Genomic DNA, 57,671 nt, shown 5'->3' with positions numbered 1-57,671 from the left:
CCGTTGGTCCTCGGCAATGCCGGGCAGCATTTGCAGCAATTTATGCAGCGCGAGCCCGCGCAGCACGGCAAATCCTGGCTCGGCATCGGCATCGAGCACCGGCGAAGCTTTGTCGACCACCGTTTCCTTGCCTTCTTCGATCAGCGCCGAGGCGCCGGATGGCGAGAGCGGCCGCGGCAGATCCTCGAAGGGCGGCAAGGGCCGGAACAGGTTCGCCGGCAAAGGGCCGAAAGCATCGGTCTGGCGCCTCTGTTCGGCAGCGCTTGACGCCACTGGCGGCAGCTCGGTGACATGGAAACGATACACCGGCTCGCCGCCGGCAGGATGCGCACGCTGTTCGCTCTCCGGCGCCCCCATCAGCGCACGGCTGACGATCGAATGCCAGGTGCCGGTGTTCGGCGCCCGCTTGCCGTGATAGCCGCAGACGATCAGCCGGTCCTCGGCACGGGTCATGCCGACATAGAGCAGCCGGCGGTATTCGTCGTCGGCGAGTTCGCGGGCCCGCGCCGCTGCTGCCTTCGAGAACCCGTTCGCGACATCGCTGGCCGAACGCCAGAGATAGCCCTTGCCGCCCCAGCCCGAGCCGTCGAACGGCATCAGGCGCGGCAAATGCTGGTCGCTGAACGGGGCGGAGCCGCCGTCGACCAGGAACACGACAGGCGCTTCCAGGCCCTTGGCGGCATGCACGGTCATGACCCGGACCTCGTCGCGGGTCTGGTCCATCTCACGTTTGATCTCGGGCCCGGTGTTTTCCAGCGTCGACAGGAAGGCTTCCAGCCCGGGCAGGCCGGTCCGTTCCTCGGCAAGGCAGAAACTCAGGAACTCATCGAGAATGTCGCCGGCTTCCGGCCCAAGCCGGGCGACCATCTTGCGGCGCACGCCATCGCGCGCCAGGAGACCGGCATAGAATTCGAACACCGGCCTGAAGGCGGCCTCATCGCTCCAGATGTCGAGTTGGGCGACGACTATCGTCAGCGCTTCGCTTTCGCCGGCATGCTGGCGCAGTGACGCAGCCAGCGACAGGCCGGGCGCTCGTTGCACTGCCAGCGCAAAAAGCGTCTCCTCCGGCAGGTCGAAGATCGGGCTGCGCAGCACGGCGGCGAGCGACAGATCGTCCTGCGGCTGGATGAGGAGGCGGCCGAGCGCGATCAGGTCCTTGACCGCGATGTGGCCGGGCAGGCTCAGCCGGTCGGCGCCGGCGACCGGAATGTCACGGCGCTTGAGTGCCCGGGTCAGCGCATGGACGAAGCTGTCGCGCTTGCGCACCAGCACCAGCACGTCGCCCGGCCGCAGCCGCTTGCCGCGGCCCTCGATGATCTCTCCGCTGCCGATCCAGCCGGCAATCGTGGCCGCGACATTCTCGGCAACGCGCACGGCCGGCGCGTGGGCGTGGTCGATCGCCTGCGTCCAATCATCGGGCTCGTCGACGATATCGGCACCGATCGACGGCCACACCTCGACATAGCCCGGCGCGTCGGTGCGGATCGCCTTGTGGCTCAGCGGGTCGGGATCGTGGCTGATGCCGCGCCGCACCACAGGATCGGCAAAGACGCGGTCGACGGCGGAAAGCACATCGTCGGTCGAGCGGAACGACCAGGTCAGCTTGAGGTCGGCGAAGGAAGCCTCGGCATCGCGCACCCGCCCGGCGAACAGCAGCCGGCTGTCGGCGAAGGAATCTGGCGCGGCCCCTTGGAAGGAATAAATCGACTGCTTCTCGTCGCCGACCGCGAACACCGTGCGGTGGACACGGTCGCGGGCGCCGAAGCCGGCGAAAAATTCTTCCGCCAGCCGCTTCACCACTTCCCATTGATCCGGGCTGGTGTCCTGCGCCTCGTCGAGCAGGATGTGGTCGATGCCTTGGTCGAGCTTGTATTGCACCCACGGGCCGGCATCGGGCCGCGCCAGGAGGTTGACCGTGCGGGTGATCAAATCGTTGAAGTCGAGAAAGCCGCGGCCGCGCTTCAGCACCTCGTAGCGGGCGATCAGCCAGTCGGCGATGGTCAGCGCGGCAGCCGTGCCTTCCAGCATCCGGAACAGCGCCAGCCGGTCGACGGTCTCGATGATGGCGCTGGATGCCGACAGGTAACGCTCGGCCAGATCCGGCAGCCGGTCGGTCAGCGCTTTCTTGAAGGCCTTTGCCGGATCGTAGGGATGGCCATCGGTCTTGAGGAAGGCCCTTGCAAGCTGCTGCAGGCGGCGAACCGGATCGGTCTCGGCAAAGGCCTGGCGCGCATAGGGCAGGATGTTGTTCAGCACCGATCTGGCGTCGGTGGATTCGGCGGCCTGGGCGAAGCCGGCGAAATAGTCCGGCAGGAAGCCGGGCAGCGGCCAGGCCGAGGCCGCTAGGCCCTCGGCGGTTTGGCCAGGGCGGAAATGGAATTCATCGAACAAGGGTTGGAAGCCGTCACGCCCGACCGCTTCGAGGAAGTGGCGCAAGCCGTCGCGCTTGCGCACGATCTCGCCCAGCAAGGCGTCAAGCCCGGCTTCGCCGCCGCGCTCCAGCACGGTTGCGAAGGCCCCGGTCAAATCCGCGTCACCGGCGGCCGAAATCATCTCCCGGCGCGCGGCGGCAAAGAGCGACGCTTCCATCTGGCTGTCCAGCATCTCGAAATGGGCCGGGATGTTGGCTTCCAGCGGGAACTGGTGGAGCACGGATTCGCAGAAGGCGTGGATGGTCTGGATCTTCAGCCCGCCCGGCGTCTCCAGCGCCTCGGCGAACAGGCGCCGCGCGCGGCGCATGGTGTCGCGGTCGGGCCGGCGGCCTTCCAGCGCTTCGATCCTGGCGGCGAGATCCGGGTCGCCGAGGGATGTCCATTCCGACAGCGTCGAGAACACCCGGTTCGACATGTTGGCGGCCGCGGCGCGCGTATAGGTCAGGCACAGGATCTTCGACGGATCGGTGCCGTTGAGCAGCAGCCGGATGACGCGCTGGGCCAGCACATGGGTCTTGCCGGAGCCGGCGTTGGCCGACACCCAGGCGGAGTTCTGGGGATCGGCTGCACGGGCCTGGCTGGTCGCGGTGTCGCTCGGGATGGGATAGGCCTTCATCATGCCTCCCCTCCATCGTCACCGGCATCGCCGCCGGCCGACCATTCGAGCACGCGGGCGAGGTGATCGTAGTCGCCATCGGTCTCGCCTTCGCGAAACGGCAGCGCCCGCGACAGATAGCCGGTCTTCGGGTCGGCATAATGGATCAGCAGCTTTTCCAGCCGTGCCCAGGCTTCTTCCGCCAGATCGGAAGCGGTTCGCGGCTGGCGATTGTGTTCGAGGATGGACTCTTCGAACACCTCGCCGTTCGGCTTCAGCCGGATGAAGGCCAATTGGGAGGGCTCGCATGCGCCCAGATCCTTGAAGGCACCGCGCCTGAGCAGTGCGCCTTCGAGCGCCAGCTGCGGCGCCAGCAGCGTGTGTGCCTGTGCCTTGGAGGGCGAGGAGCCGGTCTTGTAGTCCAGTATGTCGGCCATGCCGCCGGCCAGCAGGTCGACGCGGTCGGCATAACCGGACAACGTCACGCCGGACTGGCCGACGACGGTTTTTCCGGCGCGCTCCTCGGCATGCCGCCGTATCACCGCGTCGGCGCGGGTGCGTTCCCATTCGATGATGTTGGCGGCGAGTTTTTCGAAGCGCGGCCACCACACCGCCTCGACATCGGGCGGCAGGGCGGCCTCGGCAAAACAGGCGCGCCCGGCAGCGATAAGGTCGGCAAGCGCGTCTGGCGCGCGCGGGTCGGCCACGCTGGAGGAGAACAGGTGGAGAATGGCGTGGAACAGCGTGCCGCGCTCGGCCGCACCGGGATCGCGGATGAGCGGCTCGAGCGGCATCAGGCCGAGGATCCGCCTGGCATAGACGGCGTAGGGGTCGCGGCGCAGGGTCTCGATCTCGGTGACGGAGAAGTGCGTCGGGCGCACCGACAGCGGCGGCTTGGGCTGCGGCCGTGGTGCGAAATCTTGCTTAGGCCCGGTATCCAGCGCACGCGCCCAGGCGAGCAGCTCGTCGCCTCGCCGGCGCAGTGTTGCCGCCTGGTCGCTGCCGATGAAGGTCAGCAGCCGCTGCAGCCAGCGTGACGGGACCGCCGGTGCGTCGCCGGAACGCGCCGAGCGCGCCAACAGCACCTTCCCCGCGCCCATCGCCATCTGGAAATCATGAGCGGCAAGGCCGATGCGCCGTTCGGGCGGCTCGAGATCGATGCCGGTCTTCATCAGCCGCGACATGAAGCGGTCGCTCTCGGGCTTGCGCGGCCACACGCCTTCGTTGAGCCCCCCGATGACCAGCGTGTCGACATCCTGCAGGCGTGCTTCCAGCGCGCCCCAGATGGCGATGTTCCGGTCGGTGCCTTGTGCCGGCTTGACCGTTTCGGGTGCGATCAGCGCGTCCATCACGTCGGGCCACTCGTTCGCCGCGAACGACAGCGTTGCCGGAGCCGCGACCAGCCCGCGCAGCAATTCGGCGAGTTTTTGGCCGGCATCGCCGGCGTAGAGTTCGCCAAGCCCGCCATCGGCGGTACGGCCGAGATCCTCCAGCGCCACCACGCTGGCTTCGACCAGCGCGGCAAGGTCGGCGGTCGCCTGGCCGCGAAACGCTGCAAGCGGCGCCAGCGCTCGGTTGAGACGTTCGAGCAAATCCCGCGCGCTTTCAATGGCGCGCACGGTCAGCCGCGCAACCCAGAAGGGCGGCCGGCTGCCTTCGGCGACGTTGGTGAGGCGGGCCTCGAACAAGTCCGGCAGCGAAGCGATGTTGGGGCGGCCGGTGCCGCCGCGCAGCGCCACCAGTTCGACCAGTTCCGCCGCATGGCGCACGTCGGCTCTCGGCAGACCCAGGCAGAGCAGGGGATGCTTGAGCAGGGACAAGAGACCGACCGGATCGCCTGGCCGGAACACCGCTTCGAGCGCCAGCCTGAGCAGGCTTGCCGCCGGGCTGTTGGCGAGCGGCGTGCCGCCGGAATCATCGGCGACGACGCCGAAGCGCTTGAGTTCGACCGAGACGCGTCGCGCCAGCGCACGGTCGCCGGTGACGAGAGCCGCTCTTTGGCCCGGTTCTTCGACCGCCTGCTTGAGCGCGACGGCGATGGCTACGGCCTCGTCGCGTTCGCTGGCGGCTTCGAGCAGCGTCACGTCGGCGAAGGCGGCGGCAATGTCTGGCGCGGAAAATGCGTTACGCGTCTCGGCCCACAATTCGGTGGTTTCGGCCGGCCGCAGCGCCTCGCCGACAAGGGCCGCGCGAAGCGCAAGCCGGGGTTCGGCCACGCCGATCTCGTCGACATCGCCGCGCAGCACGCCGATCTTGCCGATCAGCCTGGCCAAGCCATATTGCGGATGGCCGAGCACGGCGGGCCGCGCGCCGGGTGCGACAAGCGCCTCGAAGGACGCTTCGTCCAGCGTCCGGTCGAGCCCGGGCAGCACGATGGCGCCGCCGGGCAAGCGGGCAATCACGGCAAGCAGTTCAGCCGTCGCGGGTATCGAGCCGGTCGACCCCGCGGCGATCACCGGCCCGGCGGGCGGGTTGCGCCGCAGCCGCGCGGCTTCCGCCCGGATCAGCGCGCTGCGATGCGCGGCCGGATTGGACCGGTCTTGCTCTTCGAGGAATTTCGGCCAGGCATCGGTGACGATGCCGAGGAACTCAAGCGTCACCTGCCACCATCCGGCAAGATTGCCGGTCACCAGGCCTTCAAGCTTCGCCCAATCCGTGCCTTCCGTCTCGATCTCGTCCATCAGCCCCGCAAGGTCGCGCGCCAGCCAGATCGCGTCGGCGGTCGAGGCCGGGATGACGATCTCCTCGGAGAAAAGTTTGGCCACATGGGCCGGCAGCCGGCGTTTCCAGGCGCGCACCAGCGGCGTCAGCAGCAACAGCCGTTCGGTCGCCCCGATCGGTGGCGCGAGGTCGATCGCCGCCGACGGCTCTGCTTCGAAAGCGGCTTCGTCCTCGTCGAATTCCCCGAGCGGCCGGATGACCGGCAGGATCGCCGAACCTCCGCCGCCGCGCGCCTTCAGGCTGTCGACGAAGACGCCGCGCAAGGCCCGCGCCGCGCGGCGCGTCGGCACATAGATGGTGACGTCGGCCAAAGCGAGTGGATCGCCATCGAAGCGAAACCCTGGAACCAGTCGGCCGGCAAGCAGCGCCTCGGCCAGCGTCGGCAGAAACGGCGCACCGGAGGGAATGGAGAAAACGCGGCTTGGGCCGCTCATTGCGACTCGTATAGCGCGCCGGCGACTGCCGCTTCGGCGAGCGGGATGGCATCGGGCGTGCCGACGGTGATCCAGTGACCGCGCATCGGCATGCCGAACAGGCGCCCGGCTGCAATGGCTTTGTCGAAATAGGCGTTGAGCGAATGCGGTTCGGCGGATGCGTCCGCGAACAGGCGCGGATGGACGATCGCCGCGCCGGCATAGATCAGGCCCGCCGGGTCTCCTTTCGAACGCCGCAAGGCGCCGTCCGGCGCCACCAGGAAATCGGTGGAGCCGCAATGTCCGGTCGCCTGATGGAGATCCGCCAGCATCAGCAGAATATCCATTTTCGCCGCGTCCCATGCAAGGGCGAGGCGGCCGAGATTGAGCGGACCATGATCGATCCAGAACGTGTCGGCGTTGAGGATGTAAAAGGGTTGCGCGCCCAGTTGCGGCAGCGCCTTGACGATGCCGCCGGCGGAATCGAGCAGCCGCTCGCTTTCATCGGAGATGATGACGCGCGGCACATGGCGCTGAGCGACATGGGCGACGATCTGTTCGGGGAGATAGTGGACGTTGACCACCGCCTTGCCGACACCAGCGGCGGCCAGGCTGTCGAGGCCCCAGTCGAGCAAGGTCTTGCCGGCGATCCGGACCAGCGGCTTGGGGATGGCGTCGGTGATCGGCCGCATGCGCTTGCCGAGCCCGGCGGCGAGTACGATCGCGGTTTGGGGTACGATGGCAGTGTCAGGTCTCGCTGTCACAGCGCCCGTTCCTCCAGCAGCCCGTGCGCATCGTAGAACTCCCGCAGGCTGCCGAGCGCGGGGTGGGACAGCGCCCGGCGCAGATAGTCGCGGATGCGCGGCAGGTGCTTCAGATAATAGGGTTTGCCGTCGCGCTTTTCGAGCCGCACGAAAATGCCGAGGATCTTGGAATTGCGCTGCGCGGCCATGATTGCATAGGATTCCAGAAAGCTCGCCTCGTCGAAGGCGTCCACCGCATGGCGCGCCGCGACATAGGCATCGAGCGTCCTTCTCTCGATCCCGGGCGATATGGTGACGCGAGCATCCATGGCAAGCGACGCCAGATCATAGGCTGAAGGCCCGATCAGCGCATCCTGAAAATCGACGATGCCCAGCCGGTCATGGCCGGAGCGGTCGCCGCGCCAGATGATGTTGGGCGAATGGAAGTCGCGCAGCATCAGCGTGTATTCACTGGCCCGCAGCCGGTCGAAAAGCGCGTTCCACTCCCTGGTATAGCCGGCGCGCAAATCGTCGCTTGGCGGATTGCCCGATATCGCCGGCACGTACCAGTCGACCAGCAGGTCGGCCTCGATCATCATCGCGGCGCGGTCGAATGGCGGTACTATATGGAACCTGCCCGGTCCGGCTTCGAGGCGATGCGGCCAGGTCTTGCCATGCATCATGGCCAGCAGTTCGGCGGCCGCCGTGTAGCGCTCCGCCAGCGGCTCGCCATCCCCGCCGAGAAACCCTTCCGAGCCGAGATGTTCGATGAGCAGGAATCCCTGGTCCTGGTCCTCGGCATGGATATTGGGAACGCTGACGCCGCCGGCCTTCAAGGCACGGTCGATGGCGACGAAGGCCGACACCGACTGGGCGGTGTGGGCGATCACCGCATAGGGCTTGCCGTCGCGCACCGGCGGGCCGAGCACCAGCCGCGGCGAGTTCATCAGCACCCGCGGCTCCCGGCCGGCAAGCGACACGATCTCATAGGAACGGGCAGAGGCATCGCCGATGAAATGGCGGCGTTGTGCCTCGCCCCAGCCGGCGCTTTCCAGAAAACCGCGCATGGCCAGCGACCGTGCCGCGCGGTCGAAGGCCGCCCCTTGCCCCGACAATCGTGCCAGCCGGCCTTCGCCATGCTGGACAAGCTCGATCAACAGCGATGCCTTGGGCAGATAACCCTCTGCCCGTTCAGGCCATTCGACCAGGGCAGCCCCTTGCGTCAGCGCTTCGTCGAAACCGAGTTCGTCGAGTTCGGCCGCCGAGGACAGGCGGTAGAGATCGAAATGATGGACCGGAATACGGGTGTCGTAGCTTTGCACCAGGGTGAAGGTCGGGCTCGGCACGTCGAGACCGGCATCGTCCGCCAGCGTCCGGATCAGGGCCCGCGCCAGCGTCGATTTGCCGGCGCCGAGGTCGCCCTTGAGCGCCAGCACGTCGCCCGCGCGCAGCGCCAGCGCCAGGTCCTCGCCCAGCCGCGCCGTCTCTGTCTCGTCCGCGAGCAAACGCTCCAGCACCAGGGCCGTCATCGAAGCGCGCTACTCGGCCGCGGCGCGGATGCCGGGCATGTCGGGGAAAGTGCAAATGACAGTCGTGCCCTTGTCCTTGCCGGTTTCGATGCGGACGCCGCCGCCATGCAGCTCGACGAAGCTCTTGACGATCGACAGGCCGAGCCCGGCGCCACGCCGGCGGCCGCCATTGGCGCGCGGCTCGAAGCGGCGGAACACCGAATCGAGCACATCGGGCGGCATGCCGGGCCCATCGTCATGAACCGAGAATTCCACGCCGTCCGCCAGATGGCGGCAGGCGAGCCGGATGGTGCTGGCTTCCGGCGCGTAGTTGGCGGCGTTGCTGAGCAGATTGTAGAGGATCTGGCGGATGCGGGTCTCGTCGCCGTGGAACGTCTTGGGCGCAGCCTTGGCATCGACCTCGAGCCGGATCGAATGTTCCTGCAACCGGTCGGCAACCAGTTCGGCGGCCGCCGCGATGGTGCGGTCGACATGCACCTCGGAAATGTCGAGCTGCATGATGCCGGCATCCACCGTCGCGAGGTCCAGTATGTCGTTGACGATGGTCAGCAGCACCGAGGACGAAGAACCGACATGCTCGACATATTCGCGCTGCTTCTGCGTCAAGGGCCCGGTCGTCGGCAGCGAGAGCAATTCGGTGAAGCCGATGATGTTGGTCAGCGGCGAACGCAGCTCGTAGGACACGTGCTGGACGAAGTCGTTCTTGAGCTGGTCGGACTTTTCCAGCGCCTCGTTCTTGTCCTTCAGCGCGCGTTCGACACGGACGCCGTCGGTGACGTCGACGAAGGTCATCATCACCTGCCCGTTGGGCAACGGGATCATGGCGTAGCGCAGCACGGTGCCGTTGTTGAGTTCGGTCTGGCCGTGGCGGTCGCGGCGTTCGTCGTCGAAGCCGGTGATGGCGGCGACGAAGCTGGGCCAGGGACTGTCCACCGCTTGCCGGTCGCAAAGGTCGCGTATGGTGGAAACGTGCACATTCGGCTTGGTCGCTTCGGCATCCAGCCTCCACAGCGTGGCGAAGGCCGGGTTCGACAGCCGAAGCTTGCCATCGGGACCGAACACCGCCACGCCCTCGGCGAGATTGTCGAGCGTTTCGCCCTGGACACGCACGGCTGTCCGGTAGCGGCTTTCGAGATCCATTTTCTCGGTCAGGTTCTCGAACACCCAGGTGACGCCGCCCTTGGGTTGCGGGTTGGCGACGACGCGGATGGTCTTGCCATCCGGCAGGTGCCACCAGTGCTCCTGCGATTCGACCGCGCGGTAGGCGCCGAGCAGGCCTTCCTTCCAGCGGCGCCATTCGGGCTGCTCGGCGATCTTGCCTTCGCTGCGCAGCCGGTCGAGCAAAAGGGCGTTGTCGGGCGCGCTGTGCAGGAACCCGCTGTCCAGCCCCCACAATTTCTGGAAGGCCTGGTTGAAGAAGCGCAGTTTCTCGTCGGTGTCGAAGATGGCGACCGCGGTGTTGAGCTGGTCGAGCGTGTCGGCATGGCTTCGCACGGTCCGCTCATACTCGCCGCGAATGGACTCGATGGCGCTGGTGTCGCAGGCAAGGCCGGCCGAGCCGTCGGCGCTGGCGAAGTCGGTCACCGCGAACACCCGGCGGTCGCCTTCGATCACCGTGGAGAGCGACTGCTCGAAAACCGGATGCAGTTTGTGCTGGGCGTCGATCGCCTCGCGCGCCTGGCCGCCGAGGAATTCCTTGGCGTCGCGCACGGCGGCTTCCGCGCTCTCGGCTTCGACCGCGTCGGCATAGGCCCGGTTGACCCATTTCAGGCGCCCATGCTCGTCGCGCAGCCACGCCGGCATTTTCAACGCTTCGAGCAGGCCGATCATCGTGTCGTGGTCGGCGGCCAGCCGGTGGTTCTCGATCTTCAGCCGCGCCTGGCTGCGCTGTGTTTCGGAAAGCGACACAAACCGCACCAGAACATGCGCCGCGCTCTTGCGGCCATGCACTTCGAGCGGGGCGCCGGCCTGCGATTCGATGACGAGGTCGAAGGGTCTGGCCTTTTCGCGCAACGCCGCGATGGCATGTTCGAGCGCCGCCGCCGAGCGCGGCATCAGCCAGCGGCCGAAGGCGAGGAACGCCGCCCGTTCCTCCGGAGCGCCGCTTTCGACCGGCAATACGCCGACAAGCTCGGGTTTCTTGTTTTCCGAGGCCCAGACGATCACGCGCTGGTCGCGCAGATTGAGCAGCGCCTCCGAACGGCGCAGCGCCGCGTTGACGTCGGCGACGCGGCTTCTCAATTCGACATTCTCCGCCGAGGTGCGGGCGCGTTCGCGGATCAGCACGATAGCCGACAGAAATGCCGTGCCTGTCACGCCGACGAACACGGCAAGCTGCATGACCTCGATCGTGCTGATCGAAAGACCGGCCGTCGACACACCGGCAGCCTGGGCACGCGCCGCCGCGCCAAACAGCGGGCCGGCAAGCATGGAGCCGGCAAGCAGCAGTCCGGCGCGGCCACGCCATGAAAGACGCTCGCGCCGGGTTGCGGAGCCAGTGGTCCCCGAATCGTCATGGCCGCCGGAAACGGCCTGTCCCGCTCCGTGCGGGTATTGCCCCGGCATGTCTTGGTCCTCTCCGCCGACTGAATGCAAGACCGCCCTGATACGCGCCTCTCTTGATCCCCTCTCGGGCCGGAAGCGTCGCGAATCACCTGACAATAAACCCTCGCCGAATCGCCGTGAAGGCTGATCGCGCGCAAAAATAAAGCCGGGCGAAAGTCAATCGCCCGGCGTCAATATATGGTAGTAAATTTAGCTTTGGTTAATAGCGGTAGTGTTCCGGCTTGAAAGGACCCTGCGGCGTGACGCCGATATAGGCGGCTTGTTCGCCCGACAGTTCGGTCAGGCGGGCGCCGAGCTTGTCGAGGTGCAGGCGCGCGACCTTCTCGTCGAGGTGCTTGGGCAGGACATAGACCTGGTTCTGGTACTGCTCGCCCTTGGTGAACAGCTCGATCTGAGCCAGCACCTGGTTGGTGAAGGACGCCGACATGACGAAGCTCGGATGGCCGGTCGCGTTGCCGAGATTGAGCAGGCGGCCTTCCGACAAAAGGATCATACGCTTGCCGTCCGGGAAGGTGATCATGTCGACCTGCGGCTTGACGTTGGTCCACTTCAGGTTGCGCAGCGACGCCACCTGAATCTCATTGTCGAAATGGCCGATGTTGCCGACGATCACCATGTCCTTCATCGAGCGCATGTGGTCGAGGGTGACGACATCCTTGTTGCCGGTGGTGGTGATGACGATGTCGGCGGTTGGAGCCGCGTCTTCGAGCGTGACGACTTCAAAGCCGTCCATCGCCGCCTGCAGGGCGCAGATCGGATCGACCTCGGTGACCTTGACGCGGGCGCCGGCGCCCTTGAGCGAGGCCGACGAGCCCTTGCCGACGTCGCCATAGCCGCAGACGACCGCGACCTTGCCGGCCATCATCGTGTCGGTGCCGCGGCGGATACCGTCGACCAGCGATTCCTTGCAGCCATACTTGTTGTCGAACTTCGACTTGGTGACCGAGTCGTTGACGTTGATGGCCGGGAAGGGCAGCAGGCCCTTCTTCTGCAACTGGTAGAGCCGGTTGACGCCGGTGGTCGTCTCTTCGGTGACTCCGCGGATCGCCGCCTTCTGCTTGGTGAAGAAGCCGGGCGAAGCCGTCAGGCGCTTCTTGACCTGCGCATAGAAATATTCCTCTTCCTCGCTCTGCGGGTTGGACAGCACGTCCTCGCCGGCCTCGGCGCGGGCGCCCATCAGGATGTACATGGTGGCATCGCCGCCATCATCGAGGATCATGTTGGAGAGGCCGCCATCGGTCCACTGGAAGATCCGGTCGGTGTAGTCCCAGTACTGCTCCAGGCTCTCGCCCTTGACGGCGAACACCGGAATGCCGGTTTCGGCGATGGCCGCGGCCGCGTGGTCCTGGGTCGAGAAGATGTTGCAGGAAGCCCAGCGGATATCGGCGCCGAGCGCCTTCAGCGTCTCGATCAGTACCGCGGTCTGGATGGTCATGTGCAGCGAGCCGGTGATGCGCGCGCCCGTGAGCGGCTTCTTGGCGCCGAATTCCTCGCGGCAGGCCATCAGGCCCGGCATTTCGGTTTCGGCGATATCCAGTTCCTTGCGGCCCCAGCCGGCAAGCGAGATGTCGGCGACCACATAGTCCTTGCTACCCGTCATGGCAGTGCTCCGTGCGAAGTGTTGTGCGTGCGAATTGGTTGCGGATGCGCCCGCGTTGGTTGGCGCGTGGAAGGGCGCGAATTGCCGGCCTGACTAGCAGATCGGCGCCGAGACGACAATGGGATATAAAGAAATCTTTATCCCTGCATGTCCCTAGAGGCTGCTTAGGCTGGGCCTTCGGGTCAGCTTTCCTCGCCGAAGCGGGAGGCGACGAGCTGCTCCAGCGCGTCCATGACCTCAAGCGCTTCCGGGCCGCTGGCGGTGACGCGGATCGAGTATCCAGGACTGGCCGCAAGCATCATCAGGCCCATGATCGACGTGCCGCCGACCTTGACGCCGTCCTTCTCGACATGGACCGAGGCGTCGAAACGGCTGGCGAGCTGGACGAACTTCGCCGAGGCGCGCGCATGCAGGCCGCGCTGGTTGACGATCGGAAACTCCCGGACAATCTGGTCTTTTTCCGGGGATAGTGCGTTCATTTGCTGCTCAGAAGCTGGCTGGCGACGTTGATGTATTTGCGGCCGGCGGCCTGCGCCTCGTCGAGCGCGGCGGCCATGTTGTCGCCCTTGCGGATCGATGACAGCTTGATCAGCATCGGCAGGTTCATGCCGGCGATCACTTCGGTGCGGCCGGACTCCATCACCGAGATGGCAAGGTTCGACGGCGTGCCGCCGAACATGTCGGTCAGCACGATCACGCCCGCCCCGGTGTCGACGCTGGCCACGGCGTCGATGATGTCGCGGCGACGCTGCTCCATATCGTCGTCGGCACCGATCGCCACGGTTTCGAAATTGTCTTGTGGCCCGACGACATGTTCGACGGCATGTCTGAACTCGGTGGCCAGTTGACCGTGCGTTACAAGCACGAGTCCGATCATTCTTTGGTGGCTCCCGTCATCGCCGCTTCACAGGCGCATTTTATGCTCGCCAGCCATTCCAGGCGGCGGGAGCGCTATCTTGTCGACGCGAGGCCCGTTGACAAGCCCAAAATTGCGCCGGCCCATGCCATTTTGACGCATTGCAGCAAAAAACCCGGGGCAGATCATAGAAAAGGCATGATCGACAGCCGCGCCATCACGGCGGGCAGGGCAGCCTGGACATTGCGCTCGGCAAGATCGATCCGCGGTACCGCGCAGCCGACGATGTCGTCGCTGGCGTCCTCCTGGAAGCGGGCGATTTCACCAGCCGGCAGCAGGCGCACATGCAGGTCGACGACGCAGGCAGGTTCGAACGCCAGCGCCCGCGGCCCAAGTCCCGGCACCTCGGCGAGACCTTCTATGGTGGCGGGGGCGCGGCACACCAGCCGCCCCGCATGCGCCTCGACGAAAAGCTGATCGTCGCCGACGAGCCGTGAGAACAGGCCGCGCTGGCGGCAATGGTCGATCAGCGCCAGCGCCAGCGTCGTCTTGCCCGAACCGGACGCCCCGCTAACGAGAATGCCGCGTTCGCCGATCAGCAAGCCCGTAGCGTGGATGTTTTCAGGCCGCACGACTGGACCAGCATTCACGCTTCGGCCGGCAGCGTCACGACGAAGCGCGCGCCCTTGATCTCGCCGGGCTTGGTGCCGGGGATGTTTTCGGCGGTCAGCGTGCCGCCATGGGCCTCGACGATCTGCCTGGAGATCGACAGGCCAAGGCCCGAATTCTGGCCAAACGCCTCTCCGGCCGGCCGGTCGGTGTAGAAGCGTTCGAAGATGCGGTCGATGTTGTCGGCGCGGATGCCGGGACCGTTGTCGTCGACGGTGAGGATGTTGAACTTGCCGGCACGCGCCAGCGACAGGCTGATGTGGCCATGGTCCTCGGGAACGAAGGAGCGGGCGTTTTCGATCAGATTGGTGATGACCTGGCCGATGCGCAGATCGTGTCCGACGACGAAATAGCCTTTGACGCCCTGCGGTAGCTTGGCGACTTTGAGCTCGATCTCGACGGCCTTCTTGTTGCGGGTGGTCTCGCGCGACACGGCGACGAGGTCGGTGATGAATTTCTTCAGGTCCACCGTTCCGGCGTCTTCGCGCGCGAGCTCGGCGTCGAGACGCGAGGCGTCGGAAATGTCGGTGATGAGCCGGTCCAGCCGCCTGACGTCGTGCTGGATGATTTCCATCAGCCGGCTGCGCGAATTGTCGTTCTTGGCCAGCGGCAAGGTTTCGACCGCGCTGCGCAGCGAGGTCAGCGGGTTCTTCAATTCATGTGAAACATCGGCGGCGAAGCTTTCGATCGCCTCGATGCGCGCATAGAGCGCGTTGGTCATGTCGCGTACGGCGATCGACAGATTGCCGATCTCGTCCTGGCGGTCGGAAAAATCCGGGATCTCCTCGCGGCTCTTGACGCCGCGCCTGACCCGCACCGCCGCGGCGGACAGCCGGCGTAGCGGGTTGGCGATGGTGGAAGCCAAAAGCATCGACAGGATGGCGGTGACCAGAGCCGCGATGCCGAACACGCGCAGGATCGCCTTGCGTTCGGCGGCGACGATCTTGTCGATGTCGCCGCCTTCGGTCGACAGCATCAGCACGCCGAGGACGGCGCGGAAGCGCTGGATCGGCACCGCCACCGAAACGATCTGCTCGCCCTGTTCGGAGACGCGCACGATCGTCGACGGGCTGCCGGTCAGCGCCTTGACCACTTCCGGGAAGGCAGCGCCATTGCCGCCCGGCTGCTCGCGATAGACCGGCAGGTCGGTGTTGCGGAAGAAGTCGAAGATGAACTTCTGGATGCGCTCGACGAGGTCGGGCTCCTCCTCCTCGACCGGCGGCAGGTCGTAGCGCAGGATCTGGCCGCGCGAATAGAGATGGCGCGAATCGAGCAGCAAATTGGCGTCGCGGTCATAGATGCGGGCCCGTGTCCGCGTCGGCGAGATCAGCCGCCGCAGCACCGGCGCGACGCGCTCCGGATTGATCGGGAAGTCGAGATTATCGAGCTGGTCCGAACCGGGCCCGAGGCTTTCGCCGGCCTGCAGCTCCAGCAGCTTTTCCGGATCGATGCTGATCGAATCGGTCTCGACCGTCGCCGACGCCGCGATCGCGCCGGCGATGATCTCGCCCTGCGTCATCAGGCTTTCGACGCGGGCGTCGATCAGCCCGTCGCGAAATGTGTTGAGGTAGAGGATGCCGGTGACCAGGACAGCCAGTCCGGCAAGGTTGAGGAACAGGATGCGCCGCGTCAGGCTGGAAAAGATGTGGTGGCCAAGGAAGCGGCGCATCGGCACCGTGATCTTCGAAACGAAGGACGGCATGATGCGCGACGGCCGCCTGGCGGCGCCCGTCGGCCTGCTTCGCTGTGCTTCCACTGCCATCGAATAGCAGCTCCCGCCTAGTTAGTGAGTAGTGAGTAGGCAGTAGGGAACAGAGAAGTGGCTGAGATCGTGGCCATGTGTGAGTGGCCGCTCGCACCATTCAAAAACGGACTACTGACTATTCCCTACTGCCTACTGCCTATTCACGCCTCGCGGAACCGGTATCCGACTCCGTAAAGGGTTTCGATCATCTCGAAGTCGTCGTCGACAGCCTTGAACTTCTTGCGCAGCCGCTTGATATGGCTGTCGATCGTACGGTCATCGACATAGACCTGTTCATCATAGGCCGAATCCATCAGCGCATCACGGCTTTTTACCACACCGGGGCGCTGCGCCAGCGAATGCAGGATCAGGAATTCGGTGACGGTGAGCGTCACCGGCTCGCCCTTCCAGGTGCAGGTGTGGCGTTCCTGGTCCATGACCAGTTGGCCGCGCTCGAGCGAACGGGCCTGCTGGCTGGGCGCTTTTGCCGCGGCCTCGCGGGCGCTGGCTCGGCGCAGGACGGCCCGTACCCGCTCGACCAGCAGGCGCTGGGAGAACGGTTTGCGGATGAAGTCGTCGGCGCCCATCTTGAGGCCGAACAATTCGTCGATCTCGTCGTCCTTGGAGGTCAGGAAGATCACCGGCAGGTCGGACTTCTGGCGCATCCGGCGCAGCAGCTCCATGCCGTCCATGCGCGGCATCTTGATGTCGAGGATGGCAAGATTCGGCGGGCGCGCCGCCAGGCCTTCCAGCGCGGACGCACCATCCGTATAGGTCTCGACGCGATATCCCTCGGATTCGAGGGCGATCGACACCGACGTCAGAATGTTGCGGTCGTCATCGACAAGCGCGATTGTTGCCATTTCAAGCGGCTCCCTCATGAGCTGTCCCTTCTTTAGTAGAGAAGGGGCTTTTGCAGGACAAATTAGGTACAAAATGTGGCATAGGCCTTGTCCGCTGTCACGCGCGGGGTGCCGCCGGCCACAATCCAACCTCGACATGGATTGGACGAACGAACATCGCCAATCCTTTGGGCAACCGCGAAACTTTTCGCATATATAAACGATTTAAACAACTTTCAAAATATTTAAATCGATTAATGATTTGATATCATTTGGCTTTTCTGGTTCTGACCATATTAGCCTGCGCAGTAGGCATGCCGGAAATGCGCCGGCAAAGATGCGGAAATCTAAGAAGGGACACCCATGTCGGAAGTCGGCACACGCAATCCTGCTTGCGCGATCGATCGTATCGGCCTGAAAACCTCTGGCGTGGTGCGCTACAATTTCGGTGCGGCGGCGCTTTACGAGGAATCGATCCGGCGCAATGAGGCCCGGCTGACCGCGCATGGCGCGCTGGTCGCCGAGACCGGCCAGCACACAGGCCGTTCTCCCAAGGACAAGTTCGTGGTCCGCGACGCTGCCACCGAGCCGCATGTCTGGTGGGATAACAACAAGGCGATCTCGCCGGCGCAGTTCGAAACGCTGCTTGCCGATTTCCGGGCCCACGCCGCGGACAAGGATCTTTATGTACAGGACCTGGTCGGCGGCGCCGATGCCGAGCTGAAGCTGCCCACCAGGGTGATCACCGAATTCGCCTGGCACTCGCTGTTCATCCGCAATCTGCTGATCCGACCGGGCAAAACGGAACTCGAGCAGTTCGTGCCCGAGATGACGATCATCGACCTGCCGTCCTTCCGCGCCGATCCCGCCCGCCACGGCAGCCGCACCGAAACGGTGATCGCCGTCGATCTGACCCGCAAGATCGTGCTGATCGGCGGCACCTCCTATGCCGGCGAGATGAAGAAGTCGGTGTTCACCATGCTCAACTATCTGTTGCCGGAAAAAGGCGTGATGCCGATGCACTGCTCGGCCAATGAAGGTGCCGGCGGCGACGCCGCCATCTTCTTCGGCCTGTCGGGCACCGGCAAGACCACGTTGTCGGCCGATCCGTCGCGCACGCTGATCGGCGACGACGAGCATGGCTGGGGGCCGCACGGCATCTTCAATTTCGAAGGCGGCTGCTACGCCAAGACGATCAAGCTGTCGGCCGAAGCCGAGCCGGAGATCTTCGCCACCACACAGCGCTTCGGCACCGTGCTGGAAAATGTCATCCTCGACGCCGATGGCGCGCCGGATTTCAACGACGGCCGGCTGACCGAGAACACGCGCTGCGCCTACCCGCTCGACTTCATACCCAATGCCTCGAAGACCGGGCGCGCCAGCCATCCCAAGAACATCATCATGCTGACCGCCGACGCTTTCGGCGTGATGCCGCCGATCGCACGGCTGACGCCGGCGCAGGCGATGTATCACTTCCTGTCCGGCTACACCGCCAAGGTGGCCGGAACCGAAAAGGGCGTCACCGAGCCCGAGGCGACGTTCTCGACCTGCTTCGGTGCGCCGTTCATGCCGCGCCATCCCTCGGAATACGGCAATCTGCTGCGCGAGCTCATTGCCCAACATGGCGCCGATTGCTGGCTGGTCAACACCGGCTGGACCGGCGGCGCCTACGGCACCGGCAAGCGCATGCCGATCAAGGCGACGCGCGCGCTGCTTGCCGCCGCTCTCGATGGCTCGTTGAAGGCAACCGAATTCCGCACCGACGCCAATTTCGGCTTCGAGGTGCCGGTGGCCGTGCCTGGCGTTGATAGCGCCATTCTCGATCCGCGCTCGACCTGGGCCGACAAGGCTGGCTATGACCGGCAGGCAGCAAGGCTGGTCGGCATGTTCGCCGTCAACTTCGAGAAATTCGAAAGCCATGTCGATGCCGTCGTACTGGGTGCGGCACCCCGTATGCAGGAAGCGGCGGAGTAATCGCCAACCCGCTCGACATCGTTGCGTTCAGTGTCGTGTAGGCCCGGTTTCGATCGGGCCTTTTCTTTTTCGGCCCGCCGCGCCATGACTGCGGCATGCCGATCGACGACGACATCATCATATCCGGCGAAGCCGTGATCCATCCGGGCGACCTGCACGAGGATTTCATCCGCTCGTCGGGTCCTGGCGGCCAGAACGTCAACAAGGTGGCCACGGCGGTGCAGCTGCGCTTCGATGCGCAAAACGCCGCGGGCCTGTCGGAACGCGTGCGGGCCCGCACCATCAAGCTTGCCGGCCAGCGCGCCACCAAGGACGGCGTCATCGTCATCGAGGCCGGACGCTTCCGCACCCAGGAACAGAACCGCGCCGATGCGCGCGCAAGGCTGACCGCACTGGTCGCCAAGGCCGCCGAGCCGCCACCGCCGCCACGCAAGAAGACGCGGCCCTCGAAAGGCGCGGTGGAACGGCGGCTGAAGAGCAAGGCCGGTCGCGGCACGATCAAGAAGCTGCGCGGCCGGGTAGAGAACGATTAAGCACCGCGAAAGCTGCAGCGAGGCAGCGAAATCGGGCGCCGCGCATCCCAAAGCATGCGCGGCGTGTTCGATTCTACCAGCGGCGCTTCAGCGAAGCCGTGATGCTGCGGCCCTGGCCCATGTAGCAATAGCCGCTGCCGCAGGCTTTCGGGTCGCCGTTTGCGTTCGATAGTGGCATGTTGAGGCGACGAAACATCGCCATGCGAGGCAATCCATGCTCGTCCTGCCCAAGGGCGTCCGCCATATGCCGGCCTATCTGCCGCGCGCCGCCCAGGAGGCGCTGGTCGAGGATGTGAGAAGCATCGTCCAGCAGGCTCCGCTGTTCGTGCCGGCCATGCCGCGCACTGGCAAGGAGATGAGCGTACGGATGACCAATTGCGGCCCGCTCGGCTGGGTCACCGACAAGGAACGAGGCTATCGCTACCAGCCGACGCATCCGGTGACCGGGATGCCGTGGCCACCTATTCCGGACCGTCTGCTCGACCTGTGGCGGCAGGTCTCGGGCTATCGGCATCCGCCGGAAGCCTGCCTGGTCAATTTCTACACGGCCGAAGCGAAGATGGGCCTGCACCAGGACCGCGACGAGGTGGATTTCTCGGCGCCTGTCGTCTCCGTCTCGCTGGGTGACGATTGCCTGTTCAGGGTCGGCCAGACGACGCGTGACGGCGGCACCAAATCCTTCAGGTTGAAAAGCGGCGACGTCGTCGTGCTCGGCGGTGAGGGCCGTCTCGCCTTCCACGGCGTCGACCGCATCTACCCGTCGACCTCGGCATTGCTGAAAAACGGCGGGCGGATCAATTTGACATTGCGGCGGGTGACCAAGCCGGACGAGGGTGCCGCATGAGCCATACTGGAGGGGCTTCTGCCGCCGGACATCCTCGTTACCATGAAGCCATGTGACGGCACGGCGTTCTGTCAGCGCAGCGGCGAAAATGTCGCCGAGATCAGTTGGAACGGCAGCGCGCCATAGGTGGCGACAGTCTCCGCATCGTCCCACCGGCGGAATTGCCGGGAGGGTCGCGCCTCCAGCGTCATGGCCTGCCGTTCGCCGTCAAGCGTCACCTTGCCACGAAAACGCAGAACCCTTTCTCCACCGGATCGGCTGATGGCCATGGCGCGCAGGCGCGCGACATGGTCGTCATCGGCATTGATCTCCATTTCGATGCGGCGCCGGACCGGTGGCACACTGATCCTGACGGTGATGTCCAACATCATGTCCCCCGCCGTTCGCGGACAGGGTATGGCCTGGGAGAACGCCGGTGGCGACGATGCATTCAGCGGTTCGGGGCGGCCCGGCTTGCTCCGCCAGGCTTTGGCGGGCGGTTCCTGCCGCAGGCGGCCGCTCTTGCGGCGAAGCCGCAATTGCTTGGCAAGGCCGCGTGACAGCCAGACCAGCCTGCCGAAATCGGTTCGTGGCTTGGCCTGCAGCACGCCGGACCAGCGCGAGGGGCCGGCGCTGTCGGCCATCTCCAGCACACGGGCCAGCACTCTGTCCGGCGCGGTCACGCCAATTTCAAGCGCGAGGTAGGAGAGCGCCACCGCCGCGGCAACGGCAAGGCCGCGCCTGGCCAAGACATCGAGGAACACGTCCCAGTCGACATCGCCGCCGCGAATGGCCACCGCACAATCGACCAGCCAGTCGCTGTGCGTGTGGGCGTCGAGCCCGCCATGCGCGATGGCAAGCGCGATGCGGTCGGCGGGCGACGGCACCAGCACGTCGACGCCGCTGAAAATGGCGGGGTCCGCCCGTCGCCAGATGGCGATGTCGTCTTCATCGCTTTGCTGCGAACCGTCATAGGCAAGCTGGTGCAGGTCGATGTCGCCAAAATTGCCCTTGAAGAAGTTCATCGAGCGCAGCGAGGCCAGTCTTGTCCTCAGATATTGCGGGCTGACGCCGGTGGCGATCTGCCATTCGCGGTCGCGCAGCACGTCGAAGGCCGTTTGCATGTCCTGCGGCCGCACCAGTATGTCGATGTCGTGCGCCACCCGCCCACGCTGTGCCGCCGCGTCGAGGGCAATTCGACTGGCGCCCTTGATGAGCATCACCATGCATCCGGCATCCGCCATCGCCTTCAGTGCCGGTTCGGCTTCGCGCATCGCCATCCGCGACTTGGTCCACAGCATCTTCTGCAGGCCCAAAAGCCGTGGGAAGGCGGTATGGCCAGCCAATTTCCTGCCGAATCGGTCCGAAATGGCGGCCAGCAGCCGGTGTTCGCGGAAGGAGACGAGATCGATGTCGTTCACAGCCAACCATTGCATCGCGCATTGGCTGGCCGCCTCCTCGTCATCGAGGAGTGCCGCCTTGAGCAACTGGTCGAGACCGCCGGTCGGCCAGGACCAGCCATAGTCGGGAAACCGGCGGGTGATGCGGCGGACAGCCTTGGCCATCAGCCACCACCCGCTCTGCCTTGCGCGCGCCTTTTCATGGCCAGCCTTGCCACTTCGAGATAGCCGCGATCGCGCGCCGGGTCGCGTCCATAAGAGAGGCTGCCGGGCCTGATGCGGCGCAAGGCCAGCACGTCGTCGAGCATGGCAAGGACAAAGCCTGCCTCGCGAACCCGGGCGATCCAGTCGATCATCTCGCCGCGGCCGCCTTGTGGGTCGACAATGGGGCCGACGGCCGTCACCACCTCCTGGCGGATCATCATCGTCGTGCGCGACCAGCCTGCCACGCTGGCCGTCTCGGGCAAATCGGGCCTGTCGCCGCGAAACGTCCGCCAGTGCGCGAAGACGCCCGCTGTTCCGGGATCACGGTCGAGGCAGGCTAGCTGTTTTTCGATCTTGTCCGGCAGCCACAGGTCGTCGGCGTCGAGCGTCGCGACGAACGGGGTCGAGAGTGCGTCAAAACCCCTGGTGGTGGCGCTTCCGGGGCCTTCATTCTCTTGCCGCAGCACCGTCACCGGCAGGTTCATCGCCTCGATCACGGCAACCGTATCGTCGGTCGATCCGTCATCGACCACGACGATGGCTTCCGCCTTGACCGTCTGGGCCAGAACCGAGTTCAGCGCCGCGCCGATGGTTGCGGCCGCGTTGAAAGCCGGAATGACGACGCCATAGCCCGCCATTACAGGAACCGCCACTGCGCGAGATCCTTGAAGTCGAATATGCCCTCGACCCGCCGCAAGCCGGGGTCTGCCTTGCGGCGCTTCATCGACTTATGGATGGCGCGCATGAACTCGCGAAAGGGCACGTCGGCTTCCTTGGTCATGTTGCCGGGATGACGCCTGTAATAGAGAGCCACCGTATCGGGCATAATGTATTTTGCCTGGCTCTCGAAGATGCGCAACAGATAGTCGGTGTCCTCCGCCTGCCTGAAGTCCTCGTCGAAGCCGCCGGTGCGCTCGATGAGTTCCCGTGCAAAAATCCCGGCTGACAGGTGGATTCCCCGCACGGTGATGGCGTGGCTGTCGGCGGCCGGCTCCAGCGTCTCGCCATCGATCTTGTCGACCAGCGTCATGCGCGAATAGGTCAGGTCGAGGCCAGGATCCTCTTCGAAGCAGGCGATATCCGCCGCGAAGCGCCCTATCGGCGAGATGTCGTCGGAATCGAGAAACGATACCAGCCGCGTCTGCGGCAGCAATTGCTTCAGCCCGGCATTGCGTGCCTTGGTGACCCCGCCATTGGCCTGCTGGAAAAGACGAATGCATGGGGCCTGGTCGACCAATGACCGCACGACGGCCGCCGAGCCGTCGGTCGACCCATCGTCGATGACGATGATGTCGAGATCGACGTTTTCGCGTTGCCTGAGCAGCGAGCGTAGCGCGAGGCCAACGAATTGTTCGCGATTGTGGACCGGCATGATCACGCTCAGCTTCATATGTCGCCCCGGATCATGAATTCGCCGCCCGACATATCACATGAACCGCCAGTCGGCGGAGTCTTTCAGGTCGAAAATGCCGTCGACCGTATGCAGCGAGGGATCCGCCTTGCGCCGCTTCATCGACTTGTAGATCGCACGCATGTACTCGCGAAGCGGTACGCCGGGCTCCCTGGTCATGTTGCCGGGGTGACGTCTGTAGTAGAGCGCAATGGTGTCTGGCATCACGAATCTGGGGCCGCTCTCAAAGACGCGCAGCAGGTAGTCTGTATCTTCGGCCTGACGGAATGCCTCGTCGAAGCTGCCGATCCGGTCGATAAGCCTCCTGCTGAATGTTCCTGCCGCCAAGGAAAGCCCTCGGGCGATCTTGCGGCGGCTGCCAGGAGTCGGCTCCAGCATTTCGTCGTCGAGATCTTCAACCATCATCATCAGGGAATAGGTCAGGTCGAGGCTCGGATCGGCTTTGAAATGGACGAGGTCGGCCTTGAAGCGTCCGGATGGCGAGATGTCATCGGAGTCCAGGAACGATACGAATTGCGTCTGTGGCTGCAATTGGCCAAGACCGGTGTTGCGCGCACTTGCCACACCCTGGTGGGCCTGGTGGAAAAGCCGGATGCACGATGCTTCCCGCATGACGGCGCGGACGATGTCCACGGTGCCATCCGTCGACCCGTCATCGACGACGATGACATCGAGCTCGGCATCGTCCCGCTGCCTGAGCAGCGATCGCAAGGCCGCAACGACATAGTGCTCGCGGTTGTAGACAGGCATGATGACGCTCAATCTCACGCGTTGCTCCGCATGATGAAATCCGAAATCGTGCCGGCGATCTCCTGTGGGTGCGTCCCCAGCGAGAGTTGGTAGCATGGCAGCTGCCGGGTGAGGTCGCTGAAAAAGCGAAAGCCGCTCTCGCGCTCGCCAGGCATTTGCGAGATGCCGGACGGCGCCAGTGCAATCATTGCCTCCTTGCGCGACACGGGCATGATCGAACTTGCCTCGCCCCCACTGATATGAGGCACCATCAACGCGACGATGTCCAGCCGCGCGGGTATTGCCCGTGCCGCAAGGTCATCGATGCGGAACTGGTGCTTGCCTTGCCAGTTGAGCGGACCATAGGATTTCAGCCGGTGTTTCAAGCCCAGCCGCTCGAAGCCCTCGGGATCCTGCTTGAGCGTGGCAAACAACGGATGCGCGGTCGGCCCGTTGGCAAGGTCGATCAGCACATAGTCGTCGCCGACACTGTCGAGCCCGTTGAGCAGGCCGGCGACGACCGTTCCCGATTTGCCGGCGCCGCCTGCTCCGGCGAGCAGAATTCCCTTGCCGCCGACACCCAGCGTGCCCGCATGGGCCAGCCGCATGCCGCGCGCCGCATATTCCCAATGCAGGAAGGGGCGGAGCGGCGCCCCCGGCTCCCAAGGCGGGAACCTGTCATCGGCGGTCATCAGTTGCACGCCCAGACGGCGATCGGGGTCGTAGAACTGCCAGAAATCCAGGTCGTGGAAATGGTTGCCGCGCAGTCCGGCTTCCGCCAGCCGGCTGGCGAAGGCATGCTCCGTGAAGGGTCCTTGGCCCCAACTGGCTGGCGCCGCGATGCCATCCACGCCGGGATGCGCGACGAAGATGCGGCAGGTGTTGGCAGCCGCCCCATTGCCCGGAGCAGCGACAAAGCCGTGAACGACGGCATCCGCGAACGCGCCGGCACTCAGATGCGCGGTCAGCTCCAGATGCGGCAGGCCCACCGTGCGCGTCAGCGGATAATACGCGGCGCTGCTTTCGGCCTGCGCCAGCACATGACGTGCGTAGTCCGCCAGGTTATCGAGAGTGACTTTCGGCATGGTTTGCCTGTTCCGACGCCGTCCAGCGACGAGAGTGCCTGATGCGCGCGCCTCAGTTGGCCTGCTTCACCGCGGGCCAACCGAGGGGTTCCTCGACCTCGTGGATGGGGTCAACGACGATGAGATCGGCAAGGTCGTCATGGATATCGACCTTGAGGGGCTCGCTGGCACCCGCAAGCTGAGCCAGCAATTCGCTGGGAACCGGTTTTGCAGCGGCATCGGTCACGGCCGCCAGCAAGCCGAATTCGAGCAATTGTGAAACAAAGCCGTCAATCTCGGCGGCACCCAGCGCGCCGGCTGCCGTTGCGGCTCCGACCAGTTCGGAGGCAGGCACGCCGGACGACAGCGCATCCCAAAGCCTGCTGCCTGAATCCGAGAAGCCGAAATATTTGCCCGTCGTCAGGTCGAGAACGACGGCTTCGCCGTCGAAGGATTCAAAGACGATGTCCTTGCTCGCTATGGCATAGATGCCGGATTGTCGCATGTTTGCTCCCCGCCGAAGCAGGCCGCGGAGATGATCCTCGACCCTCACGGTCAACCCTACCGTTGTAGAGGCGTCTAACCATTTGCAGGGTTTTTGGCAAGATGGCCCGCAGGCCCGGCGGGCGCGACCGCAGGCCCTGCCTGCTGGTTACGCCTCGATTTCCAGTGCCGACAGCGGCTTGGAGCAACAGGCCAGGATGAAGCCGTCGTCGATCTCATGATCGAGGATGCCGCCATTGTGGCTCATCTCGACATCGCCGGAGACCTTCTTCACCTTGCAGGTTCCGCACAGGCCGAATTCGCAGGCGGCGGGGATCCGCACGCCCGAAGCGCGCGCCGTCTGCAGCACCGTCTGGCCGGCGAGGCATTCGGCGTCGACCTCCGAAAGCGAGAAGCGGATTGGCGTTGCCGCTTCGACCGGAACAACCGTGCCGCCTTCCGCAGGCGCCGCGAACGGCGCCGGGACCGCCTCCACGGCAGGGGCCGCAAAGCTCTCCTGATGGTATTGCGTCATGTCGAAGCCGGCGGCTTCAAGCATGCCGCGCACGGCGCGCATGAAGGGATCGGGGCCGCAGCAGAAGATTTCGCGCTCGCGGAAATCCGGGGCCAGCAATGGCAGCCGGATCGCGTCGATGCGGCCCATATGCCCGTACCAGCCCTCGCGGCTGGAACGCTCCTCGATCATGAAGCCGAGCGACAGGCCGGGCATATGGCCGCCGAGCAGTTCGAGCTCCTTGCGGAAGATGATCTCTTCCGCGCGCCGCGCGCAATTGACGAAGCCGACATCGGTCCAGGGCGCGCAGTCGTTCAGCCAGCGCAGCATCGACATCATCGGTGTCACGCCCGAACCGGCCGAGATGAACAGATATTTGGCCGCCGGATGGCTGTGCAGCGAGAAATCGCCTGCCGGCCCGTAGGCCTTGACGTGCGAGCCGGGCACCAGATGGTCGAACATCCAGCGCGTGCCGATGCTGCCGGCCTGCGCCTTTACCGTCACCGCGATCGAGAATGGCCGCGACGGTGACGATGACAGCGTGTAGGTGCGCATCAGCGGCCCGTCCGAAGTCGGCAGCTCCAGCGTCACGAACTGGCCCGGCTTGTAGCGGAACCAGGTCTGGTTGTCGGACCGGAAGGTGAAGGTCTTCACGTCGGGCGCCTCATCGCTGACGCCGATCACTTCCAGCACCTGGAGCCGGTCGTTCCACGGCGCCATCTGGTCGAGATGGCGATAGAGGCCAAGATCGGTCATCGCATTCATCCTCTGGTCCTTCTTGCCCTGCTCATGTCGTGTTTGGGCAACATGAGCTCACGCAACGCTGCGCAGCGCCGGCTTGCCGTCTTCGGCAAGGCGCGGACCGATGAAGCGGGCGTACCAGTCGACGAACTGGATGACGCCTCCCTCGTGCAACTCCGAATAGGGGCCGGGCTCATAGGCCGGCGACAGGATGCCGAAGGCGTTCTCCTCGACGATGCGGCGGTCCTGGTCGTTGGTCTCGGTCCACACATGGGTGAGTTCGGTGAGATCGTAGTCGACGCCCTCGACCGCATCCTTGTGGACCAGCCATTTGGTCGTCACGGCGGTTTCCGTGGCGCTGATCGGCAGCACGCGGAAGGTCACGGCATGGTCGATGAGGATATGGTTCCATGTCGTCGGGTAGTGATAGTGCATCAAGGTGCCGATGCGGTCGGCCGAGACGTTGTCGGAGAGGTTCTTCCTCACCGCCCGCTTGCCGCTCATCGTGTAGCTGACGGCATCGCGCAGCAGCGGCGCGCGGGTGGCGCGATACTGTCCGGCCGGATCGATGCGGAACTTGCTCGGCAGGCCGGCCGCCTCGCATTTCGCCCAGTGCGCCAGCATCTCCGGATCGCTGTCGGCGCCCTGCACGCCGGTCACGGTCGGTGCTTCCGGGAACGTCTTGCACAATTCCGGGTGATTGCCCGCGCAATGATAGCACTCGCGGTTGTTTTCCCAGACGAGCTTCCAGTTGCCCTTCTCGATGATCGTGCTCTCGAAGGCGATCTTCGCCTCGCCGAGCCGGTGCGGCTTGAGGTAGGGTTCGATCATCGCCCGCATCGGCGCGAAGTCGGCCGGCTCCTTCGCCAGGCAGATGAAGATATAGCCGGCGACGCTTTCGCAGGCGACCGGCTTCAGCCCGAACTGGCTCTTGTCGAAACCCTCGGCCATCTGGCGGGCGAACAGCAGGCGGCCGTCCAGCTCATAGGTCCACTGGTGATAGGGGCAGACCAGTTTGGCGGCCATGCCCTTCTCGGTGTTGCAGACGCGGCTGCCGCGGTGGCGGCAGGAATTGTGGAAGGCGTTGATCTTGCCCTGCTGATCGCGCACCAGCACGACCGGATAGTCGCCGATCTGCACGGTGATGAAGCTGCCTGGCTTGGGCAGCTCGCAATCATGGCCGATGAACAGCCAATCGCGATACCAGATCAGCTCCATGTCGAGCTTGAAGTAGTCCGGATCGGTGTAAAAGGGCTGTTCCAGCGAAAAGCCCTGTCTGCGGCTGTTCAAGAGCCTCAGCATGTCGTTGCGAGCATCCATGTCCTGTCCTCATATCCAAGGACTGAACTGGTGGTGATGGAGGAAGGATCGGACGCAGGCCGGCGCCAGCCGGGCATGCATCATCCACCCCTTGACCGCCCACCGCGATCAGTCGAGTTCTAGCAATCTCGGGCTGGTTTCCGGGCTCTGGAGTCGTCCTTGCGGACCATCGCGACACCTTCCCAGGCTTTCGCCCAGTGGTCTCCCGTTGCGACTTGAACTCCACCACCGTTGCGGGGGCAGCGCCGGATTCTGACCGGCTTCCCAATTCTCCACTCCGTCGTCACGAAGCGGCACCTGAGATGGCGTGATCTAATCACGGCATGCATCGCGGCGTCGGCATGAAAACGACATCGCATCCATGCGGCGCGACACGCATGCAAGATCGTCCGTACAAGGATCGCGACCTTTGAAACCGGCTCGTCGCCAGCACCCCAAACGTTGTTTTTCGATCCTTGGCCGGAGCCAAAGAAAGGTTAACAGTTTCGAAAAGTGACTATTAGCGAAACCTAAAATCGAACCGAACGGTTCGTTTCTGTTGACGGTGCGTGCAGGATGTTGTGAACGCTGGGCCTCCGACACAGTTGGTGATAGCTCCCTTGATCCTTCTAACTAATTGATAAAAAAAGCAAAAAAATTGATGTGGAAGCCGGTGGTACAATTTCAAGTGGTGGATTCATGGTCCACGCGGAACAACTTCGTGATTGGAAACGGCCATCTGGCTTTCCCAAATCGGGGCTGTCCGAACGACGCGATTTCATCCCAAGACACGCCGCTAGACGGACGGAAAAATACTGGAGTGCCCAAAATGAAAAAGATTGTTCTCACTGCCGCCGCCCTTCTGGCCATTTCCGGCAGCGCCTTCGCTGGTAGCGACCATTATAGTTCGGACCATTACGGTTCGAATGCGACCCCTGCAGCCACTGCCGTCGACAGCTCGTACACCGCTTCGGTCAAGAAGTCGGAACCGGCTGCTCAGACGCCTGTCCAGGGTGCCGACCACAACCTCTTCGGTAACCACTAACAGCCAACCGCCGGTTGACGGCTGCTTGCCCGCCGTCCTGGCGAACTCAAAAATTCATCAAAATTCAGGAGACTTGAAATGAAGAAGATCATTCTTGCTGCCGCCGCCGTTCTGGCCATTTCCGGCAGCGCTCTCGCCGGCAGCGACAACTATGGCGCCAACCAGCCTGCCGTGACGTCGACCGACAATTCGTACACGGCTTCGACCAAGAAGTCGGAACCGGCTGACCAGAAGCCTGTCGTCGGCGCCGACCACAACCTCTTCGGCAACAACTAAAGCCGACCCGGCAACGGCGGGTTTGCCCGCCATGCCGTGGAATTCGAGACTTCAGGAGACTTGAAATGAAGAAGATCATCCTTGCTGCCGCCGCCGTTCTGGCGATTTCCGGCAGCGCTTTCGCCGGCAGCGACAATTATGGCTCCAATGGCGCCAACCAGCCTGCCGTGACTTCGACCGATGTGGACGCTTCGCATACCGGTTCGATCCGCGACAGCGGCTCGCCTGTCTACAAGCTGCTCAATTCGTCGGGCAACGTGCAGAAGCCGGCCCCTCAGAGCAACGACCGGGACCACTTCGGCAATCACTAACAGTCGAAGTCGGTTTTAAAAATGAGCGGCGGGCATGGCCCGCCGTTTTTTGTCGTTGAGGCCGGCTTTTAGCTCAAGCCGCCTTTGCTTCCGCCTCGTGCAGCGCGAAGGACCGGCCATCCGCGTCGAAGATATGCAGGTCCTCGGCATTGGCGCTCAGCCGCAATGTCGAGCCGCGCTTGACCTCGACATTGCCAGGCAGCTTGGTCACCAGCGGCAGGTCGGCGCGGCCGATGTCGACATAGACCAGCTGGACCTCGCCGAGCTGTTCGACATAATCCACCGTGCCTTCGAACAGATAGTCCGTGCCGCTGGCGATGATCAGGTCCTCTGGTCGCACGCCGAAGCTTACCGCCGCGCCCTTCGCCGAAGCCGGTGTCGCGATCGGCACCGTCGCCTTGCGGCCGCCGACATGGCTGACGATTGTCGGGTTTCCGGTCTTGTCGATGGTCGCCGGCAGGATGTTCATGGCCGGCGAGCCGATGAACTGGGCGACGAACAGATTGCCGGGCTTCTTGTAGAGCTCCATCGGCGTGCCGACCTGTTCGATATGGCCTTCCTTGAGCACGACGATGCGATCGGCCAGCGTCATGGCCTCGACCTGGTCATGGGTGACGTAGATCATGGTCGTGTTGGGCATCGATTCCTTGAGCTTGGCGATCTCGATGCGGGTGGCGACGCGGAGCGCCGCGTCAAGGTTCGACAGCGGCTCGTCGAACAGGAACACTTTCGGATTGCGCACGATGGCGCGACCGATGGCGACGCGCTGGCGCTGGCCGCCCGACATCGCCTTGGGCAGCCGGTCGAGGTATTTGGTCAGCTGCAGGATCTCCGCCGCCTGGCGCACGCGCCGGTCGATCTCGGCCTTGTTCTCCTTGCCGATCTTCATCGAGAACGCCATGTTGTCGTAGACGGTCATGTGCGGATAGAGCGCGTAGGACTGAAACACCATGGCGATGCCCCGCTTCGACGGTGGCACGTCGTTGACCACCTCGCCATCGATCTTGAGCTCACCTGAGGTGATTTCCTCGAGCCCGGCTACGGAGCGCAGCAGGGTCGACTTGCCGCAGCCCGACGGACCCACGAAGACGATGAACTCGCCCGATTTGATATCGAGGTCGATGCCGTGGAGAATGTTGAGATTGCCGTAGGACTTCTTCACTTGCCTCAAATTGACATCGGCCATTGGTTCCTCCCAGTGATTCCTAAAATTCAGTCGATGCGTCCGAACCAGGCGCCGTAACCGCCGAGTTCGATCGAACCGGTGCTCGCCTGCCCGGAAAATCCGTGTCCCGGCAAAGGGTGCAGTGATCGTCCGCCAAGGTCAACCTTGGCCGGCTTGGCGCCAAGGTTGAAGACACAGACGATCTGCTCGTTGCCGGCCCGGCGGGTGAAGGCGACGGTGTCGCCCTGGCTTTCGATGAAGGTGATATCGCCCTTGGCGAGCGCGGGGTGGGCGCGGCGGAAGGTGAGAAAGCGCCGGTAGTGCTCGAGCAGGGAAGTCTCGTCGCCCTGCTGCACATTGACGGCCTGCGACAAATGCTTGGCCGGCACCGGCAACCAGGGTTTTGCTAGGGAAAAGCCGCCGTTCTTGGCGCTGCCATCCCACACCATGGGCGTGCGGCAGCCGTCGCGGCCCTTGAATTCCGGCCAGAAGCGGATGCCGTAGGGATCCTGCAGATCCTCGAAGCGCAGTTCGGCCTCGCCGAGGCCTAGCTCTTCGCCCTGGTAGATGCAGACCGAGCCGCGCAGCGACATCAGCAATGCCGAGATGACCTTGAGATAGGCGGTCGGATCGGCTTCGCCAGCCGCCCAGCGCGAGGCCGGGCGCATCACGTCATGGTTGGAGAACGCCCAGCACGACCAGCCGTCGGTTGCGACCTTGCCGAAGGTTTCCAGCACCGAACGGACCTTGGCGGCGCTGATCTTTTCCGGCGCCAGGAAGTCGAAGGAATAGCACATGTGCACGCGCTTGCCGCCGGCCGTATAGGCGGCCACCACGTCCAGCCCACGCTGCGAATCGCCGACTTCGCCGACAGCGGCGGTTGCCGGATACTCGTCGAGCAGGGCGCGGAAACGTTCGAGGAAACCGAGGTTCTCCGGCCGGCTCTTGTCGTAGATATGGTCCTGGTAGTTGTAGGGGTTGACCGCCGGTGCCGTCTGGTCGTTGCGCTCCTCGGGCGCCAGCGGTGGATTGTTTTCCAGGCCCTGGCTGTGGAAGTAGAAATTGATGGTGTCGAGCCTGAAGCCGTCGACGCCGCGCTCCAGCCAGAAACGGGTGACGTCGAGCAGGGCGTCCTGGACCTCGCGGCTGTGGAAGTTGAGATCGGGCTGCTCGGCCAGGAAATTATGCAGGTAATATTGCTGGCGGCTGGTGTCCCATTGCCAGGCCGATCCGCCGAAGATCGACAGCCAGTTGTTGGGCGGCGTGCCGTCGGGCTTGGCGTCCGCCCAGACATACCAGTCCGCCTTGGGATTGGTGCGGCTCGACCGGCTTTCCTTGAACCAGGGATGGATGTCGGCGGTGTGCGACAGCACCTCGTCGATCATCACCTTGAGACCCAGCCGGTGCGCTTCCGCCGTCAGCGCATCGAAATCGGCCAGCGTGCCGAACATCGGGTCGACATCGCAATAGTCCGAGACGTCGTAGCCGAAATCCTTCATCGGCGACGTGAAGAAAGGCGAAATCCAGATGGCGTCCGCACCGAGTGCGGCAATATAGGGCAGCCGCTGGATGATGCCCTTGAGGTCGCCAATGCCGTCGCCGTTCGAATCCTGGTAGCTGCGCGGATAGATCTGGTAGATCACCGCACCGCGCCACCAGTCGCGATCGATGGCGAGGTCAGGTTTCGAACTGGCTTTCAAAGCGGATTGCATGGTCTCAGCCTCCTTTCACCGAGCCGGCAAGCAGCCCGCGGACGAAATAGCGCTGCAGCGAGAAGAACACGATCAGCGGCACGATGATGGTCACGAATGCCGATGTCGTCAGGATCTCCCAATCGCCGCCGCGTGAACCAAGCAGCGCATTGAGCTTGGCCGTCAGCACGATCTGGTCTGCTTCCGTACCGAGGAAAACCATCGCCACCAGAAGATCGTTCCATACCCACAGGAACTGGAAGATGGCAAACGAGGCCAGCACCGGGAACGACAGCGGCAACACGATCTTGACGAAGATCTCGAAATCGCTGGCGCCGTCGATGCGCGCCGATTCCATGATTTCGCGCGGCAGGCCGGCTATGTAGCTGCGTAGGAGGTAGATGGCGAAGGGCAGCCCGAAGCCGGTATGCGCCAGCCAGATGCCGAGATAGGTTTTCGACGGTACGCCGAAGAACGAGCCGACACCGTTGTAGAGTTTCAGCAGCGGGATCAGCGACATCTGCAGCGGCACCACCAGGAGGCCGATGATCACCGCGATCAGCAGCGCCCGGCCGGGAAAGCGCATCCAGGCCAGCGCATAGGCCGCGAAAGCCGCGATCAGGATCGGGATCACCGTCGCCGGGATGGTGACGGTCAGCGAGTTCATGAACGAGCGGCCGATGCCTTCCGAAAACAGCACGGACCGGTAGTTGTCGGTGGTGAATTTCGGCGGCGCCGACGAGGCGTAATAGAGGCGCTGGCCGCGGTCGCCCTCGAAAGCCTTGGGCGAGGTCATGACGAAGCTGCCGTCGGCATTGACCTGCAGGGTCACGCCGTCGCCGAGATCGGCCGATGTGCCGGCCGCATATTGCGTCGGTGCCGCCGACTTGACGCCGAAGGCGCTGATGTCGCGCTTGGCGCCGTCGCCGAAGATGCTGCCTTCCAGAACGAACTTGCCGTCCTTCTGGACTTGCGCCGAGGCGGGCGGCAGGCGGCCGGCCTCGGTCTGGGTGGAACTGGCGAACGAATTCCACCAGCCCGAGGCGATGATCTGGTCCTTGTCACGCAGCGAGGAGACCAGGATGCCGAGCGTTGGAATGGTCCAGATCGTCACGAAGACCAGCACCGCGATGTGAACGCCGAAGCGGCTGGCGAAGGAATTTCCGGTCGCGACGGCCATCTCAGTGTCCTCCCGTCTCTTTGTTGGCCTGGCGGATATTCCAGACCATGATCGGGATGACCGCGATCATGATGATGATGGCTATCGTTGCGCCGCGGCCGAAATCGCCGCCGCCGCGGAACATCCAGTCGAACATCAAATTGGCCAGCACCTGACTGTTCCACTGGCCGTTGGTCATGGTCAGCACGATGTCGAACACCTTGAGCACGAGAATGGTGATCGTGGTCCAGACGACGGCGATGGTGCCCCAGATCTGCGGCACCATGATCTTCCAGAAGATCTGGAACGGGTTGGCGCCGTCGATGACGGCGGCTTCCAGCGTTTCCTCGGGAATGCCGCGCAGCGCCGACGACAGGATGACCATGGCAAAGCCGGTCTGGATCCAGATCAGGATCACCATCAGGAAGAAATTGTTCCAGAACGGCAGCGATATCCAGACCTGTGGTTGGCCGCCGAAATGCTGGATGATGGCATTGAGGATGCCGATCTGTACCTGGCCCTCGCCGCGATACTCGTAGATGAATTTCCAGATCACGCTGGCGCCGACGAAGGAGATCGCCAGCGGCAGGAAGATCAGGCTCTTGGCGATCGTGCCCCACCAGATCTTGTCGGTGAGCACGGCAATGATCAGGCCGAGGAAAGTGCAGGCGGCGGGCACCACGGCCAGCCACAACACATTGTTGAGGATCGAGTTGCGGAAGTCGCGGTCGCCGAACGCCCACTGATAGTTGGCCAGGCCGACAAAATTGACGCCGCCGCGATCGAGGAACGACAGCCGTAGCGTCTCGATGACGGGATAGATCAGATAGATGGTCAGGATGATCATCGCCGGACCGACGAACAGCCACGGCCGCACCAGTCCCTGTCGGCGCAGATTGTCGATGGCCGCCGCGCCAGAGACGCCGCGCGACGGAAATATCAGGTCGACCAGTCTGTTGGCGCCCCAAAAATAGGCGACGCAGCCGCCGACGCCGATGATGATGACGAAAATAGCCGAGAAAATCTGAGCCGCCATGGGTCCCTCTCCCTGCGCATGATCGACCAGGCAATGCTGGCGATCGGATGCACCGACTTTCAGTCATTCGGAACAATTGAAACGCGAAGGTTTCCGGCGGAAGCCGCCGGTCGGACCGGGCCGAAGCCCGGATCCAGCATTGGGAGGACGACATGCATGAAACGAAGACCTAAAGCGCGTCGCGTGAATCCGTCTCGACGCGACGCGTTTCTAGGCTGCGGTCACTGCCGGTCGCCTATTTGATCCCGTCCCAGCTCTTCTGGATGTCGGTGGCGACATCCTGGGCGGACTTGCCGCCGACCAGGTCGATCATGCCGGTCCAGAATGAGCCGGCGCCGATCTTGCCGGGCATCAGGTCGGATCCGTCGAAGCGCACTGTCGTCGCGCCGACCAGGATCTCGCCCTGCTTCTTCAGCGCGTCGCTGCCATAGGCGTCCTTGTTGGCTCCCTTGAACGGGGTCACGAAGCTCTTTTGCGCCATCCACAATTCATGCGCGAGCGGCATCTCCAGGAACTTGATGAACTCGTGGGATGCCTTGGAATCCTTGGTGATCATCACCAATGTTCCGGCCACTTCCAGCGGCGTGCCCAGTTCCGGCTTGGAAGCGTAAGGCGGATAGTTGAAGAAGTCCGCATCCTGGCCGAGCTTTACGCCCTCCGGAAAGAAGGAGGGGATGAACGATGCCTGGTGGTGCATGTAGCATTTCGGTGGCACGCTGAAGAGGCCCTTCGGGCTATCGCGGAAGTCCGTCGCGGCGACCGCCTTGGCGCCGCCGTCGACCATCTTGTCGTCGGTGGCGATCTTGCCGAAAATGTCGATGGCGTTGACCACCGCCGGATCGGTGAACGGAATCTCGTTCTTCACCCACTTGTCGTAAACTTCCGGCGGCTGCGTCCTCAGCATGATGTCCTCGACCCAGTCGGTCGCCGGCCATCCGGTGGCACCGCCGGAGCCAAGCCCGATGCACCAGGGCTTGCCGCCATCGGCAATGATCTTCTTTTCGAGCTCGGCCAGTTCCTCCTGCGTCTTCGGCACCTTGTAGCCGGCTTCCTCGAAATTATCGGGCGAGTACCAGACCAGACCCTTCACGTCGATCTTGTAGGGAAGCGCATAGAATCCTGGCTTGCCGTCCTTTCCTGCGAAAGTGCCGAGCTTGGCCCAGGAATCGCCAGCCGCGTAGTTCTCCTTGACCCATGCGGCAACGTCGTCGCCCAACGGGGTCAGCACGCCCTTGGAGGCAAGGTCCTGAATCAGGCCCGGCTGCGGCAGGATCGCGATGTTCGGCGGGCTGCCCGCCTGCGTGTCGATGACGATCTGCTGCTCGTAGTTTTCGGACGAGGAATATTTGATCTCGGCGCCAGTGGCTTCCGCGAAATAATCGAGTACCGAACGGGCAAGCGTCTCGTCCTCACCGCGCCACGGGCCAAAGATCGTCAGCGTCTCGCCCTTGAGGTCAACCTTCTTGAGTTCGTCGAAGTTGGCCCAGTGAAACCGCGCGTCCTCGCCTGGCTTGAACTTCAGTTCGGCCTGCGCGGGCACGTTCAGGGCGAGCGTGGCGAACGCGGCACCCAGCAAAAGCATTTTCTTCATCGGTATTCCCTCCCAGTGGGTCACACACACCGGACGGAACCTCCATTCCGCCCGCCGACGCCGCAGGACTGTGACTCAGTCGCAAGAGAACCGCAACCTTTCGAAGAGTCTTCCAAAGCGCTTTGGCTTTGGTGATCTCGCCATTGAATCGGTCCGGAGTCAAGAGGGTCATGCACTAATCGATTTAATTCGAAGCATTCAGGGTCAAAGAAGTGCGCTGCAGCATGCTTTTTTGGCGGTGCAGCAGCAATTTTTGTTTCAAACCCGCCTCGGGCACGCTTATGGTCATCGCAACATGGCCGCACCTTTATGGTGCTTGGGTCGATTCAATTTAAAAGCGCTTTGGGGATGGAGCCCTCTCGTGAACCTCAAGCAGCTCGCGCATATGCTGGCGCTTTCGCAGACCACGGTAAGCCGGGCGCTGAACGGCTATCCGGAGGTCAACGAGGAAACGCGAAGGCGCGTCATGGACGCCGCCAAGCGCCACGGCTACCGCCCCAATCCGAGCGCGCGGCGGCTGGCGACCGGCAAGTCGGGCATGATCGGCTATGTCCTGCCGACAGGTGCCGCCGTCGACATCGATCCGCATTTCGTTGAATTCCTGTCCGGCCTTGGCGATTATGCGCGTTCGCACGAACTCGACCTCGTGCTGTCGCCGGCCGACGCCGACGACCAGGAGACGACCTATCGGCGCATTGTCGCCAACCGGCAGGTCGATGCCGTCTACATCTCCTCTCCCAAGCCGCAGGACAATCGGGTAGCGCTGGTCAACACGCTGGGCATTCCCTTCATCGTCCATGGCCGCAGCGAAGGCTTCGATTTCGACTATCCCTATCTCGACATCGACAATGAGGGCGCCTTCCACGAGGCCGCGCGGCTGCTGGTCCAGCTCGGCCACCGGCGGCTGGCGCTGATCAATGGCGACGACGGCGAGACCTTCGCCATCCATCGCGAGCGCGGCGTGCGTCGTGCGCTCGCCGCGAGCGGGCTGGCCTTGAGCGAACGCCATGTCTGCTCTCTGGTCATGACAGAGGAGAACGGCTATCGCGCCACCAGGCGCCTACTGGAAGCAAGCGACGCGCCGACGGCAATCGTCTGCTCCAGCCTGATCATGGCGCTGGGCGTCGTGCGCGCGGTGCGCGACCTCGGTCTGAGCATTCCGGGCGACGTCTCCCTGATCGCCCATGACGATGTCTTTCCCTGGCTGCGGCCGGAGAATTTTTCGGTGCCGCTGTCGACGACGCGCTCGTCCATCCGTCTCGCCGGCGCCCGCGTCGCCGAGCGTCTGGCGGCGCGGATATCGGGACTGGAAGAGGGGGCGCGAGGCGAGATCTGGCCGGTGGACCTGGTGATCAGGGGATCGGTCGCCGGGGCGCCCGCATAGGTCGTGCCGACGATTGGCGAAAGCGACGAAGCGAGTAATCTCCCCACTTGCGGGGGAGATGTCCGGCAGGACAGAGGAGGGTGCTGTCCCGCCGACGTCACAGATCTGAGGGAACCTATTCCTTCCCCGCCCCAGCCGCCTTGATATCCAGCAGCCCATAACCGAAGTCGTTGTCGCGCCCCTTGGGGCCGAGATCCCTGGCCGTTGTCGCCAAGGCCTTTTCGATGTCGTCGGCCGAGCGGTCGGGCGCTGCGTGGATCAGATTGGCGATGGCGCCGCTCACGATCGCCGCGGCGAACGAAGTGCCGGTGACCACATCCGAGCCGGCGCCGCTCGGCGCCACCATCTCGACGCCGGGCGCCGAGATGAAGACATAGGCGCCGCGATTGGCCTGCGGCATCAGCCCGTCCTTGGCGTCGGTTGCGGTCACCGCGATGACGCCGTCGAAGGCGGCCGGGTAGCCATAGGGCGCCTTCGGCCCGTTGTTGCCGGCGGCGGCGACCAGCACGATGCCCAGCGCGCGGGCATTTCTGCAGGCGATGCCGAGCAGGTCGTTCTTCGGCCCGACGAAGCTCATGTTGATGATGCGCACGTCCTGTTCGGCTGCCCAGTCGAGTGCGGAGAGAATGACGTCCATGGTCGACTTGCCGCCTTCGAAGGCGCGCGCGTGGTAGATCCTGGCGCCCGGCGCCATGCCTTCCAGCGCACCGACACCGGCGATCAGCCCATCGACCGAGGTGCCGTGATCGCGCTTTTCGATCGGCACGTCGGGCATGGCGTCGAACTGCCCGGCGATCACCCCGGCCAGCGCCGGATTGGTGTCGTCGATGCCGGTATCGATCACCGCGACGCGGACATTCTCGCCGCTGGCCTGTTTGGCGTCGAGCGCGATGCGCTCGAAGGCATAGTTGACGATGCCGGCCGCCTGCTGCAGCGAATAGATGTGGTTAGGCTCGCGCCGCTGCGTGCGGCCGTCGGCGGCTAGCTGCGCCAGCACGATGCCGACCGGACGGCCGTCCGGAATGCCGAAGCGCACCAAAGTGGTGCCGAGCAGCCTGGACTGACGCTGCGAACGCACTTCGAGGCCGAATGAGGCGGCGATCTGCTGCACGGCGCCGGCATCGCCGTCGACGGTCACCAGCACCTCGTCGGGCACGAAGTCGCCGGCCACGGCGCGCGGCGGCTGAACGGCGATGAGATCGGTCGGCGAGACGATCGGCCCGCCCGGCGGGGTTCCAGCCTGTGTATCGGCGGGCACGGCCGGTGAGGTGTCCGGGTCCTGGCGCGGAGCGGGCGTCGGCACGGGAGCCGGGCTTTCGGCAGGATTGGGGAAGAGGTCGACGATCAATGCAGGCAGAAAGACCGCGCCGGGTTGTCCGGCACCCGAACCGCCCTTTTCACCGCCATTGTCCTTGGCACAGTCGGCTGCCGTGGTATTGGCCGCGTTGCTGCAATCGATTTTCGTCCGTCCGGGACTGGCAGCGTTGGTCTGCGCCGACGCGGGCACGGCGGCGATTGTCATCGCCGCCGCAAGGATCGCCGCAAATCGAATGACCGCCTTAGCCGCCATCTGCCGGTTTCCTTCCCTCGATCACGGTGTCGGTGAAGGGCTGAGCGGCAATAAGGCCGATTTGCCTGGTGTAGTCGGCTGCGTTGGCGGCGGGAATGCCGAGCCGGAACACGCCGTCGGCGGTCGGTCCGCCGATCACCTTCAGCCCGTTGCCGCCGAGGAAGCTCGAAATATCGGACACCTTGGCGTCCGGCTTGAACTTGACCAGCGCGAACGGCATCTTGGCGAGATCGTCTTCCGCGCCGGCAATTTCGAAATTGCCGCCCTTGCCGCCGGGCTGCACGAACGACTGCACCATGATCAGCGCCAGCAGAACCGCGGCCGCCGCCCAGGCGACGCCGGCGGGCAGCGCCACGAAGCGGCCCCAGGCCTGCGCCAGCCAGGACGAGCCTGCCGGCGCCCGCGCCGGTCCTGCCTCGGCGTCGAACGCCCTTGCGAAGCGGCTGAGTGCATCGGCCGGCGGGCGGATCGCCTCGTTGGCCGCCGATGCGCCCGAGAATTCGGCCTCGGCCTCGCCAAGGGCGGCCAGTGCCGAGGGATCGCTGGCCAGCCATTCCTCGACGGCTTCAAGGTCCGAGCCTTCCAGCGAGCCGTTCAGGTAGAACGGCAGCAGCGTTTCCATTTCGTCGCGGCGCGACATCTTTTCAGCGGCGCTCATGGCCACCCCCTGTCGTAACCGGCGGCCTTGAGGGCCTCGCCGAGTTTCTTGCGGGCGTAAAACATCCGGGTCTTGACGGTCGCGACCGGGATGCCGAGCACCTCGCCGATCTCACTCACCGACTGTCCGTGGTAATAGGCAAGGTCGATCACCGTGCGGTGCTCTTCGGGCAAGGCGTCGATGAGGCGGCGCAAGGCGGCGGCCTTGTCCTCCTTCATGGTGACGACCTCGGGCGTGTCGGCGCTGTCGGGCACCGCGGCGGCGGCCTCGTCGTCGATCCAGTCTTCCTTTTTCTTGCGCAGCAGCGACAGCGCCTTGAACCGGGCGATGCCGAGCAGCCATGTCGAAACTTCGGAGCGACCCTCGAAGCCCGGCGCCTGGCGCCACAGTTCGAGAAACACCTCGTTCGCGATATCGTCCGCCATCATTTCCGATCCCGTCTGGCGCACCACGAAGCGGTAGACCCGCGCGTGATGACGCATGAACAGGAGCCGCACGGCGGCACGGTCGCCCTTCGCGACCCGGTCGACAAGCGCGCGATCGGTGTCCGTCGCTGCCGTCATGGCCGGTCGAGCCGCCTGGCTCCTGTCTGCTCTGTCGCTGATCGGTCCAAAAAGGTTCATCCTCCGCCAAGGAATTTGCGAAGGCTAACCGAAGAATGGGGAGGTTGCCAGAGCTGCACTCTCTTCCTTCTCCGCTTGTGGGGTCCGAAGGACGGGGCGAGACCCGTGGCTCGCCCCAGGGCGGTGGATCGGCGCGCAGCGCCGAGACCGATGAGGGGTGTTCCAGCGAAATGAGGCGTTGGCGTTCCCTGGAACACCCCTCATCCGACCTCGCTTCGCGAGGCCACCTCCCCCCACAAAGGGGGGAAGGGGAAGGCGTTGCGCTACATCACCCCAAAAACGCCTTCGCCTTCATCGTCGCCGGCACCGGCACGCCCAGACGGCTCAGCACCGTCGGCGCCAGCTGCAGTTGGTCGAGCAGCGTGTTCGCATCCGGCCCTTTCCCCGACCCGAAATAATACAGCGCGAAATCCTGCATCTCGTCGTCGTGGCCGCCGTGATGGCCGCGATCCGTCTGGCCGTGGTCGGCGGTCACCATCACCTCATAGCCGGCCGCGATCCAGCCCGGCAGGAACCCCGCCAGCATGGCGTCCATGGCATAGACGGCATGGTCCATCTCATGGCAGTCATGGCCGAAGCGGTGGCCCATCGAGTCCAGCGTGCAGGTGTGCAGGATGCCGTAGTCGATGCCGTGGCGCTTGGTCAGCATGGTCAGCGTCGCGAACAGGTCGACATCGCTCGGCGTCATCTGGTTGCGCAGATTGTAGCCGGTCATGGTGTGGAAGCGGCCATGCGTGATCGGCCCGCCCGGCTCGTCGAATTCCATGTCCTCGACCAGATCGAACGGATAGGACCGGAAGAACTCCGACCAGTAGGAGTGGGCGACCGCGCCGGTCTTGCCGCCGGCCTTGCTGACCTCGGAGAAGATATCGGGCTGCCCGACGCGGAACCGGTTCTCGTTGGAGAGGATGCCATGCACCTGCGGCGACACGCCGGTGTGGATCGAGGCATAGCAGCAGGCCGAGGTCGACGGCAGCACGGAGCGCATCTTCCAGACCCGTGCCTCGCCCGATTGCACCCAACCCTCGAGATTGCCCATCAGCCGGCGCCAGTTGCGGTAGGGAACGCCATCGAGGACGACCAGCAGAAGCTTGGATTTGAGCGCCATGGGCGGCTCCATGCAGTCTTGTCGCAAGAGGATGACGGCAGTCGTAGGCGGCTAGTTCCCCGCGCTGGCCATGCGCCGTCCCTTGATCGCCTTTTCCAGCCAGCCGATCTCCATTTCGGGAACCGATGACAGCAAAAGGTCGGTATAGGCATCGAAGGGCGGCGTCAGCACCGTGCTCTTCGAGCCGTAGCGCACCACTTCGCCGCGATACATCACCGCGATCGAATCGGCGATCGACTTCACCGTCGCGAGGTCATGGGTGATGAACAGGTAGGCGACGTTCTCCTCCTTTTGCAGTTCGAGCAAAAGCTTGAGGATGCCGTTGGCCACCAGCGGGTCGAGCGCCGAGGTCACCTCGTCGCAGATGATCAGCTTGGGCTTGGCGGCGAGCGAGCGGGCGATGCAGACGCGCTGCTTTTGGCCGCCCGAAAGCTCGGCCGGATAACGGTCGGCAAAACCCTTGCCCATCTCGATTTTGTCGAGCAGTTCGGTCACGCGGGCATCGCGCTGCCTGCCGCGCATGCCGAAATAGAACTCCAGCGGCCGGCCGATGATGGTGCCGACGGTCTGGCGCGGATTCATCGCCACGTCGGCCATCTGGTAGATCATCTGCAATTGGCGCAGATCCTCCTTCGGCCGATCGGCAAGCCGGTTGGCGAGCGGCCGCCCGTCGAAGGTCACCGTGCCCTGCTCTGGCGGCAAGAGGCCGGTGATGGCCCGCGCCAGGGTCGACTTGCCGGAACCCGACTCGCCGACGACGGCCAGCGTTTGACCCGGGTAGATATCGACCGAGACGTTCTTCAGCACCTTGACATGGCCGCCGGCATAGGCGGCGGTGACGTTCTTGACCGACAGGAACGGTGTCGTGCCGGGCTTCTGCTCGGCGTGTTCGATCTCGTGCACCGAGACCAGCGCGTTGGTGTATTCCTGGCGCGGCTCCTTGATGATCTGGCGCGTGCCGCCCCATTCGACCAGCCGGCCGTGGCGGAGCACCATGATCTCGTCGGAGACCTGGGCGACGACGGCAAGGTCGTGGGTGATGTAGAGCGCCGCCACATGCGTGTCGCGGATGGCGTCCTTGATCGCCGCCAGAACGTCGATCTGCGTCGTCACGTCGAGCGCCGTCGTCGGCTCGTCGAAGACGATCAGGTCGGGTTCGGAACAGAGCGCCATCGCCGTCATGACGCGCTGCAGCTGGCCGCCCGAGACCTGGTGCGGGAAGCGCTCGCCGATGGTTTCGGGGTTGGGCAGGCTGAGCTTCTTGAAGAGTGCGATCGCCCGCTTCTCGGCCTCGGCCCGTGTCGCGGTGCCGTGCAGCAAGGTGGCTTCCACCACCTGGTCCATCAGCCGGTGCGCCGGGTTGAAGGCGGCCGCCGCCGACTGCGCGACATAGCAGACCTCGCGGCCGCGCAATTTGCGGAACCCTTCCTTGCCGCCCTTCAGGATATCGCGGCCGTTGAGCAAAACCTCGCCGCCGGTGATGCGCACGCCGCCACGGCCGTAGCCCATGGACGACAGGCCGATGGTCGACTTGCCGGCGCCGGATTCGCCGATGAGGCCAAGCACCTTACCCTTTTCCAGGGTCAGCGAGACGTCGTGCACCAGCACGATATTCTTTGGCGCTTCCCCCGGCGGGTACACCGTCGCCTCGATGCGTAGGTTGCGGATATCGAGCAGCACGCCTGGTTTTCCCTGTCCGGGCTTCGCTTTGGTATCGGCCATCACCCGCGTCCTCCCTTCAGGCTTGTCGTGCGGTTGAGGATCCAGTCGGCGACAAGGTTGACCGAGATGGCAAGCGCCGCGATCGCGCCTGCCGGGATGAGCGCCGCGGCGATGCCGAAGACGATGCCGTCCTTGTTCTCCTTGACCATGCCGCCCCAATCGGCGTCCGGCGGTTGCACGCCAAGGCCGAGGAAGGACAAGGTCGACAGGAACAGCACGGCATAGATGAAGCGCAGGCCGAGTTCCGAGACCAGCGGCGACAGCGCGTTGGGCAGGATCTCGCGGAAGATGATCCAGCCACTGCCTTCGCCGCGCAGCTTGGCGGCTTCGACATAGTCCATGACGTTGATGTCGACGGCGACCGCGCGCGACAGGCGGTAGACGCGGGTCGAATCGAGAATCCCCATCACCAGGATCAGCGTCACCAGGTTCGTCGGCAGCACCGAAAGCACGACCAGGCCCATGATCAGCGTCGGGATCGACATCAGGAGATCGACGAGGCGCGACAGGATGGTGTCGAACCAGCCGCCGAACACCGCCGCCGAGAAACCGAGAATAGCGCCGAGCGAGAAGGACAGCGCGGTGGCAAGCACGGCGATGAACAGCGTGATGCGGGCGCCGTAGATCATGCGTGACAACAGATCGCGGCCGAGATTGTCGGTACCCAGAAAGTGCGCCGCCGACATCGGTTCCCATACGTCGCCGACGATCTCGGCATTGTCGTGCGGCGAAATCCACGGTGCGAAGATCGCCGCCAGCACGAACAGCGCGGTCAGCACCAGGCCGATCAGGGCGGGAATGGGGATGCGTCTTATGTCGAGCATGCCCGCCCCCCTCACTTTGGATGCCTGAGACGCGGATTGGCGACGATCGCCGCAATGTCCGCGATGATGTTGAGGCTGATGTAGACGGCCGCGAAGATCAAGCCGACCGCCTGCACGACAGGCACGTCGCGCTTGGTGACATGGTCGACCAGATACTGCCCCATGCCGGGATAGACGAAGATCACCTCGACCACGACGACGCCGACGATGAGATAGGCGAGGTTGAGCATGACGACGTTGATGATCGGCGCGATGGCGTTCGGAAAGGCGTGTCTGCGGATGACGGCGAAGGCTGAAAGCCCCTTGAGCTCCGCGGTCTCGACATAGGCCGACTGCATGACGTTGAGGATCGCCGCGCGCGTCATGCGCATCATATGAGCGAGCACGACCAGCGTCAGTGCAGTCGCCGGCAAGGCGATCGCCTGCATGCGTTCGCCAAAGGGCATGCCGTCATAGACGGTCGAGATGGCGGGGAATATCTGCCATTTCACGGCGAAGAAATAGACCAGGAGATAGCCGATGAAGAACTCGGGAAAGGAGGTCGAGGCCAGCGCCAGTCCTGAGATCAGCTTGTCGACCCAGCCATTGCGGTAGCGCACCGCGATCAGGCCGAGGATGATCGCCAACGGCACCGCGACGACCGCCGCCCAGAAGGCGAGGAACAGCGTGTTCCACAGCCGGCCCTTGATCGAGGTCGCGATATCCTGGCCGCTCGACATGGCGGTACCCAGGTCGCCGGTCAGCACGCCGCCGAGCCAGTGGAAATACCTGACATAGGCCGGGTCGTTCAGCCCGAGCTGCTCACGCAAATTGGCGAGCGACTCCGGTGTAGCCGATTGTCCGAGAATGGCTTGCGCGACGTCGCCGGGCAGAATCTGGGTGCCGGCGAAGATCAGGACCGAAATGGCCAACAAAAGGAGGATGCCCAGCGCAATGCGCTGGGCAATCAGTTTCAGGATGGGTGAAGACATATTCGCAAAGCCGGACTCAGGCCTGCAGCCAGCACTTCGCCAAGGCGTAGCCGTTCATCAGTTCCTGATGCGGATCGTCAACCCAGCCATCGACCTTGGCACCGGTCGCGTCGATGAACTGGTTGAACATCGGCAGGATCAGGCCGCCTTCGTCTCGCACCAGGACAGCCATGTCGTGGTACATCTGCTTGCGCTTGGCCTCGTCGAGCTCGGCGCGAGCCGCCAGCACCATCTTGTCGAAATCCGGGCGCTTGAAACGCGTGTCGTTCCAGTCGGCGGTCGACAGATAGGCGGTCGAATACATCTGGTCCTGCGTCGAGCGCCCGCCCCAGTAGGAAGCGCAGAAGGGCTGCTTGTTCCAGACCTCGTTCCAATAGCCGTCGCCGGGCTCGCGCTTGAGCTCGATCTTGATGCCGGCCTTGGCGGCGCTCTGCTGGAAGAGCTGCGAGGCATCGACCGCGCCCGGGAAGGCGACGTCCGAGGTCCTCAAAAGGACGGCGCCGTCATGGCCCGACTTCTTGTAGTGGAATTTCGCCTTGTCCGGATCGTACTTGCGCTGTTCGATTTCGGTGAACAGCGGGTAGGCGGAGTTGATCGGGAAGTCGTTGCCGAGCGAACCGTAGCCGCGCAGCACCTTGGTCAGCATCTCTTCGCGGTCGATTGCGAGCTTCAGCGCCATGCGCAAATCGTTGTTGTCGAACGGCGCCGTGTTGCAATGCATGATGAAGACGTAGTGGCCCGGGCCGGCGTGGTTGCGGATGGTCACGCCCGGCACGCGCTTGATCAGGTCGACGATCTTCGGCTCGACGCGGTTGATCATGTTGACCTGGCCGCCCTGCAGGGCCGCCGTGCGCGCCGTCGCATCGTTGATGACGATGATCTCGATCTGGTCGGCATGGCCCATCTTGTCGCCCTGCCAGTAATTGGCGAAGCGCTCGCCGCCATGGCGCACGCCCGGCTCGTTGGTGGTGACCTTATAGGGGCCGGCAGAAATTCCGGCGTCGGCCTTGTCCTTGCCGCCATTGGGCTGGACGATCAGGTGATAGTCGCTGAGCAGGTAGGGAAGGTCGGCATTGGCTTCCTTCAGCGTCAGCACCACTTCCTTGCCATTGGCCTTGATGGTCTCGATGCCCTTCATGTAGCCGAGCGCACCGGATTTCGATTTCTCGTCGGAATGGCGCTCGAGCGTCGCGGCGACGTCCTCGGCGGTCACCTTCTTGCCGTTGTGGAATTCGACGCCGTCGCGGATCTTCAGCGTCCACACCTTGGCGTCCTTGGACGAGCCGATCTCCTCGGCGATGCGGTTCTCGAGCTTGCCGTCGGGCGACAGCTCGACGATCATTTCGCCCCAGCACTTGCCGAAGGCGAACGGCACCTGGGTCATGAACAGGGCCGGATCGAGACTGTTGGTGGATTCACCGCCGACCAGACCGGCCTTCAACGTGCCGCCCTTGACCGGACCGGCCGCCCGCGCCGCGCTTGAAAGCAGCGAGTTGGCGAAGGGTGCGGCGATGCCGAGCGCTGCCGCCCGGCCGAGAAAATCACGACGGCTCAGCTTGCCCGCTGCAACACGCCGGCTAAGGAATTCGAGTTCATTTGACATTTTGAGTTCCTCACTCTGTTGGTTCGACTCTGTGGTCGATTTTCTTGTTTCTTGTGAGGGGAATAATGACGGCAAGGCAAAGCGGTAAGCAAGACCGAATGCGACATGCCGTGGCGTAAATCGTATGTCGCATTTGGACCAACGGGTTCAGTCCTCAGACCAGCGCGCGCGGAATTTTTTCCTCGAAATTGCGTTCGAAGACGAGGATATCGCCTTCGTAAGCTTCGATTCTGGCGCTAACGACGAAGTTTTGCGCGTCCGATCGCATCTCCGCCCATGTCTCGGTACGCACCGACCATCCGTTTCGCGACAACGTCTGCGTCCAATGGGTGTTCCCCGATGCGGACAGCGGATCGTCGGGATGGATCGCCCAGGTCTCGCGGGCGATGCTGCCATTGGCCAGGCCATGGGCAAGATCGCGCACCTCGCCGAAGTCGTCCGCTATGGATAGCGTGACGATTCCGGTCTTTTCGTCGCGATCGACATGACGTTCGGAATTGGCTGGCCGGACCGTCTGGGTGGCCCAGGGCGCGGCGCCTTCCGGCTCGGCGAATGTCACCTCGCTGCCCGTGGCCAGCGGGCGCAAGGGAAGGGCCAGTGTCGCTGCCGACAAGGTGAGTTGAACCGGCTCCGGCGAGGGCCAGATCATTGGCCAATAGGCGTTCGAAACGGCAACGCGCAGGCGGTGGCCGGCCGGAACGCGGTAGGCGCACTGATCGAGCACGACGCGCGCCGAGATGGCCTCGCCCGGCGCCAGCGCTTGCGGGAATTCGTGCGAGTCGCGGTGCGTCAGGTTGAGCACGCCGTAGGAGATCAGTTCCGACGCGCCGTCCGGATGCACGTCGCACAGGCGAACCGCGATGTTGGCTTGCGGGCGATCGGACGAGAGCGTGACTTGGACTTCCGGTGCACCGACAATGTCGAGCGCCTCGGCGAGTTCCGGTTGGTCGAAACACACCGACAGAGCATCGTCGGGACGCTGGTCACCTGGCAGTTCCGGACCGAAGGTGAACGGGAAGTACTCGCCGCCAGCGAGACCGCAGCTTTGCGGCGAGGCCACGATGGCAGGTTTTTTGCCCTTGGCAACCAGCTCGATCGTTCGCGTCTTGATGGTCGGTGACTGCCATTGCTGCTCCGCCACCCAGCGGCCCGGCCGCTCGGGATGCCAGCGCGCCGGGCGCACGCTGTCCATCACATAGGCGCGATAGGCCGGGTCGGCCTCGACACCAGTGTCGGTGCCCTTCAGCCAGTGGTCCCACCAGCGCAGTGCTTCCTGCAGGAAGCCGATGGCCGGCTGAGGTCCGGCATAATGTGGATATTTGTGGATCCATGGGCCGACGATGCCCTTGACCGGTGCCTCGATGTTGCTGACGAGATTGGAGATCGTGTTGCGGTAACCGTCATGCCAGCCGCCGATCGACAGCACCGCTGCCTTGACCGCCGAAAAATCCTCGCAGATGGAGCCGCGTTTCCAATAGGCATCGCGGTGCTGGTGGCTGAGCCACAGCGGCAAAAGGAAAGACTGGTTCTGCAGCCGGGTCAGCCACAGATCGCGCCACCGGTTGTCGCCGGCAATCAGCGGGTCCGGCGGCCGTGACGAATAGGAGAGCATCGTCGAAGCCCAGCCGAAATTCTCGATCAGCAGGCAGCCGCCCTTGTAATGGATATCGTCGGCGTAGCGGTCGACGGTCGAGCACAGGCTGATCACCGCCTTCAGCGCCGGCGGCTGTTTGGCCGCCACCTGCAGGCAGTTGAAGCCGCCCCAGGAAATACCCATCATGCCGACATTGCCGTTGCACCAGGGTTGGCTTGCGGCCCAAGCAATGACGTCGCACGCATCCTGCAATTCCTGCTCGGAATATTCGTCGTCCATCAGCCCTTCGGAATCGCCATTGCCTCGCATGTCGACGCGGATCGAGGCGTAGCCGTGGCCGGCAAAATAAGGATGCGTCAGCTGGTCGCGAAAGATGGTGCCGTCGCGCTTGCGGTAGGGCAGGTGCTCGAGAATGGCAGGCACCGGATCGTCGCCGGCGTCCTCCGGCATCCACACTCGCGCCGACAGCCGGCAGCCATCCGGCATGACGATGCCCATGTCCGGGAATTCGACGACCTTGCGGGGAAATTCGGTGACGGTTTTCATGGCTGCTCTCCAGGATATCAGTGACGCATGAAGCGCGCACATTACGAAGTCGAACGCACGACGGCCTGTGTCGCCGGGACGACGGTTGGCGCGAACATTTAACTTCTATCTTGCGTTACCCCGAGAATTTATGTATTACTTTTATTCACTCCAGTTCGACATACTGAGGATAATTACGCCTGAAAATCGTTTGGGATGAGCCGAAACGCGTAACGAACCTCAAAAACCGGGGTCTCGATTTTGCCGAACTCGATATCGAGTTTTTTGCGACTTCAACCGTCCTCCCGGCCAAGGCCGGCCGGCTCAAGGCGATTGGCGAATTCGGAGAGATCATTCTCGCCGTTATTTTTAAGCCGCTTGGTTTCGAAGCGATTTCGGTGATCTCGATGCGTCGTGCTAGCCGAAAGGAAAGGTCAGTATATGAACAAACCTAAGTCACGTATTCGGCCGCTTACCGATGAGGAGGAAGCGGAAATCCAAAGGCAAATCGCTGCTGATTCCGACGACGCGGAGGCGACTGACGAGCAATTGGCGCGAGCCAAGCCTTTCGCGGAAGCGTTTCCGGAACTTTTCGAAAGCATAAGGCGCGCTCGTGGCCGGCCTCCTGTGGAAAAGCCCAAGCAAGTTGTGTCCATCCGTCTGGATCAGGACGTCGTCAGAAAATTCAAGGCGACTGGCAAGGGCTGGCAGGCCAAGATAAATGAGGTATTGAAAAACGCGAAGGTAAGCTAGGCGATCCCTCTCAATTCAGCGGAATGTCGTTCTCGTTCTTGTTCGCCTGGTAGGCGCCTGACAAATCGTCGTAGCGCGCCGAGATCTTGCCGATGCGTGTTTCCAGCCTCTGGCGCTCGGTCTCGGGCAGCGCCCGCACCAGCCTGCGTATTGAGAAACTCTTCCAATAGGCGTTCTCGGCATTGTAACCGCCGGGATCGAGGGTGAAGACCTCTTTCAGGATTTTCAAATCGTGCGGGATGGCGAAGCTGTCGCGCGAATCCTCATGGCTGAACAGATAGTAGAAATTGTCGAAGCCGGTCCAGGTGATTGCCGACAGGCAGAGCGAGCATGGTTCGTGCGTGGCGAGGAAGATGGCGTCGCCGGTGTCGACACGCTCCGCCCTGGGCATCTCGTAAAAACGCTTCAGGCAATGCACCTCGCCATGCCAGAGCGGGTTTTCGATCTCGTTGTTGGTCTCGGCCAGCACCAGCGAACGATCGTCCTTCCTCAGGATCGCCGCGCCGAACAGCTTGTTGCCGTGGGCAACGCCTTCCTCCGTCTTCGGCACGATGTCATGCTCGATGACGTCGAGCAGGCGGTCGATCAGCGAAATGTCGGTCATGACGGCTCTCCTGCTGCATGTCGCCCAAAAGTGCCCCGGTCCTGGGGCAACGACATGCGCGAAAAATTAGGGAAGATGGATCTCGTAGGCGTGCGAGAAATGGAATTCCTCGAGATTGGAGCCGTCGCCGCCACGGTCGACGATCAGGAAGTCCTGAGCTTCGCCAAGCGGCGTCAGCACGCCATGCCAGAGATTGCGGGAATAGTTGATGCCTTGTCCGGGCGCGGTGATGAAGGCGTGCGGTTCGCCCGGCCCCTCCTTGCCGTCATGGCAGACGACGACCAGGAACGGGCGCGGCGACAGCGGAATGAAGGCCTGGCTGCCGAACGGATGCCGCTCGACCATGGTCAGCTTCAGCGGCAGTTCGTAGGGCGTGCCGTGCACCATCGAGATCAGCACGCGCGCGTTCGGTCCCGTTGCCTCGGCGGTCGCAAGATCGTGGTAGCGCTCGGCCTTGCCGCCATTGATCGGGTAATGGTTGTCGCCGCCCATGTCGATGACGTCGCCGAAACCGGCAAACGCCTCGCGCGTCAGCGGCCGCGCGACGATGCGGGTCACCGCGTGCGACCGCCAATATCGGCACCGCCCAGCTTGGCGTGCCGGTTGACGTCCTTGTAGAGCAGATAGCGGAATTTCGCAGGGCCGCCGGCATAGCAGGCCTGCGGGCAGAAGGCGCGCAGCCACATATAGTCGCCGGCCTCGACCTCGACCCAGTCCTGGTTGAGGCGATAGACCGCCTTGCCTTCGAGCACGTAGAGCCCGTGCTCCATCACATGCGTCTCGGCGAACGGAATGACGGCGCCAGGCTCGAGCGTCACAATGGTCATATGCATGTCGTGGCGCATGTCGGCCGGATCGACGAACCGCGTCGTCGCCCAGCGGCCCTCGGTGCCGGGCATCGGCGTCGGTGCGATCTCCTGTTCGTTGGTGAAGAAGGCTTCCGGCGCTTCGATGCCATCGACGGCCTCATAGGCCTTGCGGATCCAGTGGAAGCGAACAGCCGCCTTGCTTTCATTGCGAACCGTCCAGCCGCTGGCCGGCGGCAGGAAGGCAAAGCCGCCTGGCCGCAACATATGCTTCTTCCCGGCAAGCAGGACCGTCAACTCGCCCTCGACCACGAACAGGGCGCCCTCGGCGCCGGCGTCGGGTTCCGGCCGCTCGCTGCCGCCGCCGGGCGCGATCTCGACAATGTACTGTGAAAACGTCTCGGCAAAACCGGACAGCGGACGCGACAGGATCCAGACGCGGGTCTCGTCCCAGAACGGCAAGGCGCTGGTGACGATGTCCTGCATCACCCCCTTGGGGATGACGGCATAGGCCTCGGTGAAGACGGCGCGGCCGGTCAAAAGCTCGTTTTGGCCGGAATGGCCGCCATGTGGAGCATAATAGGTTCGCTCGGGCATCCTGATCGTATCCATGGGTTCAAACCTATTGCGGTAGCATGTCCCTGAGGCGGAGCAGCGCGATGCGCTCGACCTGTTTGCAGGCGGTCTCGAATTCCACGCCGCGGCTGTTGCCGATGCGGGCTTCGAACTCCGCCAGGATCTCCTCCTTGGTTTTGCCCTTCACCGCGATGATGAAGGGGAAGCCGAAGGTGGTGACGTAGGCGGCGTTGAGTTTGGAGAACAGTTCGCGTTCCTTGTCGGTCAGCGCGTCGAGACCGGCGGAGGCCTGTTCCCGGGTCGATTCCGCGGTCAACCGCCTGGCCTTGGCCAATTTGCCGGCCAGGTCGGGATGGGCGTTGAGCACGCCGAGCCGCTCTGTCTCGCTGGCCGAGCGGAAGACGCGGCAGAGCGCATTGTGCAGGCCGCCGGCGGTGTCATGCGCTGGGCCGAGCTCAAGTTCATAGGCGCGTTCGGCAATCCACGGCGAATGCTCGAACACGCCGCCGAAGCTGTGAACGAAGGTTTCGAATTCCATTTTCGATGGGCGCAGCGCCGCCGGCTTGTAGGGGTGGTTCTCCTGCCAGTGCCTGGCGATGTCGATGCGCCGCGCCAGCCAGACCTTGTCGTGCGACTTCACATAGTCGACGAAGCGTTTCAACGCCGCCACCCGGCCTGGCCGCCCGACGAGCCGGCAATGCAGGCCGATGTTCATCATGCGCGGCCGGCCCGCCTTGCCCTCGGCGTAGAGCGTGTCGAAACTGTCCTTGAGGTAGGCGAAGAACTGGTCACCCGAGTTGAAGCCTTGCGGCGTGGCGAAGCGCATATCGTTGGCGTCGAGCGTATAGGGGATGATGAGCTGCGTGCCGCCCGCATGCTCGTACCAGTAGGGCAGTTCGTCGTCATAGGTGTCCGACACGTAGTCGAAGCCGCCCTCTTCGGCGACCAGCCGCACTGTGTTGATCGAGGTGCGGCCGGTATACCAGCCGGTCGGGCGCTGGCCTGTGACCTCGTAATGCAGCTTGATCGCGGCTTCGAGGTCGCGGCGTTCGTCCTCGGCGCCGTGGTCGCGGTAGTCGATCCATCTCAGCCCATGCGAGGCGATTTCCCAGCCGGCCTCCTGCATGGCCGTCACCTGGTCGGGCGAGCGTGCCAACGCGGTGGCGACGCCGTAGCAGGTCACCGGCACCTGGCTCTCGCTGAACAGGCGCAGCAGCCGCCAGAAACCGGCCCGCGCCCCGTATTCGTAGATCGATTCCATGTTCCAGTGGCGCTGGCCCACCCAGGCCGCGGCGCCGACGATTTCCGACAGGAAGGCTTCCGAGGCCTTGTCGCCGTGCAGCACGCAGTTCTCGCCGCCCTCTTCGTAGTTGACGACGAACTGCACCGCGACATGCGCCCCGCCAGGCCATTTCGGATCCGGCGGATTGGCTCCATAGCCGCGCATGTCTCTTTCGTAACGCATCGTCCCTCCCGCGGGGCATCGCCCGAAGTATGATCAGGATATCGAAAGGGTGCTTCTCGCATTCCCCCGAAAATTTTTGAAAGTGTTTTTGTCGCACTCCGCTCGACCGGGACTTATGCATCGCCTTTAATTGGCGCACAATTCATCGCTTGTGTTCGATTGTACCAGCCAGTTCGTTCAACTGGGAAAGGGAGGCGGCCAATGGCAGAGACGTCGAAAGCCGATGGCGGACGCCTGACGACCCACGTTCTCGACACGGCGACCGGCAAGCCGGCGGCGGGCCTGTCGATCGCTCTTTACCGTCTCGATGGTGCCGTCCGCACGCTTCTCAAGACGGTCGCGACCAATGCCGACGGCCGCTGCGATGCGCCGTTGCTTGTCGGCGGCGACTTCCGCACCGGCGAATACGAGCTGATCTTCGCGGCGGGCGACTATCTGCGTGGCCAGGGAACAAAGCTGCCCGAGCCGGCTTTCCTCGACCGCGTGCCGATCCGCTTCGGCATGGCGGAGGCGGTGCACTATCATGTGCCCTTGCTGATCTCGCCCTACGGCTATTCGACCTACAGGGGGAGTTGAGGCATGGCCAAGGTCAATATCCGCAACGAAATCCGTTTCATCCTCAATGGCAGGGACGTCGTGCTGTCTTCGGTGGCACCCGACACCACCTTGCTCGACTGGCTGCGGCTCGACCGCTCGCTGCGCGGCACCAAGGAAGGCTGCGCCGAGGGCGATTGCGGCGCCTGCACCGTGCTTGTCGGCAAGCTCTCGGCCGGCGGACTGGTCTATGAAAGTGTCAATGCCTGCATCCGCTTCCTCGGCTCGCTGGACGGCACCCATGTCGTGACCGTCGAGCATTTGCGCGGCCTGCCCGGCCAACTGCACCCGGTGCAGCAGGCAATGGTCGATTTCCACGGCTCGCAATGCGGCTTCTGCACGCCGGGCTTCATCATGTCGCTCTACGGCCTGTGGATGAGATCATCGGACCCATCGAACGCGACGATCGAAAAAGCCCTGCAAGGCAACCTTTGCCGCTGCACCGGCTACGAGGCGATCATGCGCGCCGCCCACGCCATCTCCAGCTACGGCAAGGCGGCGAAAGACCCGCTGGCGGCGGAGCGCGAGGCGATCACGGCAAGGCTCGATGCCATGCACGATGGCGCGCGGGTCGAGATCGGCGACGGCAAGGCACGGCTGGTGGTGCCAGCCAATGTTGATGATTTCGCCGCCATACTGGACAAGGAACCCACGGCCACCATCGTTGCCGGGGCGACCGATGTCGGCCTGTGGGTCACCAAGCACATGCGCGATATCTCGCCGGTGATCTTCATCGGCAATCTCGACGGGCTTTGCACGATCTCCGAAGACAAGGGCGTCATCTCGATCGGCGCCGGCGTCACCTACACCGAAGCCTTCTCGACGCTGTCGAAGCGTATCCCCGCGCTTGGACCGTTGTTCGACCGCATCGGCGGCGAACAGGTGCGCAATATGGGCACCATCGGCGGCAACATCGCCAACGGCTCGCCGATCGGCGACACGCCGCCGCCACTGATCGCGCTCGGCGCGCGGCTGACGCTGCGCAGGGGCAAGAAGCGGCGCACGATCCCGTTGCAGGATTTCTTCATTGCCTACGGCAAGCAGGATCGGCAGCCGGGCGAGTTCGTCGAAGCCGTGCACGTCCCTGTCCCCGCCAAGGGGGCGAAATTCGCCGTCTACAAGATCACCAAGCGCCGCGACGAGGACATCACGGCCGCCCTTGGCGCCTTTTTCCTGACGCTGGCCAAGGACGGCACAGTCGCCGACATCCGTATCGCCTATGGCGGCATGGCGGCGACGCCGAAGCGCGCAACCGCTGTCGAGAAGGCACTGCTCGGCAAGCCCTGGACCGAAGCGACGGTCGAGACGGCGATGACTGAGTACGCCAGGGATTTCACGCCGCTCACCGACATGCGGGCGTCAGCCGAATACCGGGCGCTGGCAGCGAAGAACCTGTTGTTGCGCTTCTTTGTCGAAACCACCGGCACCAGAGCACCATTCCAGGTGTCACGCAACGAGGCGGCATGATGAACAAGCACGCCACCACCAATCTCAAGGCCGAGAAGATCGCCGGTGGCGTCGCCACCGACCAGCGGCATGATTCCGCCCACAAGCATGTCAGCGGCACGGCGGTCTATATCGACGACATGCCGGAACCGGCCGGCACGCTGCATGGCTGCCTCGGCCTTTCGGCGGCGACCCATGCCACGATCGTCGAGATGGACCTTTCGGCGGTGCGCGCCGCGCCGGGCGTCGTCGATGTGCTGACGGCGAAGGATGTGCCGGGCGAGAACGACATCTCGCCGACTGGCCGCCATGACGAGCCGGTGCTCGCCGACGGCAAGGTCGAGTTCCATGGTCAGCCGATCTTCTGCGTTATTGCCGAGACTCGCGAACAAGCACGCCGCGCCACCAGGCTGGCCAAGGTCGAATACCAGGAATTGCCCTTCGTCACCGATATCGGCGACCTCGATCCAAGGAAGGACAAGTTGGTCACGCCGCCTCTCACGCTGAGACGCGGCGACGCGGCGACCGCGATCCGTCAGGCGCCGCGCCGGCTGAAGGGAAAGATGCGCGTCGGCGGCCAGGAGCATTTCTACCTCGAGGGCCATATCGCCATGGCCGTTCCCGGCGAGGACCAGGACGTCACCATCTACTCCTCGACCCAGCATCCGAGCGAAGTCCAGCACATGGTGAGCCATGCGCTCGGGGTGCCGAGCAATGCCATCACTGTGGAAATCCGCCGCATGGGCGGCGGCTTCGGCGGCAAGGAAACACAAGGCAACCAGTTTGCGGCATTGGCCGCGATCGCCGCCAAGAAGCACCATCGCGCGGTGAAAATCCGGCCCGACCGCGATGACGACATGACCGCCACCGGCAAGCGCCACGACTTCCTCGTCGATTACGAAGTCGGCTTCGATGATGAAGGCAACATCCTCGGCGTCGACTTCATGTTCGCGGCGCGCTGCGGCTTTTCGTCGGACCTGTCTGGCCCGGTCACCGACCGCGCACTGTTCCACTGCGACAACACCTATTTCTGGCCAGCGGTGCATGCGCAATCGGCACCGCTCTATACCAACACCGTATCCAACACCGCCTTTCGTGGCTTTGGCGGCCCGCAAGGCATGGTCGGTGCCGAACGCGTCATCGACGAGGTCGCCTTCGCGGTCGGCAAGGACCCGCTGGAAATCCGCAAGAGGAATTTCTACGGCACCAGTGGTGATAGCGAGGGGGACCGCAACATCACGCCCTATCACCAGACGGTCGAGGACAACATCATCCAGCGCATCGTCGGCGAACTGGAGGAAAGCGCCAGCTATGCGCGGCGACGGCGGGAAATTTCGGCCTTCAACGCCAACAGCCGTTTCATCAAGCGCGGCCTGGCGCTGACGCCGGTCAAATTCGGCATTTCCTTCACCGCCACGCACTACAACCAGGCCGGCGCGCTTGTGCATGTCTACACCGACGGTTCCGTGCATCTGAACCATGGCGGCACCGAGATGGGGCAGGGCCTCTACCTCAAGGTCGCGCAGGTGGTGGCGGAAGAATTCCAGATCGACCTCGACCAGGTGAAGATCACGGCGACCACCACCGGCAAGGTGCCCAACACCTCGGCCACCGCGGCGTCTTCCGGCTCCGATCTCAACGGCATGGCCGCGCAAAACGGTGCGCGTCAGATCAAGGACCGGCTCATCGATTTCGCCGCCGAAAAGTACCAGGTGCCGCGCGACCAGGTGGTTTTCCTGCCCAACCGGGTGCGCGTCGGCAACCAGGAGATCGCCTTCGCCGACCTCGTCAAGCAAGCCTACATGGCGCGCATTCAGCTCTCGGCGGCGGGATTCTACAAGACGCCGAAAATCCACTGGAACCGCGACAGGGGACAAGGTCGCCCCTTCTACTATTTCGCCTACGGGGCCTCCTGCTCGGAAGTCTCGGTGGACACGCTGACCGGCGAATATGTGGTCGAGCGCACCGACATCCTGCACGAAACCGGCCGCTCGCTAAACCGTGCCATCGATCTCGGCCAGATCGAAGGTGGCTTCATCCAAGGCATGGGCTGGCTGACGACGGAAGAACTGTGGTGGGACGACAAGGGACGGCTGCGCACCCATGCGCCGTCGACCTATAAGATCCCGCTGGCGTCAGACCGGCCGAAGATCTTCAACGTGACCCTGGCCGACTGGCCCGAGGCGAGCGAGCCGACGATCCACCGCTCCAAGGCGGTTGGCGAGCCGCCTTTCCCGCTCGGCATGTCCGTTCTGCATGCATTGTCGGATGCGGTCGCCAGTGTCGCCCACCACAAGATCTGCCCGCGTCTCGATGCTCCGGCAACGCCGGAACGCGTGCTGATGACGATCGAGCGGCTGAAGAAAGAGGCCAGGGCTGGCGTTTAAGTCGCCAAAACGTGCAAAATCAGCGTGAAAAGCCTATATTTCCCAATTGGGAATGCAAATGATGAACTCGAAAGTGCAAAGCCTGAAAGCCTTTCTCGCCAGCGCCCACCGGGTCGCCCTGGTCGAAGTGGCTGGCACCAAAGGCTCGACGCCGCGCGAGAAGGGCGCCTTCATGCTCGTCTCGGCATCGGCCACCTTTGGCACGATCGGCGGCGGCCAGCTCGAATACATGGCTATCGACAAGGCCAGGCAGATGCTAGCGTCCTCACCCTCCCCCTTGTGGGGGGGGTCGGGGGGGGG

General features: G+C 64.0%; 51 protein-coding genes and 1 riboswitch (1 of these 52 running past the window's edge). Of the genes, 13 read left to right on the top strand and 38 right to left on the bottom strand.

All coding sequences use genetic code 11. The features are described 5' to 3' along the window. From addA to LB577_RS21995, 11 genes are all read right to left on the bottom strand, one after another. Positions 1-3,051: the 5' portion of a double-strand break repair helicase AddA gene (gene addA / locus LB577_RS22045; RefSeq protein ID WP_224688358.1), read on the bottom strand. The gene continues 450 nt to the left of window position 1, outside the view; only the first 3,051 of its 3,501 coding nucleotides appear in the window; it begins with the start codon at positions 3,049-3,051; its stop codon lies off the left edge, out of view. Beyond that, positions 3,048-6,182 (bottom strand): double-strand break repair protein AddB, encoded by a 3,135-nt coding sequence (gene addB, locus LB577_RS22040; RefSeq protein WP_224688356.1) that lies wholly within the window; start codon positions 6,180-6,182, stop codon positions 3,048-3,050. The genes addA and addB overlap by 4 nt, the downstream gene beginning before the upstream one ends. After that, positions 6,179-6,925: a nucleotidyltransferase family protein gene (locus LB577_RS22035; RefSeq protein ID WP_224688354.1), complete on the bottom strand. Its 747-nt coding sequence runs from the start codon at positions 6,923-6,925 to the stop codon at positions 6,179-6,181. Before LB577_RS22035 ends, addB begins: the two co-directional genes overlap by 4 nt. After that, positions 6,922-8,433, bottom strand: a complete 1,512-nt coding sequence (gene tsaE, locus LB577_RS22030) for a tRNA (adenosine(37)-N6)-threonylcarbamoyltransferase complex ATPase subunit type 1 TsaE (RefSeq protein ID WP_224688351.1) — start codon at positions 8,431-8,433, stop codon at positions 6,922-6,924. Before tsaE ends, LB577_RS22035 begins: the two co-directional genes overlap by 4 nt. Positions 8,434-8,442: 9 nt before the next feature. After that, entirely contained in the window at positions 8,443-10,998 is a 2,556-nt protein-coding gene (locus tag LB577_RS22025) for a sensor histidine kinase (RefSeq protein WP_224688349.1), read from the bottom strand. A gap of 199 nt (positions 10,999-11,197) precedes the next feature. Further along, entirely contained in the window at positions 11,198-12,598 is a 1,401-nt protein-coding gene (ahcY, locus tag LB577_RS22020; protein ID WP_224688347.1) for an adenosylhomocysteinase, read from the bottom strand. Between the two features lie 182 nt (positions 12,599-12,780). After that, positions 12,781-13,077 carry an HPr family phosphocarrier protein gene (locus LB577_RS22015; protein WP_224688345.1) on the bottom strand — a complete coding sequence of 99 codons (297 nt, stop codon included), beginning with the start codon at positions 13,075-13,077 and terminating at the stop codon, positions 12,781-12,783. Then, positions 13,074-13,475 (bottom strand): PTS sugar transporter subunit IIA, encoded by a 402-nt coding sequence (locus LB577_RS22010; protein ID WP_224688343.1) that lies wholly within the window; start codon positions 13,473-13,475, stop codon positions 13,074-13,076. The genes LB577_RS22015 and LB577_RS22010 overlap by 4 nt, the downstream gene beginning before the upstream one ends. Before the next feature lie 164 nt (positions 13,476-13,639). Beyond that, on the bottom strand, positions 13,640-14,104 hold the full coding sequence (locus LB577_RS22005; protein WP_224688340.1) for an HPr kinase/phosphorylase: 465 nt from the start codon (positions 14,102-14,104) through the stop codon (positions 13,640-13,642). Further along, positions 14,101-15,885 carry a sensor histidine kinase gene (locus LB577_RS22000; protein WP_283257910.1) on the bottom strand — a complete coding sequence of 595 codons (1,785 nt, stop codon included), beginning with the start codon at positions 15,883-15,885 and terminating at the stop codon, positions 14,101-14,103. Before LB577_RS22000 ends, LB577_RS22005 begins: the two co-directional genes overlap by 4 nt. A gap of 143 nt (positions 15,886-16,028) precedes the next feature. Further along, on the bottom strand, positions 16,029-16,730 hold the full coding sequence (locus LB577_RS21995; protein WP_010912942.1) for a response regulator transcription factor: 702 nt from the start codon (positions 16,728-16,730) through the stop codon (positions 16,029-16,031). A 342-nt stretch (positions 16,731-17,072) separates the two neighbouring features. Between LB577_RS21995 and LB577_RS21990 the strand changes: the two genes are divergently transcribed. Together LB577_RS21990 and arfB are read left to right on the top strand one after the other, a co-directional pair. Next, on the top strand, positions 17,073-18,683 hold the full coding sequence (locus LB577_RS21990) for a phosphoenolpyruvate carboxykinase (protein ID WP_224688338.1): 1,611 nt from the start codon (positions 17,073-17,075) through the stop codon (positions 18,681-18,683). 95 nt (positions 18,684-18,778) lie between these two features. Further along, a complete protein-coding gene (arfB, locus tag LB577_RS21985; protein WP_013891634.1) occupies positions 18,779-19,216 on the top strand; it encodes an alternative ribosome rescue aminoacyl-tRNA hydrolase ArfB in 438 nt (145 codons plus the stop codon). 73 nt (positions 19,217-19,289) lie between these two features. Here the strand turns inward: arfB and LB577_RS33165 are convergent, their stop codons facing one another. Further along, positions 19,290-19,418 carry a hypothetical protein gene (locus tag LB577_RS33165; protein ID WP_263496190.1) on the bottom strand — a complete coding sequence of 43 codons (129 nt, stop codon included), beginning with the start codon at positions 19,416-19,418 and terminating at the stop codon, positions 19,290-19,292. 12 nt (positions 19,419-19,430) lie between these two features. On the opposite strand from LB577_RS33165, the gene LB577_RS21980 reads away from it, so the two are divergent. Beyond that, entirely contained in the window at positions 19,431-20,060 is a 630-nt protein-coding gene (locus tag LB577_RS21980) for an alpha-ketoglutarate-dependent dioxygenase AlkB family protein (RefSeq protein WP_023765605.1), read from the top strand. A 71-nt stretch (positions 20,061-20,131) separates the two neighbouring features. Here LB577_RS21980 and LB577_RS21975 read toward each other — a convergent pair whose 3' ends face one another. The 8 genes from LB577_RS21975 to LB577_RS21940 form a co-directional block, all read right to left on the bottom strand. Beyond that, entirely contained in the window at positions 20,132-21,604 is a 1,473-nt protein-coding gene (locus LB577_RS21975; RefSeq protein ID WP_224688337.1) for a nucleotidyltransferase family protein, read from the bottom strand. Continuing rightward, the gene (locus tag LB577_RS21970; RefSeq protein ID WP_224688335.1) at positions 21,604-22,296 is read right to left on the bottom strand and encodes a glycosyltransferase family 2 protein; all 693 of its coding nucleotides are present in this window, start codon (positions 22,294-22,296) and stop codon (positions 21,604-21,606) included. Before LB577_RS21970 ends, LB577_RS21975 begins: the two co-directional genes overlap by 1 nt. Then, the gene (locus tag LB577_RS21965) at positions 22,281-23,033 is read right to left on the bottom strand and encodes a glycosyltransferase family 2 protein (protein WP_224688333.1); all 753 of its coding nucleotides are present in this window, start codon (positions 23,031-23,033) and stop codon (positions 22,281-22,283) included. The genes LB577_RS21970 and LB577_RS21965 overlap by 16 nt, the downstream gene beginning before the upstream one ends. Before the next feature lie 36 nt (positions 23,034-23,069). After that, entirely contained in the window at positions 23,070-23,822 is a 753-nt protein-coding gene (locus tag LB577_RS21960; protein ID WP_224688331.1) for a glycosyltransferase family 2 protein, read from the bottom strand. Further along, a complete protein-coding gene (locus LB577_RS21955) occupies positions 23,819-24,868 on the bottom strand; it encodes a serine kinase (RefSeq protein ID WP_224688329.1) in 1,050 nt (349 codons plus the stop codon). The genes LB577_RS21960 and LB577_RS21955 overlap by 4 nt, the downstream gene beginning before the upstream one ends. A gap of 52 nt (positions 24,869-24,920) precedes the next feature. After that, on the bottom strand, positions 24,921-25,352 hold the full coding sequence (locus LB577_RS21950; protein ID WP_224688327.1) for a PqqD family peptide modification chaperone: 432 nt from the start codon (positions 25,350-25,352) through the stop codon (positions 24,921-24,923). A 147-nt stretch (positions 25,353-25,499) separates the two neighbouring features. Beyond that, on the bottom strand, positions 25,500-26,600 hold the full coding sequence (locus LB577_RS21945) for a hybrid-cluster NAD(P)-dependent oxidoreductase (protein ID WP_224688325.1): 1,101 nt from the start codon (positions 26,598-26,600) through the stop codon (positions 25,500-25,502). Positions 26,601-26,657: 57 nt separating this feature from the next. Beyond that, a complete protein-coding gene (locus LB577_RS21940) occupies positions 26,658-27,905 on the bottom strand; it encodes an aromatic ring-hydroxylating oxygenase subunit alpha (RefSeq protein ID WP_224688324.1) in 1,248 nt (415 codons plus the stop codon). Positions 27,906-28,018: 113 nt separating this feature from the next. Continuing rightward, a riboswitch (cobalamin riboswitch) is annotated at positions 28,019-28,221 on the bottom strand. A gap of 492 nt (positions 28,222-28,713) precedes the next feature. On the opposite strand from LB577_RS21940, the gene LB577_RS21935 reads away from it, so the two are divergent. The 3 genes from LB577_RS21935 (at position 28,714) to LB577_RS21925 (ending at position 29,516) form a co-directional block, all read left to right on the top strand. Further along, a complete protein-coding gene (locus LB577_RS21935; protein WP_224688321.1) occupies positions 28,714-28,929 on the top strand; it encodes a DUF680 domain-containing protein in 216 nt (71 codons plus the stop codon). Positions 28,930-29,007: 78 nt separating this feature from the next. Further along, complete coding sequence (locus LB577_RS21930) at positions 29,008-29,205, top strand: DUF680 domain-containing protein (RefSeq protein WP_023765596.1); 198 nt, start codon at positions 29,008-29,010, stop codon at positions 29,203-29,205. A 65-nt stretch (positions 29,206-29,270) separates the two neighbouring features. After that, the gene (locus LB577_RS21925; protein ID WP_224688319.1) at positions 29,271-29,516 is read left to right on the top strand and encodes a DUF680 domain-containing protein; all 246 of its coding nucleotides are present in this window, start codon (positions 29,271-29,273) and stop codon (positions 29,514-29,516) included. 73 nt (positions 29,517-29,589) lie between these two features. On the opposite strand, the gene LB577_RS21920 is transcribed toward LB577_RS21925, so the two are convergent. From LB577_RS21920 to LB577_RS21900, 5 genes are all read right to left on the bottom strand, one after another. Further along, complete coding sequence (locus tag LB577_RS21920) at positions 29,590-30,702, bottom strand: ABC transporter ATP-binding protein (protein WP_224688317.1); 1,113 nt, start codon at positions 30,700-30,702, stop codon at positions 29,590-29,592. 26 nt (positions 30,703-30,728) lie between these two features. After that, positions 30,729-32,393 (bottom strand): alpha-glucosidase family protein, encoded by a 1,665-nt coding sequence (locus LB577_RS21915; protein WP_224688315.1) that lies wholly within the window; start codon positions 32,391-32,393, stop codon positions 30,729-30,731. A 4-nt stretch (positions 32,394-32,397) separates the two neighbouring features. After that, positions 32,398-33,552, bottom strand: a complete 1,155-nt coding sequence (locus tag LB577_RS21910; protein WP_224688313.1) for a carbohydrate ABC transporter permease — start codon at positions 33,550-33,552, stop codon at positions 32,398-32,400. Between the two features lies 1 nt (position 33,553). Then, complete coding sequence (locus LB577_RS21905; RefSeq protein ID WP_013891616.1) at positions 33,554-34,567, bottom strand: carbohydrate ABC transporter permease; 1,014 nt, start codon at positions 34,565-34,567, stop codon at positions 33,554-33,556. 235 nt (positions 34,568-34,802) lie between these two features. Then, positions 34,803-36,158, bottom strand: coding sequence for an ABC transporter substrate-binding protein (locus LB577_RS21900; protein ID WP_224688310.1), 1,356 nt, complete (start codon positions 36,156-36,158; stop codon positions 34,803-34,805). 361 nt (positions 36,159-36,519) lie between these two features. On the opposite strand from LB577_RS21900, the gene LB577_RS21895 reads away from it, so the two are divergent. Continuing rightward, positions 36,520-37,542, top strand: a complete 1,023-nt coding sequence (locus LB577_RS21895; protein ID WP_023765591.1) for a substrate-binding domain-containing protein — start codon at positions 36,520-36,522, stop codon at positions 37,540-37,542. Positions 37,543-37,657: 115 nt separating this feature from the next. On the opposite strand, the gene LB577_RS21890 is transcribed toward LB577_RS21895, so the two are convergent. The 9 genes from LB577_RS21890 to LB577_RS21850 form a co-directional block, all read right to left on the bottom strand. Continuing rightward, positions 37,658-39,112 (bottom strand): S8 family serine peptidase, encoded by a 1,455-nt coding sequence (locus LB577_RS21890; protein WP_224688308.1) that lies wholly within the window; start codon positions 39,110-39,112, stop codon positions 37,658-37,660. Continuing rightward, complete coding sequence (locus LB577_RS21885) at positions 39,102-39,770, bottom strand: anti-sigma factor (protein ID WP_224688306.1); 669 nt, start codon at positions 39,768-39,770, stop codon at positions 39,102-39,104. The genes LB577_RS21890 and LB577_RS21885 overlap by 11 nt, the downstream gene beginning before the upstream one ends. Next, positions 39,767-40,333, bottom strand: coding sequence for a sigma-70 family RNA polymerase sigma factor (locus tag LB577_RS21880; protein ID WP_224688304.1), 567 nt, complete (start codon positions 40,331-40,333; stop codon positions 39,767-39,769). The genes LB577_RS21885 and LB577_RS21880 overlap by 4 nt, the downstream gene beginning before the upstream one ends. A 328-nt stretch (positions 40,334-40,661) precedes the next feature. Then, positions 40,662-41,501: an alkaline phosphatase family protein gene (locus tag LB577_RS21875; protein WP_224688302.1), complete on the bottom strand. Its 840-nt coding sequence runs from the start codon at positions 41,499-41,501 to the stop codon at positions 40,662-40,664. 51 nt (positions 41,502-41,552) lie between these two features. Next, on the bottom strand, positions 41,553-43,223 hold the full coding sequence (locus tag LB577_RS21870; RefSeq protein WP_140570630.1) for an ABC transporter ATP-binding protein: 1,671 nt from the start codon (positions 43,221-43,223) through the stop codon (positions 41,553-41,555). Further along, positions 43,223-44,047, bottom strand: a complete 825-nt coding sequence (locus LB577_RS21865; RefSeq protein ID WP_013891607.1) for an ABC transporter permease — start codon at positions 44,045-44,047, stop codon at positions 43,223-43,225. The genes LB577_RS21870 and LB577_RS21865 overlap by 1 nt, the downstream gene beginning before the upstream one ends. Positions 44,048-44,058: 11 nt before the next feature. Continuing rightward, positions 44,059-45,018: an ABC transporter permease gene (locus LB577_RS21860; protein ID WP_023765585.1), complete on the bottom strand. Its 960-nt coding sequence runs from the start codon at positions 45,016-45,018 to the stop codon at positions 44,059-44,061. A 16-nt stretch (positions 45,019-45,034) separates the two neighbouring features. Beyond that, a complete protein-coding gene (locus LB577_RS21855) occupies positions 45,035-46,621 on the bottom strand; it encodes an ABC transporter substrate-binding protein (protein WP_224688300.1) in 1,587 nt (528 codons plus the stop codon). A gap of 154 nt (positions 46,622-46,775) precedes the next feature. Beyond that, positions 46,776-48,761, bottom strand: a complete 1,986-nt coding sequence (locus LB577_RS21850; protein WP_224688298.1) for a CocE/NonD family hydrolase — start codon at positions 48,759-48,761, stop codon at positions 46,776-46,778. A gap of 179 nt (positions 48,762-48,940) precedes the next feature. On the opposite strand from LB577_RS21850, the gene LB577_RS21845 reads away from it, so the two are divergent. Then, entirely contained in the window at positions 48,941-49,195 is a 255-nt protein-coding gene (locus tag LB577_RS21845) for a BrnT family toxin (RefSeq protein WP_224688391.1), read from the top strand. Further along, positions 49,182-49,493 (top strand): BrnA antitoxin family protein, encoded by a 312-nt coding sequence (locus LB577_RS21840; protein WP_224688296.1) that lies wholly within the window; start codon positions 49,182-49,184, stop codon positions 49,491-49,493. The genes LB577_RS21845 and LB577_RS21840 overlap by 14 nt, the downstream gene beginning before the upstream one ends. A gap of 10 nt (positions 49,494-49,503) precedes the next feature. Here LB577_RS21840 and LB577_RS21835 read toward each other — a convergent pair whose 3' ends face one another. The 4 genes from LB577_RS21835 to puuE form a co-directional block, all read right to left on the bottom strand. Then, on the bottom strand, positions 49,504-50,097 hold the full coding sequence (locus LB577_RS21835; protein ID WP_224688294.1) for a nucleoside deaminase: 594 nt from the start codon (positions 50,095-50,097) through the stop codon (positions 49,504-49,506). 66 nt (positions 50,098-50,163) lie between these two features. Further along, complete coding sequence (locus tag LB577_RS21830) at positions 50,164-50,655, bottom strand: ureidoglycolate lyase (protein WP_224688292.1); 492 nt, start codon at positions 50,653-50,655, stop codon at positions 50,164-50,166. After that, positions 50,652-51,515: a bifunctional allantoicase/(S)-ureidoglycine aminohydrolase gene (locus LB577_RS21825; protein WP_224688290.1), complete on the bottom strand. Its 864-nt coding sequence runs from the start codon at positions 51,513-51,515 to the stop codon at positions 50,652-50,654. Before LB577_RS21825 ends, LB577_RS21830 begins: the two co-directional genes overlap by 4 nt. 10 nt (positions 51,516-51,525) lie before the next feature. Then, entirely contained in the window at positions 51,526-52,944 is a 1,419-nt protein-coding gene (gene puuE / locus LB577_RS21820; RefSeq protein ID WP_224688288.1) for an allantoinase PuuE, read from the bottom strand. 201 nt (positions 52,945-53,145) lie between these two features. Here puuE and uraH point away from each other — a divergent pair, with 201 nt between their 5' ends. The 4 genes from uraH to LB577_RS21800 all read left to right on the top strand — a co-directional run. Further along, positions 53,146-53,520 (top strand): hydroxyisourate hydrolase, encoded by a 375-nt coding sequence (gene uraH / locus LB577_RS21815; RefSeq protein ID WP_224688286.1) that lies wholly within the window; start codon positions 53,146-53,148, stop codon positions 53,518-53,520. 3 nt (positions 53,521-53,523) lie between these two features. Next, positions 53,524-55,005, top strand: coding sequence for a xanthine dehydrogenase small subunit (gene xdhA / locus LB577_RS21810; RefSeq protein ID WP_224688284.1), 1,482 nt, complete (start codon positions 53,524-53,526; stop codon positions 55,003-55,005). Then, positions 55,005-57,371: a xanthine dehydrogenase molybdopterin binding subunit gene (gene xdhB / locus LB577_RS21805; protein WP_224688388.1), complete on the top strand. Its 2,367-nt coding sequence runs from the start codon at positions 55,005-55,007 to the stop codon at positions 57,369-57,371. The genes xdhA and xdhB overlap by 1 nt, the downstream gene beginning before the upstream one ends. A 61-nt stretch (positions 57,372-57,432) precedes the next feature. Beyond that, on the top strand, positions 57,433-57,671 hold a 239-nt coding region (locus LB577_RS21800; protein WP_318013543.1), incomplete at its 3' end, for an XdhC family protein.

The organism is Mesorhizobium sp. B283B1A (genome assembly GCF_020165735.1).
GTDB classification, from domain to species: Bacteria; Pseudomonadota; Alphaproteobacteria; order Rhizobiales; family Rhizobiaceae; genus Mesorhizobium; species Mesorhizobium opportunistum.
The sequence above is the reverse complement of the archived record's forward strand: the minus strand, read 5'-3'. Positions and strand labels throughout refer to the sequence as shown.

Coding starts and splice junctions, on each gene's coding strand:
- addB (WP_224688356.1), bottom strand. CDS start 6,182: ATGAGCGGCCCAAGCCGCGTTTTCTCCATTCCCTCCGGTGCGCCGTTT.
- tsaE (WP_224688351.1), bottom strand. CDS start 8,433: ATGACGGCCCTGGTGCTGGAGCGTTTGCTCGCGGACGAGACAGAGACG.
- LB577_RS22025 (WP_224688349.1), bottom strand. CDS start 10,998: ATGCCGGGGCAATACCCGCACGGAGCGGGACAGGCCGTTTCCGGCGGC.
- ahcY (WP_224688347.1), bottom strand. CDS start 12,598: ATGACGGGTAGCAAGGACTATGTGGTCGCCGACATCTCGCTTGCCGGC.
- LB577_RS22015 (WP_224688345.1), bottom strand. CDS start 13,077: ATGAACGCACTATCCCCGGAAAAAGACCAGATTGTCCGGGAGTTTCCG.
- LB577_RS22010 (WP_224688343.1), bottom strand. CDS start 13,475: ATGATCGGACTCGTGCTTGTAACGCACGGTCAACTGGCCACCGAGTTC.
- LB577_RS22000 (WP_283257910.1), bottom strand. CDS start 15,885: ATGGCAGTGGAAGCACAGCGAAGCAGGCCGACGGGCGCCGCCAGGCGG.
- LB577_RS21995 (WP_010912942.1), bottom strand. CDS start 16,730: ATGGCAACAATCGCGCTTGTCGATGACGACCGCAACATTCTGACGTCG.
- LB577_RS21990 (WP_224688338.1), top strand. CDS start 17,073: ATGTCGGAAGTCGGCACACGCAATCCTGCTTGCGCGATCGATCGTATC.
- arfB (WP_013891634.1), top strand. CDS start 18,779: ATGCCGATCGACGACGACATCATCATATCCGGCGAAGCCGTGATCCAT.
- LB577_RS33165 (WP_263496190.1), bottom strand. CDS start 19,418: ATGGCGATGTTTCGTCGCCTCAACATGCCACTATCGAACGCAAACGGC.
- LB577_RS21980 (WP_023765605.1), top strand. CDS start 19,431: ATGCTCGTCCTGCCCAAGGGCGTCCGCCATATGCCGGCCTATCTGCCG.
- LB577_RS21975 (WP_224688337.1), bottom strand. CDS start 21,604: ATGGCCAAGGCTGTCCGCCGCATCACCCGCCGGTTTCCCGACTATGGC.
- LB577_RS21965 (WP_224688333.1), bottom strand. CDS start 23,033: ATGAAGCTGAGCGTGATCATGCCGGTCCACAATCGCGAACAATTCGTT.
- LB577_RS21955 (WP_224688329.1), bottom strand. CDS start 24,868: ATGCCGAAAGTCACTCTCGATAACCTGGCGGACTACGCACGTCATGTG.
- LB577_RS21950 (WP_224688327.1), bottom strand. CDS start 25,352: ATGCGACAATCCGGCATCTATGCCATAGCGAGCAAGGACATCGTCTTT.
- LB577_RS21945 (WP_224688325.1), bottom strand. CDS start 26,600: ATGACCGATCTTGGCCTCTATCGCCATCTCGACCAGATGGCGCCGTGG.
- LB577_RS21940 (WP_224688324.1), bottom strand. CDS start 27,905: ATGGATGCTCGCAACGACATGCTGAGGCTCTTGAACAGCCGCAGACAG.
- LB577_RS21935 (WP_224688321.1), top strand. CDS start 28,714: ATGAAAAAGATTGTTCTCACTGCCGCCGCCCTTCTGGCCATTTCCGGC.
- LB577_RS21930 (WP_023765596.1), top strand. CDS start 29,008: ATGAAGAAGATCATTCTTGCTGCCGCCGCCGTTCTGGCCATTTCCGGC.
- LB577_RS21925 (WP_224688319.1), top strand. CDS start 29,271: ATGAAGAAGATCATCCTTGCTGCCGCCGCCGTTCTGGCGATTTCCGGC.
- LB577_RS21920 (WP_224688317.1), bottom strand. CDS start 30,702: ATGGCCGATGTCAATTTGAGGCAAGTGAAGAAGTCCTACGGCAATCTC.
- LB577_RS21915 (WP_224688315.1), bottom strand. CDS start 32,393: ATGCAATCCGCTTTGAAAGCCAGTTCGAAACCTGACCTCGCCATCGAT.
- LB577_RS21910 (WP_224688313.1), bottom strand. CDS start 33,552: ATGGCCGTCGCGACCGGAAATTCCTTCGCCAGCCGCTTCGGCGTTCAC.
- LB577_RS21905 (WP_013891616.1), bottom strand. CDS start 34,567: ATGGCGGCTCAGATTTTCTCGGCTATTTTCGTCATCATCATCGGCGTC.
- LB577_RS21900 (WP_224688310.1), bottom strand. CDS start 36,158: ATGAAGAAAATGCTTTTGCTGGGTGCCGCGTTCGCCACGCTCGCCCTG.
- LB577_RS21890 (WP_224688308.1), bottom strand. CDS start 39,112: ATGGCGGCTAAGGCGGTCATTCGATTTGCGGCGATCCTTGCGGCGGCG.
- LB577_RS21885 (WP_224688306.1), bottom strand. CDS start 39,770: ATGAGCGCCGCTGAAAAGATGTCGCGCCGCGACGAAATGGAAACGCTG.
- LB577_RS21880 (WP_224688304.1), bottom strand. CDS start 40,333: ATGACGGCAGCGACGGACACCGATCGCGCGCTTGTCGACCGGGTCGCG.
- LB577_RS21875 (WP_224688302.1), bottom strand. CDS start 41,501: ATGGCGCTCAAATCCAAGCTTCTGCTGGTCGTCCTCGATGGCGTTCCC.
- LB577_RS21870 (WP_140570630.1), bottom strand. CDS start 43,223: ATGGCCGATACCAAAGCGAAGCCCGGACAGGGAAAACCAGGCGTGCTG.
- LB577_RS21865 (WP_013891607.1), bottom strand. CDS start 44,047: ATGCTCGACATAAGACGCATCCCCATTCCCGCCCTGATCGGCCTGGTG.
- LB577_RS21860 (WP_023765585.1), bottom strand. CDS start 45,018: ATGTCTTCACCCATCCTGAAACTGATTGCCCAGCGCATTGCGCTGGGC.
- LB577_RS21855 (WP_224688300.1), bottom strand. CDS start 46,621: ATGTCAAATGAACTCGAATTCCTTAGCCGGCGTGTTGCAGCGGGCAAG.
- LB577_RS21850 (WP_224688298.1), bottom strand. CDS start 48,761: ATGAAAACCGTCACCGAATTTCCCCGCAAGGTCGTCGAATTCCCGGAC.
- LB577_RS21840 (WP_224688296.1), top strand. CDS start 49,182: ATGAACAAACCTAAGTCACGTATTCGGCCGCTTACCGATGAGGAGGAA.
- LB577_RS21835 (WP_224688294.1), bottom strand. CDS start 50,097: ATGACCGACATTTCGCTGATCGACCGCCTGCTCGACGTCATCGAGCAT.
- LB577_RS21825 (WP_224688290.1), bottom strand. CDS start 51,515: ATGGATACGATCAGGATGCCCGAGCGAACCTATTATGCTCCACATGGC.
- puuE (WP_224688288.1), bottom strand. CDS start 52,944: ATGCGTTACGAAAGAGACATGCGCGGCTATGGAGCCAATCCGCCGGAT.
- uraH (WP_224688286.1), top strand. CDS start 53,146: ATGGCAGAGACGTCGAAAGCCGATGGCGGACGCCTGACGACCCACGTT.
- xdhA (WP_224688284.1), top strand. CDS start 53,524: ATGGCCAAGGTCAATATCCGCAACGAAATCCGTTTCATCCTCAATGGC.
- xdhB (WP_224688388.1), top strand. CDS start 55,005: ATGAACAAGCACGCCACCACCAATCTCAAGGCCGAGAAGATCGCCGGT.